At 71.8% G+C, this 57249-nt stretch carries 47 protein-coding genes and 2 pseudogenes (2 of these 49 cut by a window edge); 11 read left to right on the forward strand and 38 right to left on the reverse strand.

The window, feature by feature from the left end; translation table 11 throughout:
• The 5 genes from ABZ904_RS18435 to ABZ904_RS18455 form a co-directional block, all read right to left on the reverse strand.
• Positions 1-1173 carry the 5' portion of an AlkA N-terminal domain-containing protein gene (locus ABZ904_RS18435; protein WP_361824478.1) on the reverse strand. It extends 294 nt beyond the left edge of the window, so 1173 of the gene's 1467 nt are visible here — the first part of the coding sequence; the start codon lies at positions 1171-1173; its stop codon lies beyond the left edge, outside the window.
• A 145-nt stretch (positions 1174-1318) separates the two neighbouring features.
• Positions 1319-1828 carry an O-acetyl-ADP-ribose deacetylase gene (locus tag ABZ904_RS18440; RefSeq protein ID WP_359398195.1) on the reverse strand — a complete coding sequence of 170 codons (510 nt, stop codon included), beginning with the start codon at positions 1826-1828 and terminating at the stop codon, positions 1319-1321.
• Entirely contained in the window at positions 1825-3234 is a 1410-nt protein-coding gene (locus ABZ904_RS18445) for an NAD(P)/FAD-dependent oxidoreductase (RefSeq protein WP_359398197.1), read from the reverse strand. Before ABZ904_RS18445 ends, ABZ904_RS18440 begins: the two co-directional genes overlap by 4 nt.
• A 154-nt stretch (positions 3235-3388) precedes the next feature.
• The gene (locus ABZ904_RS18450) at positions 3389-4234 is read right to left on the reverse strand and encodes an inositol monophosphatase family protein (RefSeq protein WP_361824338.1); all 846 of its coding nucleotides are present in this window, start codon (positions 4232-4234) and stop codon (positions 3389-3391) included.
• Between the two features lie 188 nt (positions 4235-4422).
• Positions 4423-6249, reverse strand: a complete 1827-nt coding sequence (locus tag ABZ904_RS18455; RefSeq protein WP_361824341.1) for a gamma-glutamyltransferase — start codon at positions 6247-6249, stop codon at positions 4423-4425.
• Positions 6250-6377: 128 nt separating this feature from the next.
• Here ABZ904_RS18455 and ABZ904_RS18460 point away from each other — a divergent pair, with 128 nt between their 5' ends.
• Positions 6378-6650: a DUF6480 family protein gene (locus ABZ904_RS18460; RefSeq protein ID WP_359398203.1), complete on the forward strand. Its 273-nt coding sequence runs from the start codon at positions 6378-6380 to the stop codon at positions 6648-6650.
• A 491-nt stretch (positions 6651-7141) separates the two neighbouring features.
• On the forward strand, positions 7142-7834 hold the full coding sequence (locus tag ABZ904_RS18465; RefSeq protein WP_360994547.1) for a hypothetical protein: 693 nt from the start codon (positions 7142-7144) through the stop codon (positions 7832-7834).
• Between the two features lie 22 nt (positions 7835-7856).
• Here ABZ904_RS18465 and ABZ904_RS18470 read toward each other — a convergent pair whose 3' ends face one another.
• From ABZ904_RS18470 to ABZ904_RS18510, 9 genes are all read right to left on the reverse strand, one after another.
• Entirely contained in the window at positions 7857-9383 is a 1527-nt protein-coding gene (locus ABZ904_RS18470) for an NCS1 family nucleobase:cation symporter-1 (protein ID WP_359398207.1), read from the reverse strand.
• Between the two features lie 160 nt (positions 9384-9543).
• Positions 9544-10563, reverse strand: a complete 1020-nt coding sequence (locus ABZ904_RS18475; protein WP_360994553.1) for a TIGR03842 family LLM class F420-dependent oxidoreductase — start codon at positions 10561-10563, stop codon at positions 9544-9546.
• Positions 10564-10574: 11 nt separating this feature from the next.
• The gene (gene hydA / locus ABZ904_RS18480; protein WP_361824346.1) at positions 10575-11975 is read right to left on the reverse strand and encodes a dihydropyrimidinase; all 1401 of its coding nucleotides are present in this window, start codon (positions 11973-11975) and stop codon (positions 10575-10577) included.
• A gap of 132 nt (positions 11976-12107) precedes the next feature.
• Positions 12108-12950, reverse strand: coding sequence for a nitrilase-related carbon-nitrogen hydrolase (locus tag ABZ904_RS18485; protein WP_359398213.1), 843 nt, complete (start codon positions 12948-12950; stop codon positions 12108-12110).
• A 148-nt stretch (positions 12951-13098) separates the two neighbouring features.
• Positions 13099-14658: a PucR family transcriptional regulator gene (locus ABZ904_RS18490; RefSeq protein WP_359398215.1), complete on the reverse strand. Its 1560-nt coding sequence runs from the start codon at positions 14656-14658 to the stop codon at positions 13099-13101.
• Positions 14659-14725: 67 nt separating this feature from the next.
• Positions 14726-16009: an aspartate aminotransferase family protein gene (locus ABZ904_RS18495; protein WP_360994561.1), complete on the reverse strand. Its 1284-nt coding sequence runs from the start codon at positions 16007-16009 to the stop codon at positions 14726-14728.
• Complete coding sequence (locus ABZ904_RS18500; RefSeq protein ID WP_359398219.1) at positions 16006-16848, reverse strand: nitrilase-related carbon-nitrogen hydrolase; 843 nt, start codon at positions 16846-16848, stop codon at positions 16006-16008. The genes ABZ904_RS18495 and ABZ904_RS18500 overlap by 4 nt, the downstream gene beginning before the upstream one ends.
• Positions 16849-17032: 184 nt before the next feature.
• Entirely contained in the window at positions 17033-19393 is a 2361-nt protein-coding gene (locus ABZ904_RS18505) for a hypothetical protein (protein ID WP_361824351.1), read from the reverse strand.
• 157 nt (positions 19394-19550) lie between these two features.
• A complete protein-coding gene (locus tag ABZ904_RS18510) occupies positions 19551-19802 on the reverse strand; it encodes a helix-turn-helix transcriptional regulator (protein ID WP_359398223.1) in 252 nt (83 codons plus the stop codon).
• A 73-nt stretch (positions 19803-19875) separates the two neighbouring features.
• Between ABZ904_RS18510 and map the strand changes: the two genes are divergently transcribed.
• Together map and ABZ904_RS18520 are read left to right on the forward strand one after the other, a co-directional pair.
• A complete protein-coding gene (gene map, locus ABZ904_RS18515) occupies positions 19876-20652 on the forward strand; it encodes a type I methionyl aminopeptidase (protein WP_361824354.1) in 777 nt (258 codons plus the stop codon).
• Positions 20653-20917: 265 nt separating this feature from the next.
• Positions 20918-23572 carry an ATP-dependent Clp protease ATP-binding subunit gene (locus ABZ904_RS18520; RefSeq protein WP_359398227.1) on the forward strand — a complete coding sequence of 885 codons (2655 nt, stop codon included), beginning with the start codon at positions 20918-20920 and terminating at the stop codon, positions 23570-23572.
• A 12-nt stretch (positions 23573-23584) separates the two neighbouring features.
• On the opposite strand, the gene ggt is transcribed toward ABZ904_RS18520, so the two are convergent.
• The gene (gene ggt / locus ABZ904_RS18525) at positions 23585-25384 is read right to left on the reverse strand and encodes a gamma-glutamyltransferase (RefSeq protein WP_359398229.1); all 1800 of its coding nucleotides are present in this window, start codon (positions 25382-25384) and stop codon (positions 23585-23587) included.
• A gap of 264 nt (positions 25385-25648) precedes the next feature.
• On the opposite strand from ggt, the gene ABZ904_RS18530 reads away from it, so the two are divergent.
• Together ABZ904_RS18530 and ABZ904_RS18535 are read left to right on the forward strand one after the other, a co-directional pair.
• Complete coding sequence (locus ABZ904_RS18530; protein ID WP_361824359.1) at positions 25649-26404, forward strand: hypothetical protein; 756 nt, start codon at positions 25649-25651, stop codon at positions 26402-26404.
• Between the two features lie 115 nt (positions 26405-26519).
• A complete protein-coding gene (locus ABZ904_RS18535) occupies positions 26520-28085 on the forward strand; it encodes an alpha/beta fold hydrolase (protein ID WP_361824362.1) in 1566 nt (521 codons plus the stop codon).
• 52 nt (positions 28086-28137) lie between these two features.
• Here ABZ904_RS18535 and ABZ904_RS18540 read toward each other — a convergent pair.
• The 9 genes and pseudogenes from ABZ904_RS18540 to ABZ904_RS18580 form a co-directional block, all read right to left on the reverse strand.
• Positions 28138-29027, reverse strand: a pseudogene (locus tag ABZ904_RS18540) (amino acid ABC transporter permease).
• Entirely contained in the window at positions 29024-29668 is a 645-nt protein-coding gene (locus tag ABZ904_RS18545) for an amino acid ABC transporter permease (RefSeq protein WP_361824365.1), read from the reverse strand. Before ABZ904_RS18545 ends, ABZ904_RS18540 begins: the two are co-directional and overlap by 4 nt.
• Positions 29669-29679: 11 nt before the next feature.
• On the reverse strand, positions 29680-30591 hold the full coding sequence (locus tag ABZ904_RS18550) for a glutamate ABC transporter substrate-binding protein (protein WP_361824368.1): 912 nt from the start codon (positions 30589-30591) through the stop codon (positions 29680-29682).
• Between the two features lie 18 nt (positions 30592-30609).
• Positions 30610-31353: an amino acid ABC transporter ATP-binding protein gene (locus tag ABZ904_RS18555; RefSeq protein ID WP_360994587.1), complete on the reverse strand. Its 744-nt coding sequence runs from the start codon at positions 31351-31353 to the stop codon at positions 30610-30612.
• A 138-nt stretch (positions 31354-31491) separates the two neighbouring features.
• Entirely contained in the window at positions 31492-31932 is a 441-nt protein-coding gene (locus tag ABZ904_RS18560; protein WP_359403739.1) for a DUF6278 family protein, read from the reverse strand.
• Between the two features lie 57 nt (positions 31933-31989).
• Entirely contained in the window at positions 31990-32769 is a 780-nt protein-coding gene (locus ABZ904_RS18565; RefSeq protein WP_359403742.1) for an exodeoxyribonuclease III, read from the reverse strand.
• A gap of 87 nt (positions 32770-32856) precedes the next feature.
• Positions 32857-33492 (reverse strand): MBL fold metallo-hydrolase, encoded by a 636-nt coding sequence (locus tag ABZ904_RS18570; protein ID WP_359403745.1) that lies wholly within the window; start codon positions 33490-33492, stop codon positions 32857-32859.
• 70 nt (positions 33493-33562) lie between these two features.
• Positions 33563-34861, reverse strand: coding sequence for a 4-carboxymuconolactone decarboxylase (gene pcaC, locus ABZ904_RS18575; RefSeq protein ID WP_359403747.1), 1299 nt, complete (start codon positions 34859-34861; stop codon positions 33563-33565).
• Between the two features lie 459 nt (positions 34862-35320).
• A complete protein-coding gene (locus ABZ904_RS18580) occupies positions 35321-35947 on the reverse strand; it encodes a hypothetical protein (protein WP_360994595.1) in 627 nt (208 codons plus the stop codon).
• Between the two features lie 146 nt (positions 35948-36093).
• On the opposite strand from ABZ904_RS18580, the gene ABZ904_RS18585 reads away from it, so the two are divergent.
• The 3 genes from ABZ904_RS18585 (at position 36094) to ABZ904_RS18595 (ending at position 40298) form a co-directional block, all read left to right on the forward strand.
• Positions 36094-36780 (forward strand): response regulator transcription factor, encoded by a 687-nt coding sequence (locus ABZ904_RS18585; RefSeq protein WP_361824374.1) that lies wholly within the window; start codon positions 36094-36096, stop codon positions 36778-36780.
• Positions 36773-38509, forward strand: a complete 1737-nt coding sequence (locus ABZ904_RS18590; protein WP_361824377.1) for a HAMP domain-containing sensor histidine kinase — start codon at positions 36773-36775, stop codon at positions 38507-38509. Before ABZ904_RS18585 ends, ABZ904_RS18590 begins: the two co-directional genes overlap by 8 nt.
• A gap of 307 nt (positions 38510-38816) precedes the next feature.
• Entirely contained in the window at positions 38817-40298 is a 1482-nt protein-coding gene (locus ABZ904_RS18595) for a multicopper oxidase family protein (RefSeq protein WP_361824380.1), read from the forward strand.
• A 28-nt stretch (positions 40299-40326) separates the two neighbouring features.
• Here the strand turns inward: ABZ904_RS18595 and ABZ904_RS18600 are convergent, their stop codons facing one another.
• The 9 genes from ABZ904_RS18600 to ABZ904_RS18640 all read right to left on the reverse strand — a co-directional run bounded on the left by ABZ904_RS18600 (position 40327) and on the right by ABZ904_RS18640 (position 52127).
• Entirely contained in the window at positions 40327-42525 is a 2199-nt protein-coding gene (locus ABZ904_RS18600; RefSeq protein WP_360994604.1) for an SWIM zinc finger family protein, read from the reverse strand.
• 272 nt (positions 42526-42797) lie between these two features.
• Positions 42798-45602 (reverse strand): SNF2-related protein, encoded by a 2805-nt coding sequence (locus tag ABZ904_RS18605; protein ID WP_361824383.1) that lies wholly within the window; start codon positions 45600-45602, stop codon positions 42798-42800.
• Positions 45603-45734: 132 nt separating this feature from the next.
• Positions 45735-46244 (reverse strand): sugar kinase, encoded by a 510-nt coding sequence (locus ABZ904_RS18610; RefSeq protein WP_360994608.1) that lies wholly within the window; start codon positions 46242-46244, stop codon positions 45735-45737.
• A gap of 74 nt (positions 46245-46318) precedes the next feature.
• Positions 46319-47464 carry an ROK family glucokinase gene (locus ABZ904_RS18615; RefSeq protein WP_359403764.1) on the reverse strand — a complete coding sequence of 382 codons (1146 nt, stop codon included), beginning with the start codon at positions 47462-47464 and terminating at the stop codon, positions 46319-46321.
• A gap of 127 nt (positions 47465-47591) precedes the next feature.
• On the reverse strand, positions 47592-48404 hold the full coding sequence (locus ABZ904_RS18620) for an ATP-binding cassette domain-containing protein (protein WP_361824387.1): 813 nt from the start codon (positions 48402-48404) through the stop codon (positions 47592-47594).
• Positions 48401-49468: an ABC transporter permease gene (locus tag ABZ904_RS18625; RefSeq protein ID WP_361824390.1), complete on the reverse strand. Its 1068-nt coding sequence runs from the start codon at positions 49466-49468 to the stop codon at positions 48401-48403. The genes ABZ904_RS18620 and ABZ904_RS18625 overlap by 4 nt, the downstream gene beginning before the upstream one ends.
• Positions 49465-50469 (reverse strand): sugar ABC transporter substrate-binding protein, encoded by a 1005-nt coding sequence (locus ABZ904_RS18630; protein WP_361824393.1) that lies wholly within the window; start codon positions 50467-50469, stop codon positions 49465-49467. The genes ABZ904_RS18625 and ABZ904_RS18630 overlap by 4 nt, the downstream gene beginning before the upstream one ends.
• Positions 50470-50605: 136 nt before the next feature.
• Positions 50606-51355: a GntR family transcriptional regulator gene (locus ABZ904_RS18635; protein WP_359403846.1), complete on the reverse strand. Its 750-nt coding sequence runs from the start codon at positions 51353-51355 to the stop codon at positions 50606-50608.
• Between the two features lie 100 nt (positions 51356-51455).
• Positions 51456-52127: a response regulator transcription factor gene (locus ABZ904_RS18640; protein WP_359403775.1), complete on the reverse strand. Its 672-nt coding sequence runs from the start codon at positions 52125-52127 to the stop codon at positions 51456-51458.
• A gap of 171 nt (positions 52128-52298) precedes the next feature.
• On the opposite strand from ABZ904_RS18640, the gene ABZ904_RS18645 reads away from it, so the two are divergent.
• Positions 52299-52730, forward strand: coding sequence for a GNAT family N-acetyltransferase (locus tag ABZ904_RS18645; RefSeq protein ID WP_361824396.1), 432 nt, complete (start codon positions 52299-52301; stop codon positions 52728-52730).
• Positions 52731-52757: 27 nt separating this feature from the next.
• Here the strand turns inward: ABZ904_RS18645 and ABZ904_RS18650 are convergent, their stop codons facing one another.
• From ABZ904_RS18650 to ABZ904_RS18665, 4 genes are all read right to left on the reverse strand, one after another.
• Positions 52758-54122 (reverse strand): histidine kinase, encoded by a 1365-nt coding sequence (locus ABZ904_RS18650; RefSeq protein WP_361824399.1) that lies wholly within the window; start codon positions 54120-54122, stop codon positions 52758-52760.
• Positions 54123-54453: 331 nt separating this feature from the next.
• Positions 54454-54849, reverse strand: a complete 396-nt coding sequence (locus ABZ904_RS18655) for a ribonuclease domain-containing protein (protein ID WP_361824402.1) — start codon at positions 54847-54849, stop codon at positions 54454-54456.
• A gap of 84 nt (positions 54850-54933) precedes the next feature.
• A complete protein-coding gene (locus tag ABZ904_RS18660; RefSeq protein WP_361824404.1) occupies positions 54934-55083 on the reverse strand; it encodes a hypothetical protein in 150 nt (49 codons plus the stop codon).
• A gap of 15 nt (positions 55084-55098) precedes the next feature.
• Positions 55099-55911 carry an AIM24 family protein gene (locus ABZ904_RS18665; RefSeq protein WP_359403790.1) on the reverse strand — a complete coding sequence of 271 codons (813 nt, stop codon included), beginning with the start codon at positions 55909-55911 and terminating at the stop codon, positions 55099-55101.
• A gap of 158 nt (positions 55912-56069) precedes the next feature.
• Between ABZ904_RS18665 and ABZ904_RS18670 the strand changes: the two are divergent.
• Positions 56070-56605, forward strand: a pseudogene (locus ABZ904_RS18670) (SDR family oxidoreductase).
• Positions 56606-56701: 96 nt separating this feature from the next.
• Here ABZ904_RS18670 and alc read toward each other — a convergent pair.
• A protein-coding gene (alc, locus tag ABZ904_RS18675; RefSeq protein ID WP_361824407.1) for an allantoicase crosses the window boundary here: on the reverse strand, positions 56702-57249 show its final stretch. The gene runs 568 nt beyond the window's last position; 548 of the gene's 1116 nt are visible here — the last part of the coding sequence; its start codon lies beyond the right edge, outside the window; the stop codon is at positions 56702-56704.

Raw genomic sequence — 57249 nt, forward strand, 5'->3', positions numbered from 1 at the left:
GTCCGCGAGCCGGCGGACCAGGGTGGTGAACGTGGTGCGGCGGGTGCGGGGCATCGCGAGCGACTCGGGGTCGAGCGCGGCGAGCGCGTCGGGTGCCGGGAAGAGGTGGGTGAGGCCGCCCTCCGGGTCCTCGACCGCCTCGCCGTGCGCCGTGACCAGACGGGCCGCGTGGGTGCGGGCGGCGGCCGTGGACACCTGCTGGCCGAGGACGGCCCGTACGGCGAACTCGTCCTCGTCCACGGTGCGCGGGACCCTGCGGCCCGGGGCCTTGTCGACCAGCGGTGCCAGCAGCGGATCGGCGCGCAGCTGGTCGTCGACCGCGACGGGATCGGCGTCCAGGTCGAGCATCCGGCGGCAGCGGCTGATCGCCACGGGCAGGTCGCGCAGATCGCTCAGGGTCAGACGGCAGCCGATATGGTCGGGCCGCGGTGTCAGCGCCACGATCCCGTGGCCGTACGGCAGCCGGAGGGTGCGCCGGTAGGCGCCGTCGCGCCATTCCTCGACGCCGGGTACCGCGGTCGCGGCGAGGTGGCCGAAGAGGTTGTCCGGGTTGAGCGGGGCCCGGAAGGGCAGCCGCAGGGTCAGGACGCCCGGTGCGATCGCCGTCGTCTTCGGCAGGCGGGCGCGCAGTTCGCCCGGGGCCAGCGCGAAGACCTCGCGGACGGTGTCGTTGAAGGAGCGGATCGAGGAGAAGCCGGCCGCGAACGCGATCTCCGCCATCGGCAGCGCGGTCGTCTCGATGAGGAGCCGGGCCGTCTGGGCGCGCTGCGCCCGGGCGAGCGCGAGGGGTCCCGCACCCAGCTCGGCGAGGAGCTGGCGCTCGATCTGGCGGGTGCTGTAGCCGAGGCGCGCGGCCAGCCCGGGCACCCCCTCCCGGTCGACGACGCCGTCGGCGATCAGCCGCATGGCGCGGGCGACCAGGTCGGCCCGCTGGTTCCAGGCGGGCGAGCCGGGGCTGGTGTCCGGGCGGCACCGCTTGCAGGCCCGGAATCCGGCCTGCTGGCAGGCGGCCGCGCTCGGGTAGAACGTCATGTTCTCCGGCTTGGGCGGCACGACCGGGCAGCTGGGCCGGCAGTAGATCCGCGTGGTCAGGACGGCGGTGAAGAACCAGCCGTCGAAGCGCGCGTCCTTCGACTGCACCGCGCGCACGCAGCGCTCCCTGTCGGTGTGCATCCCGTTCCGCATGCGTCCAGCATGGGTCATGACCGGCGGCCGGGCTGGCGGAAATCCGACATGTACGTGAGCCTACCTGGCACTGTCCCGATCGCCAGCCGGCGCCGGAACGGGCCGCGGTGCGTCCCGGCCGAGGGTGTCCGCGTCAGTCGACGTGGGCGGCGAACGCCTCGTAGGCCCGCTCGTCGAAGAGGACGAACCGCACCTCCACGACGTCGGTCGCCACGCTCCGCACGGTCTCGACCGCGATACGGGCTCCGTCGTCCAGCGGCCAGCCGTAGACACCCGTGGAGACGGCCGGGAACGCGACCGTCCGGGCGCCCAGTGTGTCGGCGACCCTGAGGGACTCCCGGTAGCAGGAGGCCAGCAGCTCGGAGCGGTCCTCGGTGGCGGACCAGACCGGGCCGACGGTGTGGATCACCCACTGTGCGTCCAGTTCGCCCGCGGTCGTGGCGACCGCCTGGCCGGTGGGCAGTCCCTTGCCGTAGTGGGAGGCACGCAGTGCGCGGCACTCCTCGAGGATCGCGGGCCCGCCGCGCCGGTGGATCGCGCCGTCCACGCCTCCGCCGCCGAGCAGCGAGGAGTTGGCCGCGTTGACGATCGCGTCGGCGCTCTGCCGGGTGATGTCGCCCAGCACCAGGGTGAGACCGGTCATGTCGCTCTCAGCCTCCTCCAGACGGCCTTCGCCGCGTTGTGCCCCGACATGCCGTGAACTCCGGGGCCCGGCGGGGTGGCCGAGGAGCAGATGAAGACGGCCGGGTGGGGGGTGTTGTACGGGAACAGGGACGGTTTGGGGCGCAGCAGGAGCTGGAGACCGGACACCGCCCCGGAGGCGATGTCGCCGCCGACGTAGTTGGCGTTGCGGGCGGCCAGTTCGGGCGGGCCCGCGGTGGCGCGGGCGAGGACGCGGTCACGGAAGCCCGGCGCGAAGCGCTCCAGCTGGCGTTCTATGGCATCGGTGAGGTCTCCCGTCCAGCCGTTCGGCACATGGCCGTACGCCCAGAAGACGTGCTTGCCCTCCGGCGCCCGGGTGGGGTCGGCGACGCTGGGCTGAACGGTGATCAGGAAGGGTTTGTCGGGGGCGCGGCCCTCCCGGGACGCGGCGCGCAGGGCATGGCCGATCTCCGCCTTGTCGGCGCCGATCTGGACGGTGGTCGCGACACGCGGTTCCTTCGCGGTCCAGGGCACGGGGCCGTCCAGGGCGTAGTCGATCTTGAAGATGCCGGGGCCGTACCGGAAGCCGTCGTAGTACCGGCCGAGGCCTGCGATGCGGGCCAGGGCGGTGGGCGAGGTGTCGAAGATATAGGCGCGCGCCGGGGGCAGGTCGTCGAGGCGCTTGACCTCGTAGTCGGTGTGGACGGTGCCGCCGAGGTCCTTGAGGTAGGCGGCGAGGGCGTCCGAGACGGACTGGGAGCCGCCGCGAGCCACCGGCCAGCCGCGGGCGTGCGCGGCCAGCGCGAAGACCAGGCCGATCGCGCCGGTGGCGAAGCCGTCGAGCGGGGCGATCACATGGGCGACGAGACCGGCGAACAGGGCTTTCGCCCGCTCGTCGCGGAAGCGGCGCATCAGCCAGGTCGACGGGGGCAGCCCCACGAGGCCGAACCGGGCCAGGGTGACCGGGTCACGAGGGAGCGCGGTGAGCGGCAGGGACATGAAGTCACGGGCCAGGGTGTCCCAGCGGCCGAGGAAGGGCTCGACCAGCCTGCGGTAGGCCCCCGCGTCGTGCGGCCCGAACGAGGCGGCCGTCTCGGCGACGGAACGGGAGAGCACCGCGGCGCTGCCGTCGGGGAAGGGGTGCGCCATGGGCAGCTCGGCGTGCAGCCATTCGAGGCCGTAGCGCTCCAGGGGCAGTGCCCGGAAGGCCGGCGAGTTGATACCGAGGGGGTGGGCCGCCGAGCACGGGTCGTGCCGGAACCCGGGCAGCGTCAGCTCCTCCGTCCGGGCGCCTCCACCGACGGTGTCGCGGGCCTCGAAGACGGCCACGGAGAACCCCCGGCGGGCCAGCTCCACGGCGGCCGTCAGTCCGTTGGGCCCCGCTCCCACCACGACCGCATCGTGCATCGACGGCACCTCGGACTCCTTCGTCAACCGACGCCCACAGGCATTCAGGATATGCCGGGGCACTGACAGTGCGGGGGTGCGGGTGGCGGCCGCCGGATCCGGCGGTGACGGCGATGTCGGCCCGGACGCAAGGGCGTTGCGGGCGCTACCGGGTTCAGACGCCGCCCGACAGCAGTCCCACCACCCGCCGGGCCGTGGCCTCGTCCCTGGCGGCGGTGAACGGCAGGGCGTTGCCGCCGGTGATGCGGAACGGCTCACCCGTGAGGGTGAGGTGGGCGCCGCCCGCCTCCTCGACCAGGAGGATGCCCGCCGCGTGGTCCCATGCCGCTTCCCAGGAGAAGGCGGTGGCGTCCAGCAGACCCTGGGCGATCTTCAGGTACTCGAGGCCCGCGGACCCGCACGAGCGCGGGCGTATTCCCTCGGTCTGCAGGCCGAGGAGCGCGCGCTTCTGCTCGTCCGTCGTGTAGTACGGGTGCGAGGTGGCCACCTCCAGGTCGCGGCCCGGGGCGGGTGAGCCGGAGCGCAGGCGTACGCCGTCGAGGAAGGCGCCCTGTCCCCGTACGGCCGTGGCGAGCTTGTCCTGGGCCGGTGCGTAGGTCCACGAGGCCAGCAGGACGCCGTCCTGCGCGAGGGCGACCAGCGTGCAGAAGCCGAGGTCGCCGTGGACGAACTGACGGGTGCCGTCGACCGGGTCGACGGTCCAGACGGGCTCGCTGCCCCGCACCGCCTCGTACGTCGCCGGATTGGCGTGGACCGCCTCCTCGCCCACCACGACCGAGCCGGGCAGCAGCTTGACGAGCGCCTCGGTGAGGTAGGCCTCGGCCTTGCGGTCGGCGTCGGTGACCAGGTCGTGCGGGCCGCTCTTCTCGTCGATCTCGTCTGCGGCGAGCCGGCGGAAGCGCGGCATGATCTCGGTGGCGGCCGCCGTGCGGACGGCCTCCTCCACGTCTGACGTGCGATGAGCGAGAAACTCGTCGATGGTTTCAAAGCCTTCGATCATGCGTCCATGAGAGCACGCGATGCTGACAATCCCCCCCGGCCCGGTGTACCACCGGTGGAATCCGGATGAATTGGGGACTTCGTTGATCGGGACGCGGGCACGCTCGATCGCCCGTCGCCACCGAGGTAACCGGCCCGGCCGCGCCACCCCGGCCCGGCAGCGCGACCTCGGCGGCCCGCCGCTCCCGCCTAGCGGCCGACCGCGTACCCCTGCATCCCGCGCGGATTGGCCGCGGCGGACAGCACCCCCGTCCGCGGATCCCGGGCCACCGCGCACAGCCGCCCCTCGGACCAGGCGCCGCCGACGGTCACGTCATGGCCGCGCCGGCGCAGCTCCTCGACCACCGTGGAGTCCATGCGGGACTCCACGGTGACGCTGCCGGGGCGCATACCGCGCGGGTAGAAGGAGCCGGGGAAGCTGTCGTTGTGCCAGTTCGGGGCGTCGATGGCGCCCTGCAGGTCCAGCCCGCCGCGGACCGCCGGGAGCAGGGCGGCCGCCAGGAAGAAGTGCGTCTGCCACTGGTCCTGCTGGTCGCCGCCGGGCGTGCCGAACGCCAGCACCGGCACACCGTCGCGCAGCGCCATCGTGGGGGTGAGGGTGGTCCGGGGGCGTCGGCCCGGGGTGAGGGAGTTCGGCAGCCCCTCGTCCAGCCAGCTCATCTGCAGCCGGGTGCCGAGCGGGAAGCCCAGCTCGGGCACGACCGGGTTGGACTGCAGCCAGCCGCCGCTGGGCGTGGCCGCGACCATGTTGCCCCAGCGGTCGACGACGTCCAGGTGGCAGGTGTCGCCGCGGGTGGTCCCGTCGGCGGCGACGTCCGGTTCGCCGGGCACCGGGGAGGCCGGGCTCTTGGCGACCGTCGGTTCGCCGGCCCCCATGGGGTCGAAGCCGGGGTCGTCGGCGGCCACCACGCACGCGTACTCGCTCAGGCGGGGAGCGCGGCCCCCGGGCGCTCCGGGGCGCAGCTCGTAGGAGGCCTTGCCGCCGACGAGGTCACGCCGCCCGGCGTTGTAGGCGTCCGAGAGCAGGTCGTCCAGCGGCACCTCGGCCGCGTCGCCGTACCAGGCCTCGCGGTCGGCCATGGCGAGCTTGCAGCCCTCGATCAGCAGGTGGACATAGTCCGCGGAGCCGTAGCGGGGCAGCTCGGGCGGGAGCAGGGCGAGCTGCTGGAGCAGGGCCGGGCCCTGGCTCCAGGGGCCTGCCTTGCACACCGTCCAGCCGTTCCAGTCATAGGTGGCGGGCCGCTCGTAGGAGGCGGACCAGGAGGCCAGGTCGTCGGCGGTCAGGGTGCCGCTGTGGCGCTCTCCGCTGGTGTCCATGGTGCGCCGCCGCGCCTGCCGCACGAGCGCCTCCGCGATGAAGCCCGACTTCCACACCCGCCGGGCGGCCTCGATCTGCGCCTCCCGGTCCCCCGCCCCGGAGACCTCGGCGAGCAGCCGCTTCCAGGTGGCGGCCAGCGCGGTATTGCGCAGCAGCTCACCGGGGACGGGTGCCTTCCCGTTCGGGAGGTACACCTCGGCCGAGGAGGTCCACTCCGTCTCGAACAGCTCGCGGACGCTTTCGACGGTCTCACCGACGCGCTCCACCGGCGCGTGCCCGTGCTCGGCATAGCCGATGGCGTACTTCAGGACATCGGCGAGGGGCTTCGTACCGTGGTCGCGCAGCAGGAGCATCCAGGCGTCGAAGGCGCCGGGGACGGCCGCGGCGAGGGGTCCGGTGCCGGGCACGAGATCCAGACCGAGTCCCCGGTAATGGGCGATCGTGGCCCCCGCGGGTGCGACGCCCTGACCGCACAGCACCCGTACCTCGCCGCCGGCGGGGGCGAGCAGGATCGGGACCTCCCCGGCGGGTCCGTTCAGATGCGGCTCCACCACGTGCAGCACGAACGCCCCGGCCACTGCGGCGTCGAAGGCGTTGCCGCCGTCCTCCAGCACCGCCATGGCCGACTGCGAGGCCAGCCAGTGGGTGGAGGAGACCATGCCGAAGGTGCCCTGGAGCGTGGGGCGGGTGGTGAACATCGGAAACCCCTCACTGTTCGCCGTCCGGTGCGGCGATCGTACGCACCCCCGGTACGACCAAGACAGCACCTGCCCTTTTCATCCCGATATGCCTGCTTGACCGCAGGTGGCCGGGGTATTCGGAAGACATGAACCAGATGCACCGGAACAGCGGAATGAGCGGGGCCTGGGACGACCGCTACGGAGCCCCCGCGGCATCGTCATGGAGGCCGAGGGTGGAGCAGGGCGGGGTTCCGCCGGGCGAGACCCCACCGGGCGAGAGCAGCATCGAAGAGGCCGTTCCGCAACTGGAGTACCAGCGGCAACGAGGCTGGGCCATGGGGCCACTGATCGCGATCATGATCGTGACCGTGCTGGTGGCCGGGTTCTTCCTGGCGTACGCCATCTCGCTGATGGTGTGAGCGGCACCGCCCCTGCGCCGCTGACGAACCCGACTCGCAGAAGAGGACGAGCCGGGGGGATGACGTACGCCCGACGGCCGGGCGATGACCCGCCTACGACGGCCAGGGCAGTGACCCGCCTACGACGGCCAGGGCAGTGACCCGCCTACGACGGCCAGGGCAGTGACCCGCGTACGACGGCCGGGGCGATGACCCGCGTACGACGGCCGGGGCGATGACCCGCGTACGACGGACCGGAGCCACGCCCCTCGGACTCCGGACCGCCTCCGCGACTGCGCGGCACGCAGAGCCCGTTCAGGTCCTGACGGCGAGGACAAAAGCGGCACACCATGGCAAGGACGTACAGACCTCACGGCCCGTCAACAGCCGTCCGCTGTCACCGAGCAGGCACGGAGCGAGTTCGCACTTCCGCCTCACGGGCAGTCATGTGAGACTGGCGTCCCGTCCGCAGTGTGGACCCACACTCCGCACCGTCCCCCACGAGAGCGCCCGTGCAGTCTCTTCCTCTGCCGCTCGCCCTGACCGCACGCCTGCTGCCGGTCGCCGTCCTCGCCGCGGCGGGCTGGTCCCTGTCGTCCGGGCCGCTCGCCGCCGCCCCGGCCACCGACCAGAAGACGGCGCAGGGGACCCCGAGCACGCAAGGCACCCAGAGCACCGGGGGCGCCTCCACCACCGCCACCGCGCCGGCGGCCAAGACCTACTCCGCCGCGCCGGCGCCGTGCGGCGCCGTGGCCACCAAGACGATCGAGTCGCTCGTCCCCGGCGCCAAGACGGCCGGGAAGGAGATCCCGTCGACGGACAAGTCCGTCCGGCGCACCTGCTCCTGGAACGCGCTCAAGGGCTACGACTACCGGTGGCTCGACGTCTCCTTCGAGATCACCGGCTCCAACGCCCAGGCGCAGAAGTCGTACACCGAGCGGACCACGGAGAAGAGCGGCGGCGGCGCGGTCCCCGGCCTCGGCGATTCGGGCTACTCGGTGGTGAACCTCACCACCGAGGACAAGCAGCAGACCCGTGAGGGCGTGGTGCTGGTCCGCGTGTCCAACGCGCTGGTGTCCATCACCTACAACGGCAGTGACTTCGAGACGAAGAAGGCGCCGAGTACGGACGAGATCAACAAGGGCGCCATCAAGGCCGCCAAGGACGCGGTGGCCGCGCTGGAGAACGGCCAGACGAAGGGCTGACCGTCCTCCAGCGCGGGCCGGGTCAGGCCGCGGTCCTCTCCCGTCCCCGCAGCAGCATGAGCACCACGTACAGCACCAGCGACGTACCGAGGCCGACCGCCCAGCCGTAGTCCGCGAGCGGCCTGAGGGCCGGGATGGGACGTCCGTCGACCAGCGGATGGAAGTCGGCGCCGCCGATCGCCAGGACGCCGCCCACCACGAAGGCGACGACGGCCCGCCAGTTCCAGCCGCCCTCGTACCAGTAGCGCCCGCCCGAGCGGTACAGGTCCCCGAGGACGAGGGAGCCGCGGCGCAGGATCCAGTAGTCGGCGATGAGGATGCCCGCCACCGTGCCGAGCAGTCCGCCGACCAGGCCGAGCCAGGTGAAGATGTAGCCCTGCGGGTCGGAGTACAGCTTCCACGGGAAGATCAGCACGCCGAGCACGCAGGTGGCGAGGGCGCCGGTGCGGAAACTGATCCTGCGCGGCGCGATGTTGGAGAAGTCGAACGCGGGCGAGACCAGGTTGGCGGCGACGTTCACCGACAGGGTCGCCACCAGCACGGTCACCAGCGCGTAGAGCAGACCGGCCACGTTGTCCGTCTTGGCGGCCAGCTGCACCGGGTCCCAGATCGGCTGGCCGTACACCGCCTGCGAGCCGGACGTCACCAGGACCGACAGGAAGGCGAAGAGGGTCATCGTGGTCGGCAGGCCGAGCGCCTGGCCCCTGGTCTGCGCCTTCTGGCTCTTGCCGTACCGGGTGAAGTCCGGGATGTTCAGCGAGAGCGTGGACCAGAAGCCGATCATGCCCATGAGCGAGGGCCAGAACAGCTTCCAGAAGGAACCGCCCCAGCCGAGCTTGGAGGGCTGGTCGAAGAGCGGGCCGAAGCCGCCGGCCTTGCTGCTCATCCACCAGAGCATCACGAAGGCGCCCACGAGGACGAACGGAGCCGCCCAGTTCTCGAAGCGCCGGATGGTCTCCATGCCCCGGTAGATGATGGCGACCTGGATCGCCCAGAAGATCGCGAAGGACAGCCACATCGTCCAGGCGTAGCCGCCGACCGTGGACGCGTTCGCCCAGCTGTCGCCGATCAGCTTGCCGGCGAGGAAGTAGATCGCCTCACCGCCGATCCAGGTCTGGATGCCGAACCAGCCGCAGGCCACCAACGCCCTTACGACAGCGGGGAGGTTGGCGCCGCGCACACCGAAGGAGGCGCGGGCGAAGACCGGGAAGGGGATCCCGTACTTGGGTCCCGCGTGCCCGGTGAGCAGCATCGGGACCAGCACGATCACATTGGCCAGGGCGATGGTGAACACCGCCTGCTTCCAGTCCATGCCCACGGCGATCAGGCCCGAGGCCAGGGTCCAGGACGCCGTGTTGTGGGCCATGCCGACCCACAGTGCGGAGAAGTTGTACGTGGTCCAGGTGCGCCGTGCGACGGGGACCGGAAGCAGGTCCTCGTTGGCGTACTGACCGGTGGGCTGCGCGGAGCCCGGGGCGAACTCCACCCGCCCGTCAGGGCCGGTGACTTGGTCGGACAGCGGTATGGCCGTAGGAGCCGTGTCGGTCATGGGCAGGCCAATCATGAGGCGGGACGGGAAAGGCCGTGGGGGTGGCGTAGCCGATGGGGGGTGCGCCCCGGCAACGAAGGCACGGGAGCGCCCTGGCCCCTTCCCGGGGGAGCGAGAAGGGGACGAGCGAAGAGGGCCGGTGGAAGGACCCTTGTGGGAACTAGCCGTTGACGGCGGGGATGACCTGACTCCCGTACGCGTCGATGACGGCTTCCTGAGCGTCGTGCATGTCGTAGACGGCGAACTGGTCGACCCCGAGGTCGCGCAGCGCGTTGAGCTTGTCGATGTGCTGCTCGGGCGGGCCGATGAGGCAGAACCGGTCGACGATCTCGTCGGGCACGAACTGGGTGTCGGGATTGCCGCTGCGTCCGTGATGGGAGTAGTCGTAGCCTTCGCGGGCCTTGATGTAGTCGGTGAGTTCCTCGGGTACGGCGGCGGAGTGCTCGCCGTACTTGGCGACCAGGTCGGCCACGTGGTTGCCGACCATGCCGCCGAACCAGCGGCACTGCTCACGGGCGTGCGCGAGCGCCTCGGGCGAGTCGTCCTCGGTGACGTACGCCGGGGCCGCGACGCAGATCTTGACCTCGGACGGATCGCGTCCGGCGGCGACGGCCGCGTCCTTCACGGCCTTCACCATGTACTCGGTCAGATACAGATCGGCGAGCTGGAGGATGAAGCCGTCCGCCTCCTCCCCGGTCATCTTCAGGGCCTTGGGGCCGTACGCGGCCATCCAGACCGGCAGTTCGGCGCCCGGCTTGATCCACGGGAACCTGATCACCGTGCCGCCGAGGTCCGCCTCCTCGCCACGGGCGAGGGCCCGGATGACCTTCATGGCCTCGCTGATGCGGGCCAGGGTGTTGGGTTTGCGGCCCGCGACGCGCATGGCCGAGTCACCGCGGCCGATACCGCAGATCGTGCGGTTGCCGAACATGTCGTTGAGGGTGGCGAACGTGGAGGCCGTGACCTCCCAGGTGCGGGTGCCCGGGTTCGTCACCATCGGACCGACCGTGAGCTTCTGGGTGTTCGCCAGGATCTGGCTGTAGATCACGAACGGTTCCTGCCACAGCACGGCCGAGTCGAAGGTCCAGCCGTAGCGGAAGCCGTTGCGCTCGGCGCGCTTCATCAGGCTGACGACCCGCGATGCCGGCGGGTCGGTCTGCAGGACGAGTCCGAAGTCCATGGGCGCCACTCCTAGTTGAGGTACTGACAGGTGGAGCGCGGGGTGTAGACGCCGTGGCCCGCGTGTCCGGTGAACTCCCGGTCGGTGATGACGGGCTCCCCGCGCGAGAGGACGGTCTCGACCCGGCCGGTGGTGCGCTTGCCCTCGTACGCCGAGTAGTCGACGTTCATGTGGTGGGTCTCGGCGGACATGACCTGCTCGGCGTGCGGGTCGTAGATGACGACGTCGGCGTCCGCGCCCGGGGCGATGGTGCCCTTCTTCGGGTAGAGCCCGAACATGCGGGCCGGGGCGGCGCAGGCGATCTCGATCCAGCGGCGGCGGGAGATGTGCCCGTCGACGACGGCCTGGTGGAGCAGGTCCATACGGTTCTCGACGCCGGGCATTCCGTTGGGAATCTTCGAGAAGTCGCCCCGGCCCAGCTCCTTCTGGCCCACGAAGCAGAAGGGACAGTGGTCGGTGGAGACCACCTGGAGGTCGTTGGTGCGCAGCCCCTTCCACAGGGCCGCCTGGTGCTCCTTGGGGCGAAGCGGCGTGCTGCACACGTACTTCGCGCCCTCGAAGTCCGGCTCGGCGAGGTTGTCGGTGGACAGGAAGAGGTACTGGGGGCACGTCTCGCCGAAGACGTTGAGTCCCTCGTCCCGTGCCCTGGCCAGCTCGGCGACCGCCTCCTGCGCCGAGACGTGCACGACGTACAGCAGCGCGCCGGCGACCTGAGCGAGCTTGATGGCGCGGTGGGTGGCCTCGGCCTCCAGCAGGGCCTTGCGGACCTCACCGTGGTAGCGCGGGTCGGTCTCGCCGCGGGCCAGTGCCTGTTCGACCAGCACGTCGATCGCGATGCCGTTCTCGGCGTGCATCATGATCAGGCCGCCGTTCTCGGCGGAACGTTGCATGGCGCGCAGGATCTGGCCGTCGTCGCTGTAGAAGACGCCGGGGTAGGCCATGAACTGCTTGAAGGAGGTGACGCCCTCCTCGACCAGCAGATCCATCTCCTTGAGCGTCTCCTCGTTGACATCGGAGACGATCATGTGGAAGCCGTAGTCGACGGCGCAGTTGCCCTCGGCCTTGGCGTGCCAGGCGTCCAGGCCCTCGCGCAGGGTGTGGCCGACGCTCTGCACGGCGAAGTCCACGATGGTCGTGGTCCCGCCCCAGGCGGCGGCCCGGGTCCCGGTCTCGAAGGTGTCGGAGGCGAAGGTGCCGCCGAACGGCAGCTCCATATGGGTGTGGGCGTCGACGCCGCCCGGGATGACGTACTTGCCGGTGGCGTCTATGGTCCGCTCGGCCGTGAAGGCCTCGGCGGCCGGGGTGCCGGTCGCGGCGAGGGCGGCGATGCGGCCGTCCTCGATCAGGACGTCGGCGTGGATCTCGTCGGACGCGGTGATGACGAGGCCACCGCGGATGACGGTACGAGTCATGCTCACCCTCCGGGCGTTGACGGCGGTCGTGAGAAGTGCGGGTTGTCTGTGGCTTGTCGCGCCCACGCGGCGGAGCCGCATGCCGGGCCTGCCCCGCGCCCCTCTTCAGGGGCGCGGGGGTACCTTCGCCCGTTACGGCGCGGTCAGCGGGCCGTACGTGCCCGGGGCGCGGTCGCGGTAGAACTGCCAGCGGTCACGGACCTCGCGCAGCTTGGCCAGATCGAGGTCGCGCACGACGAGCTCGGTCTCCTTGTCGCTCGCCACCTCGCCGACGAACTGCGCCTCGGGGTCCACGAAGTACGAGGTCCCGTAGAAGTCGTTGTCGCCCAGCTCCTCGACGCCCACCCGGTTGATCGCACCCACGAAGTACTCGTTGGCCACGGCCGCGGCCGGCTGCTCCAGCTGCCAGAGATAGCCGGAGAGGCCGCGCGAGGTGGCCGACGGGTTGAACACGATCTCGGCGCCCGCGAGGCCGAGGGCCCGCCAACCCTCCGGGAAGTGGCGGTCGTAGCAGATGTAGACGCCGATCCGGCCCACCTTGGTGTCGAAGACGGGCCAGCCGGAGTTGCCGGGACGGAAGTAGAACTTCTCCCAGAAGCCCTTCACCTGCGGAATGTGGGTCTTGCGGTACTTGCCGAGGTACGAGCCGTCGGCGTCGATCACCGCCGCGGTGTTGTAGAGGACGCCGGGCTGCTCCTCCTCGTACATGGGCAGCACCAGTACGATGCCCAGCTCCTTCGCCAGCGCCTGGAAGCGCTTGACGATCGGGCCGTCCGGAATCCGCTCGGCGTACTCGTAGAACGCCGGGTCCTGGACCTGGCAGAAGTACGGCCCGTAGAACAGCTCCTGGAAGCACAGGACCTGAGCACCCTGCGCGGCCGCGTCGCGGGCCGCCTGCTCGTGGACCTGGATCATCGATTCCTTGTCGCCCGTCCAGGCGGTCTGGAAGACGGCGGCACGGATCACTCTGCTCATCGGGACCTCCGGTCGCTCGGTGTGCGGTGAGCTTAGGAAGCCGTGCGGGCCGCTTTGAGTTGCACCGTGTCACGTCTGCGGGCGCCCTGCGTTGCACGGTGTCAACCCCGCTCGTACACATTGGTTTCCCGCACTTTTCCACGGTGTTTCACCCCTGTTGGGCGTCGTGCGCGAGCAGCGCGATGTGCACGGAGGCGGCCTGTTCGAAGTCGTCGAGATCGACCCCGAGGCGGGCCTGGATGGCCTCCAGCCTGCGGTAGAGGGCGGGACGGCTGACGTGGTGGAGCTGGGCGGTGCGGGACTTGTTGCGGCCGGTGGCGAGATACGTCCGCAGCACCGGCAGAAGCTCCTGCTCGGCGTCGCGCCCGCACAGCAGTCCGTCGAGTTCCCGCTCGGCGAAGGACTGGACGTGCGGGTCGTCGCGCAGCAGCCGGATCAGGCCGCGCAGATGGACGTCCCTGAGCCGGACCACCGGCGGCAGGTCGAGCGCGGCCGAATGCCCGGCGACGGCGTCGGCCACATGCCGGGCCTCGCGCAGCCCGGCGGGTACGTCCTCCCAGGCGGCACGCGCGTCGGCCGCCGCGACGACCGTTCCGCCCGAGACCGACTCCGTCCTCAGCCGGGCGGCGAAGTGGGCGGTAAGCGCCTCGGCGTCCTGGTCGCGGGGGAGGCTGAGCAGCACGGCGGTGGCCCCGTCGGCGAGTTCGGCGACGAGCCCGGAGAGCCCGAGCAGACGCAGCATCCGGTCCAGATGGGCCGGGTCCCCGTCGCGGACCACGAGCGGGACGAAGGTACGGCGGTTGACGGGCAGTCCGGCGGCACGCGCCCGCGGCAGCAGCTGACGGGCCGGCACCACGCCGAAGACGAGGTCCGTCAGCAGGCTCTGGGCGGACTGCTCCTCCCAGCTGTGCACCGAGCCGCCGAGCATGCGGTGCAGGACGAGGGCCTCGGCCGCGCGCTCGGCGAGGAGGCTCCCGATAGGGCTGTCGCCGCGGTAGCCGCACAGCACGATCCGGCCCCAGCGCTCGCCGCGCCCGCCCAGTTCGGCGCGGACCCAGCCGTCGCCCTCGGTGCCGCCCGCCTGCCGGGCGATGCGCTCCCAGTCGCGCAGCACGTCGTCCACCGCGGACCGCTCCCCCGCCGTCGCGAGCACGCGGTGCGCGAGGTTGGCGAGGATCACGGGACAGCCGGCGTGCACGGCGATCTCGTCGAGCAGCCGCTGCAGCGGGGCGCAGGCCGTGATGAGTCCGGTCAGCGCCGTACGGACGGACTCCGACAGGCTCACGGCCGCGAAATTCCGCCGCACGAGCCGGGACTGGACCTCCTCGGTCAGTTCGGCGAACGGGAAGGGCCGGTGCAGGACCACCATGGGCAGTCCGCAGCGTTCGGCCGCCCGGCGCATCACGTCCGGCGGCGTGGGGAAGGCGCGGCCGAGTCCGAGGACGACGGCCGCGGCCTCCGCGCGGTGCAGGGAGCGGATGTAGTCGGTCTGCTTGTCCTCGTCGCCGGCGAGCAGCACCCCGGTGGTCAGGACCATCTCGCCGCCGGTGAGCATCACCCCGACGTCGGCGGCCTCGGCGACGTGCACCCAGCGCACCGGCCGGTCGAGGTTCGCCGCGCCGGCCACCACCTCGGGCTCTCCGGCGAGCACCCGGTCCAGCGTGAGAACCTGGCGTACCGACAGGGCGGGTTCCAAGGCGGTGGTCATGGCTGTCTTCCCTTGCTCTGGTCTTACCGAAGACACCTCGTGACGGCGCTGTCGAGGGGCTGGACCATCAGTGGACGCTCGCCAGGGCTCGCTCGAGGATCGCGGCGCCCTCTTCGGCCTCCGCGACGGTGAGCGTGAGCGGTGGGGCGACGCGCAGCACGCTGGTGTTGTGGCCGCCGCCCTTGCCGATCAGCAGACCGCCCTCGCGGGCCGCCTCGAGCACCGCGGACGCCGCGTCCGGGTCGGCCTGGTCGGTGCCCGGCCGCACCAGCTCGACGCCGATCATCAGGCCGCGTCCGCGCACCTCCCGTACGGCCGGCAGCTGCGCGGCGACGGCCCGCAGGCGCTCCAGCAGCAGCCCGCCCACGCGCCGGGCGTTGCCCTGCAGGTCGTGCTCCAGCAGATACGAGAGGTTGGCGAGACCTGCCGCCATCGTGATCTGGGTGCCGCCGAACGTCGAGATGGAGTTGGCGTCCAGGCAGTTCATGATGTCAGCGCGGGCGACGACACCGCCGATGGACATGCCGTTGCCGATGCCCTTGGCGAAGGTGAGCATGTCCGGCGGTCCGCAGCGGCCGTGGGCCTGCCAGCCCCAGAAGTGGTCGCCGGTGCGGCCCCAGCCGGTCTGCACCTCGTCGGCGATCCACAGGATGCCGTGCTCCTGGAGCACGTCGCGGAAGGCCGCGTACAGCCCGTCCGGCGGCGAGGTGAAGCCGCCGACGCCCTGGATGGGCTCGGCGATCAGCGCTGCGGGCGGCCGTGTGTGCCCGAGCAGGTCCTTGAGGTCCTCGACGCAGGCCGCGATGAACTCGGCGTCGCTCAGGTGGGCGAACGGGCCGCGGGTGCGGACGCCGCCGTGGACGTACAGGGTCTGCAGCGGGGACAGCGAGGTCGGGGACCAGCCGCGGTTGCCGGTGATGCCGACCGCGCTGAAGGAACGGCCGTGGTAGCTGTTGCGCATCGCCAGGATCTGGTTGCTGCGCCGGTACGTGGTCGCGAGCAGCAGGGCGGTGTCGTTGGCCTCGGTGCCGGACGTGGTGAAGAAGACACGGGCGTCCGGGATGCCGCTCAACTGGGCGATACGCTCGGCGAGTTCGACCATCGGTCGGTTGAGGTAGAGGGTCGAGGAGTGCAGGATCCGCCCGGCCTGCTCGGTCACCGCCTTGGTGACCTCCGGCAGCGCGTGCGCGGTCATCGTGGTGAGGATGCCGCCGAAGAAGTCGAGGTACCTCTTCCCGTCGCCGCCCCAGACATGGCGGCCCTCGCCATGGGTGATCTCCAGGGGCTCCTTGTAGTAGAGGGCCAGCCAGTCGGGCAGGACGGCCCTGTGGCGGGCGTGCAGGTCACTCACGGCTTCACCAGTCCTTCGTACGCGTCGGGGCGGCGGTCGCGGTAGAACGCCCACTGCTGCCGCACTTCTTCGATGAGATCGAAGTCGAGGTCCCGGACGACGAGCTCCTCCTCCTTGTCGTCGGCGACCTCCCCCACGAACTGCCCACGCGGGTCGACGAAGTAGCTCGTTCCGTAGAAGTCGTTGTCGCCGTACTCCTCCCGGCCGACGCGGTTGATGGCGGCGATGAAGTACTCGTTGGCGACGGCGGCGGCGGGCTGTTCGAGCTGCCAGAGATAGGCGGACAGGCCGCGCGAGGTGGCGGACGGGTTGTACACCAACTGGGCGCCGTTGAGTCCGAGTTGCCGCCAGCCCTCCGGGAAGTGGCGGTCGTAGCAGATGTACACGCCGACCCTGCCGACCGCGGTGTCGAAGACGGGCCAGCCGAGGTTGCCCGGTTTGAAGTAGTACTTCTCCCAGAAGCCCTTCACCTGCGGGATGTGGTGCTTGCGGTACTTGCCGAGGTAGCTGCCGTCCGCGTCGATCACGGCCGCGGTGTTGTAGTAGAAGCCGGACTGCTCGAGCTCGAAGACGGGGACGACGATCACCATCCCGGTCTCGCGGGCCAGTTCCTGCATTCGGGTGACCGTGGGGCCGTCCGGCACCGGCTCGGCCCAGCGGTAGTGCTCGGGCTCCTGGACCTGGCAGAAGTAGGGGGTGTTGAAGACTTCCTGGAAGCCGATGATCTTCGCGCCCTGCCGGGCCGCCTCGCGGGCGTGCTCCACATGTTTGGCGATCATGGATTCGGTGTCACCGGTCCAGGTCGCCTGGACCAGTGCGGCGCGTACGACGTGGGCCATGGTGCCGCTCCTTTGCCTGTTGTCCGCCGCAGGGACGTCAGAGCCTCTACGCCCGTAGACACAGGTGGTAGAGGCTCGAACGTAAGCCTCAGGGACGGCCTTGCCAAGACCATCGTCGTCAACCCGCTGAGTCGATCATGTTTCGCACCCCTGCGGGTGAGTGCCCCGAGGGCCCGCGGGCCGCTCAAGCGGTGAGTCCGGCGACTCTGAGGGCATGGACGAGATCCCAGTGCCTCTGGTCGGAGACCCCTCGGGCCGCCTCCAGAAGCAGCGGGACGAGCCGCTGCGGGTCCGGCGCGGCACTGCGGGCCGCCTCCTCCGGCGTACGGGCACGTACGTATACGTCGAGAAGGGCGCGGACCTCGCGGTGCCGGCGCTCCTCGCTCAGCCCGAGCACGGCCTCGCCGATCTCCCCGGCGGGGCGCACCACGCCCTGGCGGAGCATCTGCTCGCCGTCCGCGGTCCGGTCTGCCGAGGTGAGCGCGTCAGCGGCGGCGACCAGGCCTGCGACGGACAGCGAGGCTGCCTCCCACAGAAGAGTGGTCCAGTCCGCGTGGAGTCCCGCTCGGTGCAGTTCGTCGGCGAGCAGCGGGTAGCGGGCGGGCTGCCAGTGGGCGGCCTCGACGAGCAGGGCGTGCGCCTCGCCGCTGCGGCCCTCCGCGCGTAACCGGGTGAGGGCCGCGACGGTCTCGGCGGTGAGGCGCCGGTCCGTCTCGTCGGGGACGTCCCGGCGTGACGGGGAATCCGCCGGGGGCCCGGCAGCCGTGGCCCCGGCGAAGCGGGCGCCGCGCGGGCCGCGACGGCTCGTGGCGGGCGCGGGCACGGGCACGGGCACGGGCACGGTACCCGCGGACGCCTCGTGTACGTCCATCACGCCGGCGAATCGCGCGCTGCCGCGGGGGCGGCGCCGGGCGCGCTGCTTGACGGGGGCCTCGGACTGCCCGCGCGCCGGGTGGGGCTCTTCGGCGACGGGCGGGTCGGGTGCGGCCGAATCGGCCGGTGGCCGGCCGCCGGCGCGAGAGCCGGACCCGTGCCCCTCGTGGCCGGGCCGGCCGTCCGGCCACACGAAGCCACCACCGGCCCGAGGCCCCGCGGTCGCGAACCCACCGTCGGCCGCGGTGCCCTCCACCCTGGGCGGTTCCCGTCGCGCCTCCACGGAAGGGGCCTGCGCACCTGCGCCGGGACCGCTGGCGTCACTCCCGGCGGGCCGACCGGGTCCGCTGACCGGCACGCCGGACGCATCCCGGCCCTCCGGCCACCGTGCCGGAGCCACGCGGTGGGCCTCCGGCCACTCCGTTCGAACATCGCCCGGGTCACCACGGGCGGCATCGGGCCCACTCGCCGCACGGCCCTCCGGCCACTCCGCACCAGCACCCCTCGGCCCGCTCGCCCCACGGCCTTCCGGCCACCCGCCGCCACCGACCGGGTGGCCCTCGGCGCCCCGGCCGAACACTTCGCCATCCCGGTCCGTCCCGCGCACTGCCGTGCTCGCCGTCTCCCCCGGCCTCTCGCCGTCCACGGGGCCAGGCGCCCGGAAATCACCCGCACCCGGGGAGAGTGGGCCCGAGGCACCCCGGTCGCCGTAGCCCTGCCTCCCGCCCCCGGTCTCCCCCCGCCACCCGCCGTCCACAGCGCCCGCCGCCCGGAAATCACCCGCACCCCGGGAGAGTGGGCCCGAGGCACCCCGGTCGCCGTAGCCCTGCCTCCCGCCCCCGGTCTCCCCCCGCCACCCGCCGTCCACAGCGCCCGCCGCCCGGAAATCACCCGCACCCCGGGAGAGCGGACCCGAGGCACCCCGGTCCCCCTGGCCCTCCCTCCCGCGCACCGCGTCGCCTCCGGTCTCCCTCGGCCGCCCGCCGTCCACGGGGCCGGTCTCCCGGAAATCACCCGCACCCCGGGAGAGCGGACCCGAGGCGCCCCGGTCCCCCTGGCCCTCCCTCCCGCGCACCGCATCGCGCCCGGTCTCCCCCGGCCACCCGCCGTCCCCGGCGGCTGCCGCCCGGAAATCACCCGCGCCCTCGGCGAGCGGACGCGTGGCGCGGTGGTCGGGGGCTTCCATGCGGCGACGGAGTTCCGCGCAGCGGGCCGTGGCGCGTTCGTGGTCGTCGTGGGCCCAGGCCAGGTCGAGACGGAGTGAGTCGGCCTCCTCGCGCGTCGCGGCGGTCTCGAGCCGGCGGCCGAGGTCCGCCTGACGATCGGCCGCACAGCGCTGCTCGCGGAGCATCACATCGAGCCGGTGCTCGAGGGCGTCCCTGCCGCCGGGCCGGGCGTCGTACGCGGCGAGCGAGGCACCGTGCAGCGTCCACGCCCGCTCGGCCTCCCCGGTGGCGGCCTCGGGACCGTATGCCGCTCCGAGGTCGTGCAGCAGCGCCTCCACGACGTCCCAGGGCGGCACTTCCCGCCCGTCGAGGCAGGCCCGCATCCCCTCCGGGTCGCGCTGCCAGAACACTCCGCACCAGCCGCCGCCCTGGTCGAGCCGTGTCAGCAGCGCGTTCAGGTAGTCCGCGAATTCCCGCACCCCGCCCGGAAGTCGATCCACAGCCATCGCCAGCTCCCGCCCGAGTGGACTATCCCGGTCCGGTACAAAACACCAGCTGTGTTACGGATCGGCTACAGGGAGTTTTCAGGCCGCGCCCGGACAACCTCACGGGCGCGTCCCGGGCCCTGTGCGCCCCCGCCGGCCGACGGGGGGCGTCCGCGGTTCAGGCCGCCACCGGCGCGCACAGTCCGACGAGTTCGTCCAGGGACAGGCCGAGCACCCGGGCCAGCGCCGCGACCGTGAAGAACGCGGGGGTCGGTGCGCGCCCGGTCTCGATCTTGCGGAGGGTCTCGGCGGAGATCCCGGCGCCCGCGGCCACCTCCGCCATGCTGCGAGGCCCGCGGGCCTCGCGCAGCAACAGCCCGAGCCGCTCGCCGCGTTCGCGCTCTTCGGGGGTCAACGGGTTGCGTACCATGCGCCCATTCTAATACCGGTCCTCCATAGCGCGACCGGTATAGTAATTGGCATTCTGCGGTATAGTAATTGGCATGGTGGAACTCAAGACAGATCCGTCGATCGATGCCATGCACGCGGCAGGGCAGGTCGTCGGCCGAGCCCTCACGGCGGTGCGGAACGCCGCCGGCGTGGGCGTCTCCCTGCTGGAACTGGACGAGGTGGCCCACGGGGTGCTGCGCCACGCGGGTGCGCGCTCGCCGTTCCTCGGCTACCGCCCCTCCTTCGCGCCGACCCCCTTCCCGGCGGTCATCTGCGCGTCCGTCAACGACGCGATCGTGCACGGGATCCCGGATGGCTACCGGCTGCGCGACGGCGACCTGGTCTCCATCGACTGCGGCGCCGAACTGGACGGCTGGGTCGGGGACTCGGCGATCAGCTTCGTCGTGGGCAGGCCCCGGCCCGAGGACCTGCGGCTGGTCGAGACCGCGGAGCGGGCACTCGCGGCCGGCATCGAGGCGGCCGTCGTCGGCAACCGCATCGGGGACATCGCCCATGCGATCGGCTCGGTGTGCCGGGCCGCCGGGTACGGCATCATGGACGATTTCGGCGGGCACGGTGTGGGCCGCAGGATGCACGAGGATCCCGCGGTCCCGAACGAGGGCCGCCCGGGCCGCGGACTCCGGCTGCGCCACGGCATGGTCCTGGCCATCGAGCCCATGCTCATCGGCGGCGGCACGGACAGCTATCACGCGGCCCCCGACGGCTGGACCCTGTGCACGGACGACGGCTCCCGTGCCGCGCACACGGAACACACGGTGGCGATCACGGCCGCGGGCCCGCGGGTCCTCACCGCACGGCAGGCCTCTTGAGGGAGCGAGCCGCCGTGACGCGTACGGCGTCCGTGGGACCTGCGGCGGAGCTGCGCGGACCCGTTCGGCCACGAGCGCCGCGGAGATCGCAGGCGGCCTCCCGGCACGCGGCTCCGGAGGTGCCCGCCGCAGGGGATCGTGCCATCGTGGTACGAGCGGCAGGCGCGCCCCACAGGTGTAGCCGGGCCCCGCCCGGGCACCCGGCACCGGCACGTCGATCAACGAGCGTGTCCCGGGCCCCGCCGGGACGCCGGAACGGATGGCCATGACCAGCGGGTTCAACGGTCCGCAGGGCTACGGCTCGGACCCCTTCGCAGAGTTCTTCTCCCGGATCTTCGGCGGACAGCGTCCCGGTCCCCGGCAGATCGATCTCGGACGGCTGCTGAGCGAGCCCGCCCGGCAACTGGTCGTCGGGGCGGCGCAGTACGCGGCCCAGCACGGCAGCCGCGATCTCGACACCCAGCACCTTCTGCGCGCCGCGCTCGCCGCCGAACCCACCCGGAGCCTGCTCAGCCGTGCCGGAACGGATCCCGACTCACTGGCGACGGAGATCGACCAGCGGTCCGGGCCGCCCCAGGGCTCGCGCGAGGCGCCGCCGCCCACCTCGCTCTCCCTGACGCCCGCCGTCAAACGCGCCCTGCTGGACGCGCACGAACTGGCCCGGGCGAGCGGCGCCGGGTACATCGGCCCGGAACATGTGCTCAGCGCCCTGGCCGCGAACCCGGACTCGGCCGCCGGGCACATCCTGCACTCCGCGCACTTCGCGCCTCCCTCCCCGCCGCCCGAGGTCGGGGAGGCCGCGCAGGCGCATCCGGAGCGGCCGCGGCCCAGCCCGACCCCCACTCTCGACAAGTACGGCCACGATCTCACCGGCCTCGCGCGCCAGGGCCGTATCGACCCGGTGATCGGGCGGGACGAGGAGATCGAGCAGACCATCGAGGTGCTCTCCCGCCGGGGCAAGAACAACCCCGTGCTCATCGGTGACGCGGGCGTCGGCAAGACCGCCATCGTGGAGGGACTCGCCCAGCGCATCGCCGACGGCGACGTGCCCGACATCCTCCTCGGCCGCCGGGTCGTCGCCCTGGACCTGACCGGGGTGGTCGCCGGCACCCGCTACCGGGGCGACTTCGAGGAGCGGCTCAACAACATCGTGGGCGAGATCCGCGCGCACTCGGACGAATTGATCGTCTTCATCGACGAGCTGCACACCGTGGTGGGCGCCGGTGGCGGCGGTACGGAGGGCGGGTCCATGGACGCGGGCAACATACTCAAGCCCGCCCTGGCCCGCGGTGAACTGCATGTCGTGGGCGCCACCACGCTGGTGGAGTACCGCCGTATCGAGAAGGACGCGGCGCTGGCCCGCCGTTTCCAGCCGATCCTGGTTCCCGAGCCGTCCGTCACGGACGCCATCGAGATCCTGCGCGGACTGCGCGACCGCTACGAGGCGCACCACCAGGTCCGCTACACCGACGAGGCGCTGGTCGCGGCCGTCGAACTGTCCGACCGCTATCTCACCGACCGTCATCTGCCGGACAAGGCGATCGACCTCATCGACCAGGCCGGGGCCCGGGTGCGGCTGCGCGCCCGGACCAAGGGCACGGACGTACGGGCCATGGAGCGCGAGGTCGAACAGCTGACCAGGGACAAGGACCAGGCGGTGGCCGACGAGCAGTACGAGCAGGCCACGCAGTTGCGGGACCGGATCACCGGGCTGAAGGAGCGGATCGGGCAGGCCTCCGGAGACACCCAGGCCGACGAGGGCCAGCACCTGGAGGTGACCGCCGAGGCCATCGCCGAGGTCGTCTCCCGGCTCACCGGAATCCCGGTCAGCCGGCTCACCGAGGAGGAGAAAGAACGGCTGCTCCAGCTCGAACAGCATCTGCACCAGCGGGTCGTCGGGCAGGACGAGGCGGTCAGCGTGGTCGCCGACTCGGTGCTGCGCTCTCGCGCGGGTCTGTCCAGCCCCGAACGGCCGATCGGCAGCTTCCTCTTCCTCGGTCCGACCGGCGTCGGCAAGACCGAACTGGCCCGCGCGCTGGCCGAGGTGCTGTTCGGCAGCGAGGAGCGCATGGTGCGGCTCGACATGAGCGAGTACCAGGAGCGGCACACCGTCAGCCGCCTGGTCGGCGCCCCGCCCGGGTACGTCGGCCACGAGGAGGCGGGCCAGCTCACCGAGGTGGTACGGCGGCACCCGTACTCGCTGCTGCTGCTCGACGAGGTCGAGAAGGCGCACCCGGACGTCTTCAACATCCTGCTCCAGGTCCTCGACGACGGCCGGCTCACCGACGCCCAGGGCCGCACGGTGGACTTCACCAACACGGTCATCGTCATGACCAGCAACCTCGGCTCCGAGGCCATCACCCGGCGCGGCGCGGGCATCGGGTTCGGTCCGGGCGGCCCGGACGCGGACGAGGAGGCGCGCCGGGAGCAGATCCTGCGTCCGCTGCGCGAGCACTTCCGGCCCGAGTTCCTCAACCGCATCGACGAGATCGTGATCTTCCGGCAGCTGACGGCCGAGCAGCTGCGGCGCATCACGGACCTGATGCTCGACAAGACACGCCGCCGGCTGCACGCCCAGGACATCCACGTCACGTTCACCGAGGCGGCCGTCGACTGGCTGGCACAGCGCGGCTTCCAGCCGGAGTACGGTGCCCGGCCGCTGCGCCGCACCATCCAGCGGGAGGTCGACAACCAGCTCTCCCGGCTGCTGCTGGACGGCCGAATCGAGCGGGACGGCCGGGTCGTGGTGGACGTCGCGGAAGGCGAACTCGTCTTCCGCACCGAGCCGCCCGCCGCACGGTCGGACGGGACGGGCTCCGCGCCCCAGGGCACCGCCACGGAGCCGGCCACGGCACCCCCGGCCGTGCAGGGCGGCGAGACGGCCCGCCCCGAAGGGAACGGGGCCGCCCGCCCCGAGTGAGCCGCGTGGCGGCTACGGCGCCGGGTTCACCACCATGGCGGACCCGCCGCCGCGCCGCACCGTCTCGGCCGCCGCGAGCCACTTGCCGCCGGGCAGCCGCTGCACACCGGTGGCGGCGCCGATCTCCGGATTCAGCTTGAAGGAGTGGCCGATCGCCTCGAGCTGCGCGCGCAGGGGACTGTCGTAGAGGGCGGGTTCGAGTTCGGTCTGGGCGGCGTTGCGCTGGCTGGCCCGCGGTGCGGCGATCGCGTCCACGAGCGGCAGATGCCGGTCGAGGAAGCCGGTCAGGGTCTGCAGCACGGTCGTGATGATGGTGGCGCCGCCGGGCGAGCCGAGCGCCACGACCGGCCGGCCCTGCTTGTCGAGCACGATCGTCGGCGAGATCGAGGAGCGCGGGCGCTTGCCGGGGCCGGGCAGGTTCGGGTCGTGGACGGCCGGGTCGGCGGGCGTGAAGGAGAAGTCCGTGAGCTCGTTGTTGAGGAGGAAGCCGCGGCCCGGGACGGTGATCGCGCTGCCGCCGGTCTGCTCGATGGTGAGCGTGTAGGAGACGACGTTGCCCCACTTGTCGGCGACCGTGAGGTGAGTGGTGTTGTCACCCTCGTACGTGGTGGGGGCCGCTTTGCCGCCGCTGCCGCAGGCCGCCGGGTGGCGGGGGTCGCCGGGCGCGAGCGGGCTCGTGAGCACCGCGTCGTCCTTGATCAGGCACGCGCGCGAGTCGGCGTACTTCTGCGACAGCAGCTCCTTCGTCGGCACGTCCTCGTAGACGGGGTCGCCGACCCAGCGCCCCCGGTCCGCGAACGCGATGCGGCTCGCCTCGATGAAGTGGTGCAGGTACTGGACCTCGCTCGCCTTGGACAGGTCTGTCCGCTCCAGGATGTTGAGGGCCTCGCCGACCGTCGTGCCGCCGGAGGAGGAGGGCGCGATCGAGTAGACGTCCAGGCCGCGGTACGAGGTCCTCGTGGGCGCCTGGAGCTTCGCGCGGTACGCCGCGAGGTCCTGCTCGGAGAGCCTGCCCGGGCGGGCGTTCCAGCCCGCGGCCGGGTCGACGGGCGGCTTGTTCACGGTGGCGACGATGTCCTCGCCGAGGTCGCCGTGGTAGATCGCGCCGATGCCCTTGCGGCCCAGCTCCTCGTAGGTCCGGGCGAGGTCGGGGTTCTTGAAGCTGGAGCCGACCGCGGGGAGCTGCCCTCCCGGCAGGAACAGCTCGGCCGTGTCCGGGAAGTACCGGAAGCGCGTCTCGTTGGACGCGGTCTGCGAGCGGAAGGTGTCGTCGACGGTGAACCCGTCGCGGGCTATCCGCTCGGCCGGCTTCAGGACGGTGCGAAGCCGCTCGGTGCCCCATTCGTCCAGCGCCTTCTGCCAGGTCGCGGCCGTGCCCGGGGTGCCCACACTCAGCCCGCTGCTGACCGCGTCGGCGAAGGCGAGCGCCTTGCCGTTCTCCACGAAGAGGCGGGAGTCCGCGGTGAGGGGGGCCGTCTCCCGGCCGTCGATCGTGTGGACGGTGCGCGACTTGGCGTCGTAGTAGACGAAGTAGCCGCCTCCGCCGATGCCCGCGGAGTAAGGCTCGGTGACGCCGAGCGCGGCGGCCGTGGCGACCGCCGCGTCCACCGCGTTGCCGCCCTTTCTGAGGACCTCGATACCGGCGGCGGTGGCGTCCGCGTCGACGCTGGACACGGCACCGCCGTAGCCCACGGCCACGGGGACCTTCCCGGGAGCCGGGCGGGCGGCCTGCGGCGGGGCCGCCGCTCCCACCGACACCACGGCGGCTGAGACCGCCAGGACCGCTAGATTCCGTGCGACAGGGCGACGCATTCGTACCTCCAGGCTCCTCCATGGCTGGGCTCGCCTCCGGGTGCCACAGCCGGTGTCCAGGGCCCGGTTGTGCTCAGCCCTTCAGGTCTCCGCGCTCCCCCGCGCCCGGTTTCGCTCGCAGGGGAGGCGGTCCCATGGCCCCTCGACACCGGCGCGCCCCATTGGCTCACTCGCCGCGACCGTCCGCCGAGCGTAACCGGATTGCCATGGTCCCGTCAGTCCCATCGAACACCGGTCCATCTTGGCCCGCTACCATGCGCGCCCATGAACGACGACGTGCGCAATATCGTCCTGGGAGTGGTCGCGGCCGGCATCAGCGCGGCCCTCGGCTGGCTGGCCCGTACGTATCTCTGGAGGCGGAAACTCCGTCGCAAGCAGGCATTCTTCGGGCTGCCCGACAACTCCGAGTCGCTGCTGGTGGTCAACCGCGACGCGGGCGGCCCCGAGCTGACGGTGACGCGCCACGACGTGTTCGCGCTGCTGGAGTTGTCCGCGCTCATCAAGGACTGCGGCGCCAACGCCCAGGTCATAGCGCACGACGCGGCCCAGCAGGGCTTCGGTGAGCGTACCGAGTTCTGTGTCGGCGGCCCGGCGTCGAACCGCCGGATGGCGGCGCATCTGCACTCCCTGCTGCCGGGCATCGAGGTGAACACCGACCCCGAACCGGGCCCGGAGCGCGGGGCGTTCAGAATAGGCGGCGAGCGCTACGGGCTGGAGGCCGGCAAGGCCGAGTTCGTGATCCTCGCGCGGCTCACCGCGGACCAGGGAAACGGCGCGCGGCCGGTCTTCCTGTTCTGCGGCCAGCGCGCGATCACCAACCAGGCGGCGACGCGCTATCTCGCGCGCCATCACGAGCGACTGGCGCGCAAGCACGGCGGCAACTCCTTCGTCCTGCTGCTGAAGGTCGTCAACTCGCAGGCGTACGGGCCGGATGTGGTCGAACTGGTGAAGGACGTCACCCGGGCCGCCCAGGCTCCCGCTCCGGTGCCGGCGCCCCGTAACTCCCACCGTGCCGCCTAGGTCCGTCCGCACGTCAACAATCGTTACTCCCACGTAACTTACCGACGGGTTACCTCCGGTAATGGCCTGAGGTTACCGTCTGGTCACTTTGCACTGAACGAGTGAGGAGTGACCCGTGGGAACTTCACGCAAGGCCCTGCGTACGACCGCCGTGGGTGCCGTCTCGGCGACGCTGATCGCCGGCAGTGCCCTTGGGCTCGCCCCTGCCGCACAGGCCTCCGGCGCCGTGCGGTTCGTCGACATCGCCGGCGACGGCGGCACGGTCCTCAAGGCGAACGTCGCCACGCCCCAGGGCGCCGACGGCACGCGGCGCTATCCGCTCGTCGTGCTTCCGACGAGCTGGGGTCTGCCGCAGGTCGAATACCTCACCCAGGCCCAGAGGCTCGCCGACTCCGGGTACGTCGTGGTCGCTTACAACGTCCGCGGGTTCTGGCAGTCCGGCGGCGAGATAGAAGTGGCGGGGCCGCCCGACATCGCCGACGCCTCCAAGGTCATCGACTGGGCGCTCGCCAACACACCTTCCGACTCCCGGCACATCGGCATGGCGGGCGTCTCCTACGGCGCCGGCATCAGCCTGCTGGCCGCCGCGCACGACAAGCGCATCAAGGCGGTCGCCTCGCTCAGCGGCTGGTCGGACCTGATCGGCTCGATCTACTCCGGCCGCACCCAGCATCTGCAGGCGGCGGCCCTGCTGGACGGCGCGGCGACGCTCACCGGCCGGGAGAGCCCCGAAGTCAGGCAGGTGTTCAACGACTTCTACGCCTCCAACCTGGCCAAGGAACAGGAACTCATCGCCTGGGGCAAGAAGCGCTCCCCCGCCACCTACCTCGATCAGCTCAACAGGAACGGCGCGGCGATCATGCTCGCCAACGCCTGGGGCGACACGATCTTCCCGGTCAACGGATACGCGGACTTCTACGAGAAGCTGAAGGTCCCGAAGAGACTCGAACTGCGGCCGGGCGACCACGCCACCGCCGAGCTGCCCGGACTGTTCGGGCTGCCCAACGACGTGTGGGGCGACACGCAGCGGTGGCTGGACCACTACCTCAAGGGTGTGGACAACGGCATCGACAGGGAGCAGCCCGTACAGCTCAAGTCCCGTTCCACGGACGGCTACGAGGGCTACCCGGACTGGAAGTCGGTGGCCGCGACCAGCAGGAAGATCGACCTCGCCGGCACCACCACGATCGACGCGAACGTCGATTCCGGCGCCGACGGCGGGGTCATCTTCCTCTCCAGCATCCTCGACCAGGTGGCACGGGTGCCCCCGATCGCCTCCATCCCGCTCCTCCCGCGCCGCTGGGCCGCCGTCTGGCAGTCGCAGAAGTCCGCCACCGCCCAGCGGATCCGCGGCACGGTGAGGCTGCACACCACGGTCACCGGCACCAAGGAGAGCGGCACCCTCGTCGCGTACCTGTACGACGTGGGCCCGCTCGGCCTCGGCAAGCTGGTCAGCAACGCGCCGTACACCTGGTACGGGCAGACGCCCGGCCAGCCGTTCGGCGTCGACCTGGAGCTGTTCTCCACGGCCTACGACGTACCGGCCGGGCACCGGCTCGCCCTGGTCGTCGACACGGTCGACCCGCTGTACATCGAGCACAACCCGTCCGGCGCGCAGCTGACCTTCTCCTCGCCGACGGACGATCCGTCCTATGTGTCCGTTCCGCTGCGCGAGCAGTGATCTCCGGCCGGCGCCGGCCGGGCCTGGCCCTGTGGCTGCCGCCCTCCTCCCCCTACGGTCCCGGGGCCGTGGGGGGAATCCCACCCGGCAGCAACGTCCCCGCCCCGGCCGTGGCGACGTCCACGGCCTCGGTCTTGGGACTGCGCCGCTCCCACCGGGACGCCCATTGCGCGACCCGCGAGAGCAACATGCACATCCCGATGTAGATCGGTGAGATCACCATCACCACAGGGATGAACGGCAAATCTAATCGAGGTTCGAGGCGATGAGCTTCCCGGCGTGAAGAAACTCCTCATAGGTGATCAGAAACCCGAGAGAGGTGTCCTTCAGCGCCACCACCAACTGGCTGATGATGGCGGGCAGCATGGCCCGTACGGCCTGCGGCACAAGGACGTACGACATGACCTGCGTCTTGCGCATACCGAGCGCGAAGGCCGCCTCCCGCTGGCCTCGGTCCACCGAGGCGATCCCGGAGCGGAACACCTCGGCGAGCACCGAGCCGTTGTAGAGGACGAGTCCCGCGACCAGTGCGGGCAGAGGCTGCACCTTCAGCGCCACGAAGATGAAGAAGATCATCACCAGCAGCGGCATGGCGCGGAAGAACTCGACGACGAGCGTCGACAGCCAGCGTACGGGGGCGTGTTCGGAGAGCCGTCCGGTGGCGAGGACCCCGCCGAGGGCCAGCGAGAGCACGGCCGCCATCGAGAAGGCCTTGAGCGTGTTGCCGAGGCCCCGCAGCAGAAGCTCCTGAATTCCCTTGTACTCGAAGGGCATCCACTTCGTGTACGAGAACTGGCCGGTGTCGACGAGGAGATACACGATCCAGGCGACGATTCCGAGAAGGACGACGGCGGCAACGGCCGCGAAGACGCGGTGCCGTTGCCGGGCCCTGGGGCCCGGGATGTCGTAGAGGGCCGTGGCGGCCGCGGCCTTGCCGGTCATCGCGCGATTCCCCAGCGGCGCTCCAGGAGGTTGAAGAGCGCGCTGATGGCGCCGGTGACGACCAGATAGCCGACGGCGATCCAGAAGAACGTCCAGACGACGTTGTAGCCGAGCTCGCTCAGCGTCCGGTAGGTGCCGAGCAGTTCGGTCACGCTGAAGGCGCCCGCGATCGCCGAGTTCTTGGCGAGCGCGATCAGGATCGAGCCGACCGGCGGGATCACCGAGCGGAAGGCCTGCGGCAGCACGATGTGCGACAGGGTCTGCCGGAAGGTCATGCCGAGACTGCGCGCCGCCTCACCCTGGCCGGTCGGCACCGTGTTGATGCCGGAGCGCAGTGCCTCGCAGACGAACGCCGAGGTGTAGCAGCCGAGTGCCAGCACGGCGAACACCATGAAGGGCAGCACGAGCCCGAAGCGCGGCAGCCCGAGCAGCACCGCGAAGAACAGCAGTGTGAGCGGGGTGTTGCGCAGGACCGTCACCCACGCGGTGCCGAAAGCCCTCAGGGAGCGCACGGGCGCGACCCGGAAGGAGGCCATCACGAAGCCGAGCACGAGGGCCAGCAGCGAGGAGTAGACGGTGAGTTCGACGGTGCCGAGGAAGCCCTCGGCGAAGACGGAGAAGTTGTCGGTCAGTACCTTCACACGTGCCTCGTTCAGGTCGCCGGATAGCGGTCGATCGCGGGCGGGGTCGGCGCGGGCACCCCGGACAGGCCGAGCGTCGCCTCGAACGCCTTCTTCCAGTCGCCGTCCTTGATACGGGCCTCCAGCGCGTCGTCGAGGGCGAACCGGAGGGCGTTGTCGCCGCGCGGAACGCCGATGCCGTAGGGCTCCTTCGAGAAGGGTCTGCCGACGACCCTGAGTTCCTTCGGAGCCTTCGCCGCGAAGCCGATGAGGATGGCGTCATCGGTGGTGACCGCGTCGACCTGGTACGTGAGCAGGTTGTCGACGCAGACGGAGTAGGTGTCGTAGGCGACCAGGACCGCCTTCGGATACTCCTTCTTGATCCGCTGGTACGGGGTCGAACCGGCCACCGAGCACACGCGTTTGCCGTCCAGGTCCCGCGAGCCGTCGATGCCGTGCTCGTCCTGGCGGACCAGCAGGTCCTGACCGGCCATGAAGTACGGGCCCGCGAATCCGACGAGCTTCTTGCGCAGGGCGTTGATGGTGTAGGTGCCGACGTAGTAGTCGATCTGCCCGTTCTGCAGGGCTGTTTCGCGGTTGGCGGAGGCGATGGTCAGGAAGCGGATCGTCTTCGGGGAGAGGCCGAGCGAGGCCGACATCATCCTCGCGATCTCGATGTCGAACCCGGAGTAGACACCCGTGGCCGGGTCCTTCTCGCCGAGGTAGGGCTGGTCCTCCTTGGCGCCGACGACGAAGTAGCCGCGCCTCCTCGCCCGCTCCCAGGTGGGCGAGCCGGGGAGCCGGAACCCCTGGGCCACTTGGTAGTGCGGGAGCCTGTCCGTCGCCGGCCCCTTGGTGGGCGGACTGCCCACCTTGCCGCAGGCGGCGGCCGCCGAAGCGACGAGCAGCGCGAGGGCGAGGCACACGGATCTGGTTCGGATCACGGATCGCACACCCCCGGGTCAGTGCTTGAGGATCTTGGACAGGAAGTCCTTGGCGCGGTCGCTGCGCGGATCGGTGAAGAACTCCTCGGGGGTGCGGTCCTCCACCAGCCGGCCCTCCGCCATGAAGACGACGCGGTGGGCGGAGGCGCGGGCGAAACCCATCTCGTGGGTGACCACGACCATCGTCATCCCGTCGCGGGCGAGCCGCCGTATGACCTCCAGGACCTCGTTGATCATCTCGGGGTCCAGGGCGGAGGTCGGCTCGTCGAACAGAAGCGCCTTGGGCTCCATGGCGAGGGCGCGGGCGATGGCGACGCGCTGCTGCTGGCCGCCGGAGAGCTGGGCCGGGTACTTCGACGCCTGGGAAGCCAGGCCGACGCGGTCGAGGAGTTCGAGGGAGCGCCGGTCGGCCTCGTCCCTGCTGCGCCGGCGGACCTTGACCGGGGCGAGCGAGACGTTCTGGAGGACGGTCTTGTGGGCGAAGAGGTTGAAGGACTGGAAGACCATGCCCACGTCGGCACGGAGGCGGGCGAGTGCCCTGCCCTCCTCGGGCAGCGGCCGGCCGTCGAGTCTGATCGTGCCGGACTGGATGGTCTCCAGCCGGTTGATCGTCCGGCAGAGCGTGGACTTGCCCGATCCCGACGGGCCGACGACCACGACCACCTCGCCCTTGCCGACCGTGAGCTCGATGTTCTGCAGGACGTGCAGGTCGCCGTACCACTTGTTCACGCCGTGAAGCTCGATCAGCGGATCGCCCGCCATGCCCAGCCCGTCCTACTCGCCGAGTGCCGCAGGCCCCGCAACCTATCCGGACGGGAACGGGCCCGACACCCGACACGCACCTTTCGGTGATTAGCCGTATTTACCGGGCGCTGAGGCTAGGCACTGGCCGCGGCACTGCTAGGCCTCGGTCACCTCGGCGTATACGTAGGAGAGTTCAGGGGCGCCCGTGGCGGCCCAGGTGTGCCCGTCGGCCACCACGTCGATCTCGCGCCCGGAGGCCAGCCGCACCACGGGATGGCCGTTCGGCCAGATCGACCAGGCGGCGCCGGCGACCGTACGGACGATCACCGTGCCCAGATACAGGCCCGCGTCGTTCCCGAGCCAGGGGAGGATCTCCTCGTCGTCGCGCCAGCGCGGCACCAGCTGGTCGAGCGCCTCCAGGGACGCGGCGGAGTCGTCGAGTTCGACACCGTCCTGCCCGGCCTGTGCGCGCAACAGCTCGCACTCGGAGAGGAGTTCGCCGACACCGGCCGCGTCGGTGTCGTCGTCGGAGAACACCGCCACACCGAATGCGGGGCCACGCTTCTTGCGCCAGTTGCCCAGGAAGGGGATGTTCATAGGCTCAGCGTGTCACCGGCGACACCGGTCGCACCATAGTGACACTGCCCAAACCGCCTACACCTCCAGGTCCACCACCACCGGCGCATGGTCGGAGGCGCCCTTGCCCTTGCGCTCCTCCCGGTCCACGTACGCGTCCTTGACCGCCGCCGCGAACGGCTTGTTGCCGTACACGAGGTCGATGCGCATACCGCGGTTCTTGGGGAAGCAGAGCTGACGGTAGTCCCAGTACGTGAACGGGTGGTCGTACTTCAGCGGACGCGGGACGACGTCGGCGAGGCCGGTCTCACGCAGGGAGGCCAGGGCCGCGCGCTCGGCAGGGGTGACATGCGTGGCGCCCTCGAAGGCGGCGACGTCGTACACGTCGTCGTCCGTCGGCGCCACGTTGTAGTCGCCGAGCACCGCGAACGGGCGGCTGCCGCCGGCGTCGCCCGCCACGGCCGCCTTCAGCGCCTCGAACCACTGGAGCTTGTACGCGTAGTGCGGGTGCTCCACCTCGCGGCCGTTCGGCACGTACACCGACCAGACGCGGACCGGGCCGCAGGTCGCGGAGAGGGCGCGGGGCTCCTCGACGCCCTCGTAGCCGGGGTCGCCGGGCAGGCCCTTGACGACGTCCTCGATGCCGACGCGGGAGAGCACCGCGACGCCGTTCCACCGGCCGGTGGCGTGGACCGCCGCCTCGTAGCCCAGCTCGCGCACCTGGTCGTAGGGGAACTGCTGCTCGGCGACCTTGGCCTCCTGCAGGCACAGCACGTCCGTGCCGCTGCTCTCCAGCCAGGCCAGGAGCCTCGGGAGGCGGGCGGTGATCGAGTTCACGTTCCAGGTCGCGATGCGCATGCCTCACAACCTACCCGGCGGGTGTGACAACGCGGTCCCGCGTCCCACGGAACCCCCCGCGGCCCGGCCTCCCCGGCTTCCCGGTGCTCAGACCTCCGCCGTCGCCCCCGGCGTCAGCCGCAGGTGCTCGGCGCCGCCCAGCGCCCCGATCTGGTGGTCGTAGATGGGACGGGCCAGATCCGTCAGAAGGGCGTCGTGGATGTCGTACGCGCGCCGCGGCCCGACCTCGCGGACGTAGTCGATGACTTCGGCGATCTTGTTCCAGGGGGCCATCACCGGAAGCATCAGCGTCTCGACCGGCTGATCGGGGACGGTGAGCGCGTCGCCGGGGTGGAAGACCTTGCCGTCGTCGACGAGATACCCGACGTTGGTGATACGCGGGATGTCCGGGTGGATCACGGCGTGCAGTTCGCCGTGCACCTGGACGTCGAAGCCGGCGGCGCTGAACGTGTCGCCGTGGCCGACGGTGTGCACGCGGCCCGGGAACGCCGCGGAGATCTGCTCCGCCACGGACGCGAGCGTCCAGATCTCGGCGGCAGGGTCCGCCTCCATCCCGGCCCGCAGCCGCTCCTCGCTGAAGTGGTCCATGTGCTCGTGCGTCACGAGGATGGCCTCTGCACCGACCGCGGCGTCCTCCTCGCTGAAGGCGCCCGGGTCGATGACGAGCCTGCGCCCGTCCTTCTCGAGCTGGATGCAGGCGTGCGACTTCTTCGTGAGCTTCATACGTCCATCCTGCCCCGGCCCGGGCAGCCGGGGCCCGCCGAACCTGGTGCTCCTGGTGCCCGGCTGACGATCATGCCTGTGGAGTCGTCTCCTCCCGGATGACCTGCTGGGCCACCTTGAACGCGCTGTTCGCGGCCGGTACGCCGCAGTAGACCGCGGCCTGGAGCAGCACTTCCTTGATCTCGCCGGGAGTGAGCCCGTTGCGCAGGGCCGCCCGGGTGTGGAAGGCGAGTTCCTCCAGGTGGCCGCCCGCCACCAGCGCGGTGAGCGTGACACAGCTGCGCGCGCGCCGGTCGAGGCCCGGCCGGTCCCAGATCTCGCCCCACGCGTACCGGGTGATGAACTCCTGGAAGTCCCCGGAGAAGTCGTCCGCCGCGGCGAGCGCCCGGTCGACGTGCGCGTCACCGAGCACCTCGCGGCGGACCTTGATCCCCGCGTCGTACGGGTCGGGCCTGCCCCCGGGCTCGAGCGGTACGGCCACCGGGGCGATCTCGGCCCGGGGGGCCACCAGCGGCGCCGCGGACAGGACCGGTTTCACCGGAGACGCGGTGATCGCCGCCATCTGGCCGGTCACCGCGTCGAATCCGGGCTGCCACGCGGTCGAGAAGTGGTGGACCAGCAGATCCGTGACCGCCGCGGGCTGCTCGACGGGCACCAGATGGGAGGCGCCGGGGACGACCGCGAGCCGCGCGTCGGGTATCCCGGCGACCAGGGTCCGCGCCTGGGCGGGACCGGTGATCCGGTCGTCGGAGCCGACCAGGACGAGGGTGGGAACGCCGATACGGCCGAGTGCGGCCCGTGCGTCGAACGCGGCGAGCGCCTCGCAGGCCGCGATGTAGCAGCCGGGGTCCGTGGTGCGCACCATCTGCACCGCCCACTCGGTGATCGCGGGCTGGGCGGCCGCGAACCCGGAGGTGAACCAGTGCTCCGGGGACATCCGGGCGATCGGGTCGAGCCCGTTGGACCGGACGATCACTCCGCGCTGGCGGAACTCGTCGGCCGTGCCGAAGCGTGGGGAGGCGGCGATCAGGGCGAGGGAGGCGAGGCGTTCGGGGTGGCGCAACGCCAGTTCGACCCCGATGGCACCGCCGAGCGCGCAGCCCGCGTAGCCGAAGCGCTGCACACCGACGCTGTCCAGGGTGGCGAGGAGCCGGGTGGTCAGGTCGGTGACGGAGCCCGCCGGGTGCGCGGGGGCGCCGCCGTGCCCGGGTAGATCGAAGCGGAAGATGCGCCACTGCCTGGCGAGTTCCGGGACCTGGCGGTCCCACATGTGCCATGTTGTCCCGAGCGACGGCCCCAAGATCAGGACCGGGGCGTCTTCTGGCCCGTCAAAGCGGTATTGCAGGGGTGCGGCAGTCGTCTCACTCACTCGACTCACGCTCTCACATCCGACCATTTCTCATGAGCAGGGGTCGCAACCCCATGCGAGCCGTCCCACTTCGTGGCCGCTTTGCGAAGATCTTTCGCGGCCGGCTTCACAGGTGCTCCCCGCGGTCCTCACCTGGCGGAGTCCGGCCCGCCGCCGGCACTCCGGGCGGCGGGCCCGGGCAGGGTCTGCGGATGGGTGGCCCCTCCCGGGGAGTCCCACGGCCGCGGCCCGTGGCTGCCACGGTGGTGACCCGCAGGCCCTCGGCCCGCCCCGGTCGGTCTCGCGTCTGCCGGTGTGCCCGTTCGCCGATCTGCCGGTCAGCACCTCCTGCGGGTCGGCTGACCCGCAGGAGGTGCCCGGCTGCCGATCTCACCGATCTGCCGACCGTCAGACGGCCGAGCTTTGTCGATCTGTCGGTCTGTCGGCCTGTCGGCCTGTCGGCTTCGTGGTCCGGAGCCGTCAGTGGTCGTCGCGGCCGCCGTGCGAGCCGCCGCCGTGGCGGTCGTCCCCGCCGTCGTGCGAGCCGCGCTCATGGTGGTCGTCCCCGCCGTCGTGCGAGCCGCGCCCATGGTGGTCGTCACCAGCGGGGTCGTCCGCGCCGCGACCCCGCGCACCGCCGCGGTCGTCGCCGGCCGGGTCGTCCGCGCCGCGACCCCGCACATCGCCGCGGTCATCGCCGGCCGGGTCGTCGGCGTGGTGCCGGGCCTCGGGGCTCCCGTCGCCGGAGCGGCCGTGATGCGCGGTCGGGTGGTCGTCGGCGTGCGGCCGGTCCTCCACGGCGACGCCCGGGATGCCCTGGGTCGCCGGTGCGGTGCGGGAGTCGTCCCGGCCGGTGCGGGCACCGTGGTCCGTGCCCGAGTGTCGGCCGTGGTCGTCCGTGCCCGAGTGGCGGCCGTGGTCGTCCGCGCCCCGGTCGTCCGTGCCGTGCCGCTGGTGGTGCGTCGACGGGGTGACCGGGCCGGGGGCCTGGTGGCCGGCCGGTGAGGCGACGGCCGTGGCGGTGACGGCGCCTCCGCCGATCACGGCCGCCGCGACGCACACGGCTGCGACGGTTCGACGGCGGCCGGTGAGCCGGAAGATGCTCATGATGTGTCCCCTCCTTCGCTCCGCGGCCGGTCCGCGGAGTCCGTCCGGCGCCTTCACCGGACGGGAACCACCGTGCGCCACGCATCCTGAAGCCAGGCTGAAGCAACCTGAAGCCGTCTTCAGGAAGGCTCTGACACCCTGTCGCCATGCGCCTGCTGATAGTCGAGGACGAGCGACGCCTCGCCACCGCCCTCGCGCGCGGACTGACCGCCGAGGGCTTCGCCGTGGACGTGGCCCATGACGGTGTCGACGGGCTGCACTTGGCCCGTGAGCAGGAGTACGACCTGATCGTGCTCGACATCATGCTCCCCGGCATGAACGGCTACCGGGTCTGCGCCTCGCTCCGGGACGAGGGCGACGACACGCCCATCCTGATGCTGACCGCCAAGGACGGCGAATACGACGAGGCGGAGGGCCTGGACACCGGCGCTGACGACTACCTGACGAAACCGTTCTCCTACGTCGTCCTCCAGGCCCGCATCCGCGCCCTGCTGCGCCGCCGTGGCCGCACCGGCTCCCCGGTCCTGCGCGTCGGCAGCCTGAGCCTTGATCCCGGAGCCCGGCGCGTGACCCGGGACGGGGAGGAAGTCGCCCTGACCACCAAGGAGTTCGCGGTACTGGAACACCTCGCGCGGCACGCCGGTGAGGTGGTCTCGAAGGCGGACATCCTCACGCACGTCTGGGACTTCGCCTACGACGGCGACCCGAACATCGTCGAGGTCTATGTGAGCGCGCTCCGCCGCAAGATCGACGTCCCGTTCGGACGCCGCTCCATCAAGACCGTGCGCGGCGCCGGATACCGCCTGGAGGCCGAAGGGGGACGCGATGCCTAGGCTGCCGGCGTCGGTCCGGGCACGCGCGTCGCTCGCGGCCACCGTGGTGGTCTGCTTCGCGCTGGTCGCGGCGGGCTTCGGTGTGGTCGCGGTGCTCCGGCACAACCTCACCGGACGGGCCGGCCTGGAGGCCGAGGTCACCGCCCGTACGGTGGCCGGTTCCCAGGACGCGCTGAACGGCCGGTTCGACCGGCTCCACCTGCCGGAGGACGGGCGCGTGGTCCAGGTCGTCGACTCGGCCGGGCAGGTGCTGGCCGCCGGTGCCGCCCTCGCGGGCCGTGCCCCCGTCGCCGACTACGCCCGGGCGGCGGACAGCACCGCAGCCCCCGCGTCCACCGCCTCCACTACTCCCACGGCACCGGCGTCCGCAGCGCCCTCCCCGTCGGGGTCGGGAGCGGCATTCGTACCGGCTTCCCCGTCGGCGTCCGGGACGGCAGGCGTGACCGGCACGGCCGCGCACGCGAATACCGGTGCGGGCGTTCCGGGTGGCGTGCTCGCCGCCGTGTACGTCCCCGTCCGCGGCGTGATCGCCCGGACCGTGGTCCCCGTGGACGACCACGGGCGCCGAGGCCGGGGCGCTGACGACCACGGCGGCAGCGACGACGGCTCCGCCACGCCGGACGGGAAGAGCGAGGAGCCGACCGGCGACGACCACGGCGGAGCCACCAGCAGCCCCCCGCGCGGCAGGGTCGGCACCGACGTGCAGCGGCGCACGATCCGGGCCACCGTGGCCGGCGCGACCCACGACTACAGCTTCGCCGCCGTACAGGGCACCACCTACGACGGCCGCACCTACACCGTCTATGCGGGGGTCTCCCTGGAGGAGGAGCAAGCCACCCTTGACCAGGTCACGAAGTCGCTGCTGACCGGTCTGCCGTTCCTGCTCGCCGTGGTGGCGGCCGTGACCTGGCTGGTCACCCGGCACGCGCTGAGGCCGGTGGAGGGTATCCGCGCCGAGATGGCGGAGATCACGGGGAGCGGCGACCTGTCCCGCAGGGTGCCCGAGCCGCGGTCGGGGGACGAGATCGCCCGGCTGGCCCGCACCACCAACCAGACACTGGCCGCCCTGGAGAGTTCGGTGGAGCGGCAGCACCGCTTCATCGCCGACGCCTCCCACGAACTGCGCAGCCCCATCGCCAACTTGCGCACCCAACTGGAGGTCGCCGACGCGCACCCGGAGCTGCTGGACACCCACGACCTCGTCCAGGACGTCGTACGCCTGCAGCACCTGGCCACCGACCTGCTGCTCCTCGCCCGGCTGGACGCCGGGGAGAGTCCGGCCCACGCGCGTGTCGACCTCGCGGACCTGATCCGGGAAGAGGTGGCCGCACGGGCGGCGACGGACCGGTTCGCCCCCGCCGTGACGTTGGAGGGCGAGTCGCTCGCGGTGACCGGGAGCAGGACGCAGCTCGTCCGCGTCCTCGCCAATCTCCTGGACAATGCCCAACGGCACGCGAAGGGCGCGGTGTTGGTGACCGCGGTCGTCGAGGGCGACGACATCGTCCTCACCGTGGCGGACGACGGTCCCGGGGTCGCTCCGGAGGACCGGGAGCTGGTCTTCGAGCGGTTCGTCCGCCTGGACGAGGCCCGAAGCCGCGATGCAGGCGGTGCCGGTCTCGGACTGGCCATCGCCCGGGACGTGGTGCTGCGACACGGCGGCTCGCTCACCGTCGGGGGTGACCCCGGCGAGGGAGCGGTCTTCCGCGCCCGGCTTCCGCGCGCGAAGTGACGGCCAGTACGGAGCACGTCCCCGCGGGGTCGTCCGTGCCGTACCGCACGAGCGGTCGTCAGCACGGCCCACGCCGACGCGACGAGTGCCGCCGATCGGCCGCCCGCTCGCGCACGGGGCCGCCGATCGGACACACCCATTCAGGTGCTCGGCGTACTGCCGTTTGAGCGGATGCCGCCGCCCCGGGTCGCGCACCAGCCGGCTGTGGTCCTCCGTCGCCCTAGGCTCCGGAGGACGGACCGCCGGCGGTCGTCGTGACTCCGCAACCGGGCCTCGCCCGCCCGGCGCAGCTTCCCTGGGGAGAGATGTGACCAGGCCTACTACTCGTCGTTCTCCGCTGACCTGGCTGGTTGCCGGCCTGGTCCTCGCCACCGCCGTGCTGGCCGGCTGCGCGGGCCCCGACCCGGCCGAGCACGGCCATCACCAGACCGGGCCCAAGAAAAACGGCGCGGACACCGGCCAGGGTCCGGCTCTGCAGGACCCTCCGGAAGTGGTCAGCCGCGACGGCCTGCTCAAGACCACCATCAAGGTGGAACGGCACAAGGTCCAGGTCGGCGACCGTCAGTTGTACGCGACCACGTACAACGGGGCGTACATGCCGCCCACGTTGCGGGTGCGGCCCGGTGACCACATCGACATCACCATGACCAACAACGTCGACGAGAGCACGAGGCTGCATCTGCACGGCCTGCACGTGTCACCGACCGCCCCCGCCGACGACATGTTCACCGCCATCAAGTACAAGCAGTCGTACCACTACAAGTACTGGATTCCGCGCAGTCAGCCCATGGGGACCTACTGGTACCACTCGCAGGCCGACCTGCGGTCCACCGCCCAGGTCGCGGGCGGAGAGTCGGGCATCATCATCGTCGACGGGCTCCAGCGGTACCTGCCGCCGTCACTGCGCGACATCACCGAGCACACGATCGCGCTGAAGGACAACCAGATCCAGGGCGACTCGATCAAGACCCGTCCCCTGAGCATCGGCGCGCCCACCAACCGCACCGTCAACGGCCAGCAGAACCCCGTGATCAGCATCCGGCCCGGCGAGACCCAGCTGTGGCGTCTGGCCAACATCGGCGCCAACATCTACTACAAGGTCCATCTCAACGGCAGCAGCTTCCATGTGCTCGCCCAGGACGGCATCCCCGTCACCAAGGTCTACTCCCAGGACACCCTGCTCATGCCCGCCGGCGCCCGGTTCGACGTCCTCGTCCAGGGCGGCAACCCCGGTACGACCCAGCTGGAGACCCTCCCGTACGACACCGGGTCCGCCGGGTACAAGTTCCCCCAGGCGAACCTGGCCACCGTCGTCACCAGCGGCCCGAGCACGTCCCCGGCCGCCATTCCGACCGACTTCGCCCCGCATGAGGACCTGTCCGACGCGACGATCGCGGACCGCAAGACCATGGTCTTCACGGAGAACTACTGGGGCTCGCAGTACTTCATCAACGGCCGGACGTACGACCCGCAGAGGACCGACTTCACCGCCGTCCTCGGCACCGTCGAGGAGTGGAACATCCGCAATGCCACGGAGGAGGACCAGTCCTTCCACCTCCACACCAACGGCCTGCAGCTGATGAGCGTCAACGGGAAGCCCTACGACCCGACCCACGGCTGGTACGACACGGTGAACGTCCCGGCGCAGGGCAACATCGTCGTCCGGGTCCGCTTCGCCGACTTCCCCGGAAAGACAGTCCTGCACTGCGGCATCCTCAGCCACAAGGACAGCGGCATGATGGCCGTCCTCGACATCGTCGACCAGAGACACGAGCCGGAGAGTCAGTGACCGCCGCCGGCGGGAGGACCGACGGCGCTCACGCCCCCAGACCCGTCAGGGCGCCGACCGGGTCCAGGTCCGGGGTGCCCCGGGGCCACCAGTCCTCGTGGCCCGGTTCCGACTCGTAGGCGTACCAGAGGCCGTCCTGACCGAGGCGCAGCTGGACATGGCCGTCCGGGTGGGTCAGGCGGTTGCGCCACGGACGGAAGGCCGGCAGGTCCGCCGCCAGCAGCAGGGGGCGGGCCCGGTCGAAGCGGCCCGCCGGCGGATCCCAGGGCTCCTCCAGTACGGCCAGTGCCGTCCGGCCGCCCTGCCGCCACGCGGCGACCGCCCGCGCCAGGTCGGCCGGGGTCCGTCCGGTGACGGCGGCCAGCGAGGCGTACAGCGTCCGCGTCCCCGCGGTGAGACCCGAACCCGGGCGGGCCGCGGCGAGCCGTACCGCGTCCTGCCACAGTGTCAGCTCCGCGACCGGGTCGTACCCCCTGGTCAGCAGCGCGTGTGCACGGGCCGCGGCGTCCGTGGCCAGCTGGTCCAGCGCGAAGGGGTCCGGGCCGCCGGGCGCTCCCGGATAGACCGGCGGCTGCTCGGGGTGGGCGGGCGGCTGCAGCGGAGCGGGGAGCGGCGGCAGTGCCTCGCGGGCGACGGCGTCACGGGCGCGTACGCCGGGAACGGGTGGGGCCTCCCTGTCCTGCGCGGCCCGGGCCGCGCGCGCCGCGTTGCGCCGGGACAGCGCGTCGAGCAACTCGCGCTCGCCGCGGCCGCGCAGCAGCAGCAGCACGAAGGGGTCCTGGTCGAGCAGGCGCGCGGTCTGGTAGCAGACGGCGGCCGCGTGCTTGCAGGGATGCCCGAAGTCGGGGCAGCTGCAGCGCGGTTCGAGATCGCCGGCCTCCGGGAGCAGCCGGACACCGCACTCGGCCAGGGACTGCGGCACCTGCTTGTCCAGCAGCGCGGCGATGTGCCCGGGGCGCTCGGCGGCCGCGTCCAGGAAGCGCTCCCACTCGTCGTCGGAGAACGTCCGCAACCTCACCTGTACGCGATACGGGCGCGGGCGGCTCCCCTGCACATAGGCGAGCACAAGACCGGGTGTGACGGTGATCGCGTCCACGTTCCCCCGGCCCGCGTACGCCCTGCCCCGCGCCAGCCGGGCCGCGTCGAGGGCCCTCTCCTCCAGGGCGGCGACCCAGGCGTTGCCCCACCATGTCCCGGCGAATCGGTCGCGCTGCGCCACCGGCCGTGCGGGGAGCGCCGCGAAGGTCCGCCGCAGTTCGCCGTCGCGCCCTGGAGCCGCCATGGAACGCGGATAGCGTGCGGTTGCCGGGGGCGGCTCGGACTCCGCGGAGCCGGGACCCTGGTCCGGGAGGTCCTGCGAGGAGCAGCTCCGCGTGTCGGGCGCGGGCCGTGCGAATGGCTGCCGCGCCCACGCGCGCCCGGACTCTCGCCGGTCGTCGCGCTCCGCTTCGCCGGAGACCCCCCTGTCCCGGGATGCCGACGACGCCGGCGCCTCGAAGGCCCCGGCGAGCAGCTCCCGTAGGTCCCGGAGCCGGGGGGCGTCCGGTGTACCGGCGCGGGGGATGCGGCGCTCCCGGTCACGGCTCCTCCCATGAGCGGCGGACGGATGCGAGGTCCCTGCACCGGGCCGGAGCTCAACGCCCCTCTCTCTGACGTCCGTTCGCTCACCCTCCGCTTCTTCCCGCACCGCCCTCAGCGCCTCGCGCGCTGCATCACCGGGACGCGCGGACGGTCCGCTCGCACGGACGGGACGGGTGAGCGGACCAGCCTCGCCCGCAGCAGCCGCGTCCTGCGCGCCGGACTCGGAGTGAGGCTCAACACCCCTATCCCCGACGTCCGTTCGCTCACCCTCCACGTCTGCTCGCAACGCCCGCAACGCCTCGCGAGCGGCATCACCGGGACGCGCGGACGGTCCACTCGCACGGACGGGACCGGTAAGCGGACCGGCGCCCAGAGCAGCCCCGTCCTGCGCGCCGGACTCCGAGGTGCCTGCCTCGGAGTGAGGCTCAACATCCCTCTCCCTGGTGTCCGTTCGCTCACCCTCCACGTCTGCTCGCAACGCCCGCAACGCCTCGCGAGCGGCATCACCGGGACGCGCCGCCGGTCCGCTCGCACGGACGGGACCGGTAAGCGCACCCGCCTCACTCACTGCGGCCGCATCCTCCGCGCCGGACTCCGGGGTCCGGATGACGGCCGCCTCGGCCGCCTGGCCGCTCCGGCGCTCCACGTTCGCCCGCCGCAACGCCGCGCGCGCGGCGTCCCCCGGCCGCCCATCCCGCTCGCGACCGGCGACATCCGCACCGCCTGCGAGAGGCTCACAAGACCGCTCCCGCCCATCCCGCTCACAACCGGCGATCTCGACGTCGCCTGTGGGGAGCTCACCGGCCCGCTCCCGCGCGTCCCGTAGCGCGCGGCGTGCCGCGTCCGCTGGACGTGGCGTCTCTCCCGGAGGTCCCGTGGTGCCGGCGTGGGACTCCTCGCCGGATCCGGGCCGGGCGCTCACTCGGTCCTCCTCAGCGACACCAGGTCGGCCAGCTCGCGGTCGGTCAGTTCCGTCAGGGAGGACTCGCCGGAACCCAGGATCGCGTCGGCCAGCGCCCGCTTGGACTCCAGCATCTCGGCGATGCGGTCCTCCACCGTGCCCTCGGTGATCAGGCGGTGCACCTGGACCGGCTGGGTCTGGCCGATGCGGTAGGCCCGGTCCGTGGCCTGCTCCTCCACCGCCGGGTTCCACCAGCGGTCGAAGTGGATGACATGGCCCGCCCGGGTGAGGTTCAGGCCCGTGCCCGCCGCTTTGAGGGACAGGACGAGGACCGGGGTCGCTCCGCTCTGGAAGCGGTCCACCATCCGCTCACGCTCGGGCACCGGTGTGCCGCCGTGCAGCAGGTCGGCGGGTACCGCGCGCGAGGCCAGATGTGTGCTGATCAGCCGGGCCATGCCGACGTACTGCGTGAAGACCAGCGCCGAGCCGTCCTCCGTCAGCAGTGTGTCCAACAGCTCGTCCAGCAGCGCGAGTTTGCCGGACCGGGCGATGAGGCCGGTGGCCGTGCCCGTGTCCTCCTTCAGATACAGCGCCGGGTGGTCGCAGATCTGCTTGAGCGCACCGAGAAGCTTCAGCACCAGCCCCCGGCGGGCGATGCCCTGCGCCGTCTCGATCGCCAGCATGGACTCGCGTACCACCGCCTCGTACAGCGCGGCCTGTTCGCGCGTGAGCGGCACCGGGTGGTCCGTCTCCGTCTTCGGCGGCAGCTCGGGGACGATGCCCGGGTCGGACTTCTTGCGGCGCAGCAGGAAGGGGCGGACCAGGCGGGCCAGCCGCTCCGCCGCCTGCGCGTCCTCGCCGTTCTCCACGGCGCGTGCGTGCCGGGCGCGGAAGGACTTCAGCGGGCCGAGCAGCCCCGGGGTCGTCCAGTCGAGCAGTGCCCACAGCTCGGAGAGGTTGTTCTCCACAGGGGTGCCGGTGAGGGCCACGCGGGCGGGCGACGGGATCGTACGAAGAGCCTTGGCGGTCGCCGAGTACGGGTTCTTCACGTGCTGCGCCTCGTCGGCGACGACCAGGCCCCAGCTCTGTTCGGCGAGCCGGGGCGCCGCCGTCCGCATCGTCCCGTACGTGGTGAGCACGAAGCCGCCGTCCAGGTCGTCCAGGGTCCGCTCGGCGCCGTGGAAGCGGCGGACCGGGACTCCGGGGGCGAACCGGGTGATCTCCCGCTGCCAGTTGCCGAGCAGGGAGGCCGGGCAGACCACCAGGGTCGGCTCGCGACGCGCCCGGCGCAGATGCAGGGCGATGACCGTGACCGTCTTGCCGAGCCCCATGTCGTCGGCGAGGCAGCCGCCGAGGCCGAGGGAGGTCATCAGGTCCAGCCAGGCCAGGCCGCGCAGTTGGTAGTCCCGCAGGCGTGCGGTGAGGCCGGCGGGCGGCTCCGCGGGGCCGATGCCCGCCGTCAGCCGGTCCCGGAGTGCGGCCAGCGCGCCGACCGGCACCGCCTGCACCGTCTCGCCGTCGACCTCCGCGGTGCCGGTGAGCGCGACGGAGAGCGCGTCCACCGGATCGAGCAGGCCCAGTTCGCGCTTGCGGGCCTTGCGGACGAGCGCGGGGTCGACCAGAACCCACCGGTCGCGCAGCCGGACGACCGGACGGTGGGCCTCCGCGAGAGCGTCCATCTCGGCCTCGGTGAGCGGTTCGCCGCCGAGCGCCAGCTGCCACCGGAACTGGAGCAGGTCCTCGGTCTCGAAGAAGCCCGTGCCGTCGGTCGCCGAGCCGGGAGCGGGCCGTACGACCGCGGCCGCGGTCAGGTCCTGCGCCAGGTCGCGGGGCCAGTGCACCGCGACCCCGGCCGCGCCCAGCCGGCCGGCCGCGGCACCCAGCAGATCACCGAGCTCTTCTTCGGAGAGCGCCAGGACGTCCGGCACCTCCTGCTCGCACAGCCGGTCCAGTGGCGGCCATACCCGGGCCGCGCGCCGTACGGCAAGGGCGGCGTCCACCCGGGTACGGGGGCCGAAGACCGCGTCCGCCTCACCGGCCCAGAGCGCCGCCGCGTCGACGACGAGGGTCGGGTCGGCGAGGCTGTGCACCTGCACGACGGCCGCCCCGGCGCGGTGGGTGCCCTCGCCGTCGTCGAACAGGTCGTACGCCGACAGGTCCAGGCGCAGCGAGATCCGTACGCCCGCGTCCATGCCCGCCGCGACCTCGGCCGCCCAGTCGTGCGCGTGCGGCAGACGCTGCGGCTCGCGCGCGGCGAACGGGCCGCCCGCGGTGTGGGCGGCGGCCGGGGTGCGCGGCAGGGTGTCGGCCACCGCGTCGAGGAAGGCGCGCACCAGCGCCTCGGGCTCGGGCAGCAGCAGGGGTCCTCGGCCCGGCAGCGGGACGGCATGGCCCTCGTACGGAAGCGCGGCGGCGATCGCCCTGAGGTGGGTGATGTCGTCCGGCTCCAGCGGCCCGGCCCGCCAGGCGTCGTAGCCGTCCGGGGTGAGCCCGGGCAGCAGGCGGCCCCGCGCGACGAGCCGCAGCGCGTGCAGCGTGGCCGCGCCCCAGCAGGCGGTGGCGGGGTGGGCGGCGGGATCGCGCCGGGACCGGGCGAGCAGCGGCAGCGCGTCGGCGATGGGCAGCAGCAGCGCGGGCACGCCGCCCCGGCGCACTCCGGACCCGTGAGGGCGGACGACCGTCAGTTCCTCGGTGGCGCCCGGCGGCGGCGGTCCGCCCTCCGGGTCCCAGAAGGCGACCCGGCTCTCGCGGGGCAGTGGCGCGGGCAGGAAGACGGCGGCCAGTCTCACGGGCACGGCGGCCTCGGCCACCTGCTCTCCCATACGTCCGGTCACCTCCCGCCGTCGCGTCGCGTCAGACGTCTTCGACTGTACGGGCGGGGTCCGACAATCGGCTCCGACTCCGGCCGGAGCACGGACGTGCGGGCCTGAACCGGGGTCGCCTGGAGCGGTGCGTCAGGGGATGGTGCGGGACACCACGTACACGGTGGGCTGCAAGGGGTGGGACTTGTTCACCACGATGTCCAGGGTGGGCGCCGGGTTCTTCTGCTTGTGGACGAGGCCGTACCAGGAGCCGGGCCGGGTGAAGTCCCAGCTGACGATGTCCTGGTCGCGCCCGCTGATGGCGATGTCGTCCTGCTTCAGCGCGGCCTGGGTGGTCTTCAGGTGGCCCAGGAACCGGGTCAGGCCGGCGTCGTCGGTGTCGAACTGGACGTAGAGCCTGCTGGTCTTCCAGTTGTTCGTCTCGTAGTACGCGACGTTCGTGGCGCCCATCGGGATCGTCACCTGGTAGATACGGCGCTGGACGCGCGAGGGCCAGCCGACGGTGAGACCGGTGGCCGAGTACTTGGCCTCCTTGTCCTTGCCGCTGTTGCGGCTCTGGTTCGCGGAGATCACCAGGTAGCCGGCCGGGACGCCGATGAGCAGCACGATGGTCAGCAGGGTCAGCACCCGGCGGCGGATCATGTGCCACCGGCTCTCCGGAGGCCTCGAGGGCTCGTCCGGCGGCGACGACTGACGCGGTATCGAGGCGGCGGCCGTCACAGCGACCCCTTGGCGGTGCGGCGGGCCTGCGCGTACTGCTCGTAGCGTTCGTACCGCTCCACGCGGCGCCGGTTGGCGCGCCGGAAGCGGCGGGCGACGAGCCGGGCGAGGTCCGCGGCGCCGACCATGCCGGCCTCGGGGCCGAGCTGGGCGCGCGCGATACGGGCCTCGGGGCGGTATCCGCGCCCGGTCAGATGGCGCCGGAAGGCGTCCCGGGCGGGACCGATCAGCAGGTCGTCGGCCGCGCTGACGCCGCCCCCGATCACGAAGCAGGAGGGGTCGAGGGCCGCCGCCAGGTTCGCGATGCCGACGCCCAGCCACTGGCCGATGTCCTCGAGCAGCTCGACGCACATCGCGTCGCCCTCGCGGGCCAGCTCGGTGATCATCGGGCCGGTGATGTCGGCGATGTTGCCCTTGACGTGCTCGATGATCCCGTACGCCACCGGCGAGTCTGCGGCGGCGAGCTCCTTGGCCTCCCGGACCAGGGCGTTGCCGGAGCTGTACTGCTCCCAGCAGCCGCGGTTGCCGCACGGGCAGCGATGGCCGCCGGGCACCACCTGCATATGGCCGAACTCGCCGGCGACGCCGAATTTCCCGCGCTTGACCTGGCCGCCCTCCAGGATGGCGCCGCCGATCCCGGTGCCCAAGGTGATCATGACCAGGTGGTCCTCGCCGCGGCCCGCGCCGAAGCGCCACTCGGCCCAGGCGGCGGAGTTGGCGTCGTTGTCGACCAGGACGGGCACGGCGAGCCGCCCGGCCAGCCGGTCGCGCAGGGGCTCGTTGCGCCAGGACAGATGCGGGGCGAACAGGATGCGGTTGCGGTCCGCGTCCACCCAGCCGGCCGCCCCGATGCCGACGGCGTGCACGTCGTGGCGGTCGGAGAGGTCCAGGACGAGCTCGACGATGGTGTCCTCGACGACCTTGGGGCTCTTGGACTTGTCGGGCGTCTCGGCGCGGAGCTTCTCCAGGATGTTGCCGTCGGCGTCGACGACGCCCGCCATCACCTTCGTACCGCCGATGTCGATGCCGACCGTGGGAACGCGTGGCGCCGTCAGATGGGAGCGGCGCTCGCGCGTGCCGACGGTCCGCAGGACGGTGGCCCGGGCGGACCCACGGTGGGTGAAGTCGCGGTAGGTGCTCATCGGCCCCGATTCTGCCTCACGCCGCCGCCCGCTGCTCCGCAGGGGGAGCAGCGGGCGGTGCGGCACGGCCTCCGGGTACGGGTGCATCGTGGCTCGTCGCGCGCACGCGGCGGAGCCCCGTGCCCCTTCAGCCCGCCTCTTGCGAGGCGCGGTTCTCCAGCTCGTGGCGGAGATCGTCGAGCTCCTCTCCGCCCGCCATCTGGCGCGTCAGCTCCTCCAGGGTGATCTCCTGGCGGATGTGGCTGCCCACCATCTCGCCGCGCTTGAGCAGCACGAAACGGTCGCCCACCAGGTAGGCGTGATGTGGGTTGTGGGTGATGAAAACAACACCCAGGCCCTCGTCCCGTGCGGCCGCCACATATTTGAGGACCATGCCGGACTGCTTGACGCCCAGTGCCGCCGTCGGCTCGTCCAGGACCAGCACCTTGGCACCGAAGTACACGGCCCGCGCGATCGCCACACACTGACGTTCGCCACCGGACAGGGTGCCGATGGGCTGGTCGACGTCGCGCAGGTCGATACCCATGCGCAGCAGTTGCTCGCGTGTCGTACGCCGCATGAAGTCGACGTCGAGGCGCTTGAAGGGGCCGATGCCCCTGCGCGGCTCGGAGCCGAGGAAGAAGTTGCGCCACACGGGCATCAGGGGGACCACGGCGAGGTCCTGGTAGACCGTGGCGATCCCCCGGTCCAGCGCCTCGCGCGGGGAGGACAGACGGGTCTCCTCGCCCTCGATGCGGAAGCTCCCCGAGTCGTGCCGGTGCAGCCCGGCGACGATCTTGATGAGGGTGGACTTGCCCGCGCCGTTGTCGCCGAGGACGCAGGTGATCTCGCCCCCGTGCACCTCCAGCCCGACGCCGTCGAGCGCGCGGACGTTGCCGTACTGCTTGCCGACGCCTTCGAGGTGGACGAGCGCGGTGCGCTCCGTGACGTCCGTCGTCATGTCGTGGCCTCCGCACGCTTGCGGACCCAGGCGTTGAGCAGGGTCGCGAGGAGCAGCATCGCTCCCAGGAAGAACTTGAACCAGTCGGGGTTCCACTGGGCGAAGACGATGCCCTTGCCGGTCATGCCGAAGATGAACGCGCCGACCGCGGAACCGACCGCGGATCCGTAGCCGCCGGTGATCAGGCAGCCGCCGATGACCGCCGCGATGATGTAGATCAGCTCGTTGCCGACGCCCTCGCCGGACTGCACCACGTCGTACGAGAACAGCAGGTGCTGTCCGGAGACCCAGGCGCCGAGCGCGACGCCCATGTACAGGCCGGTCTTGGTCCTGCCGACCGGGACGCCGACCGCGCGGGCCGCGTCCTTGTTGCCGCCGACCGCGAAGATCCAGTTGCCGGCCCGGGTGCGCAGCAGGATCCAGGAGGCGAGGCCGACCAGGGCGAACCACCACAGGATGGTGATCTTGAAGGGGACTCCGCCGATCGTGAGCGTGGAGGCGAAGACCGCCCTGGCCGAGGAGTAGCCGTCCATGTCGGAGATCGACTTGGTGGAGACCGTGCCGCTGATCAGCTTGGTCAGGCCCAGGTTCACCCCCGTCAGCATCAGGAACGTACCGAGCGTGACGATGAAGCTCGGCAGTCTGGTGCGGGTCAGCACGACTCCGTTGAAGGCCCCGATCGCCAGCGTGACCAGCAGGGACACACCCACGCCCACCCAGACGTCGGCCGTCATCTGGTAACTGAACATCGAGGAGACCAGCGCCGACGTCGTCACCAGGACACCGGCGGACAGGTCGAACTCGCCACCGATCATCAGCAGGGCGACCGGCACGGCCATGATGCCGATCGTCGAGGCCGCGTACAGGACGGTGCTGAGGCTGGACGCCCGCAGGAAACTGTCGGCGGCGAGTGAGAAGAAGAGGAAGACGGCGAGCGCGCCGACCACCGAGCCCAGCTCGGGCCTGCCGAGGACTCTCTTCAGCGGCGAGGTCCTCAGGAGCCGCTCGTCCGCCGTCCGCTCCTGCTGCGTCTTGGGCGCGGAGGCCGGTGCCGTGACGGTCATCGTGTCCCCCGCTTCGTGTACTGCTCGAGGGCCGCGGCCTGGTCCTTGGTGACGATCTGCGGTCCGGTGAGGACCGGGTTGCCGCCGCCGAGGACGTCGGCGTTGTACTTGTGGAGCCAGAGCTGGTCGACCGCCTCGTAACCCTGGAGGTACGGCTGCTGATCGACGGCGAAGCCGAGGGTCCCGTCCTTCAGCCCGGCCGCGACCTTGGCGTTCAGGTCGAAGGTGTCGATCTCCGCCCCGCTGCCGGCGTCGGCCTCGGCCTTCACGGCGGTGTCGGCGTAGGGGGCGCCGAGGGTGACGACCGCGTCGACGGACTTGTCCGACTGGAGCCTGGCCTCGAGGGCGGACTGCACGTCCGGCATGTCGGTGCCGTTGACGTAGAGGTTCTCCACGGTGCCGTGGAAGGTCTTCTTCACGCCCGCGCAGCGCTGTTCGTGGCCCACGTTGCCCTGCTCGTGCAGCACGCACAGGACCTTCTTCCTGCCGCGCTTGTCGAGCTCCTGGCCCACCGCCTCGCCGGCGATCGTCTCGTCCTGGCCTATGTGGGTGAGCGCGCCGAACGCCTTGGACTGAGCGGAGCCCGAGTTGACCGTGACCACCGGGATGCCGGCCTTCTCGGCCCGCTCCACGGCGGCCTTCATCGCCTCGGGCTTGGCCAGCGTGACGATGATGCCGTCGACCTTCTGGTCGACCGCGGCGTCCACGAGCTGCGCCTGCTGCTGCGCGTTGGCGTCGTGCGAGTACAGGAAGTCGATGTTGTCCTTGACGGCGGCCTGCTTCGCGCCACTCTGCACGATGTCCCAGAACGTGTCACCATCACCCGAATGGGTGATCATCGCAAAGGTCCACCGGGGCGTGTCCACCGCTGCGCGGCCCTGGGCGGCGGCGGCATTGCGGGCGTCCTCGGCACGCTTGCCGCCGTGGCTGCTGCACCCCGCGAGGGATAGGCCGAGCGCTCCTGCGAGCGCGATGGTTGCCCAGGTCCTGGTCCGTGCCACGAGGCCGTGCCCTTCTTGCGTAGTTGCTTTGAACTACCAAGTATCGCTGACCGCGGATCGACGCCGCAGGTCAGGGGCCTGGTGGGGGTGAGAGGACGGTCTCAGGAGCGGGCTCGGGGGCGGATTCGGGCCGGATTCAGGGGCGGACGAGCAGCTGGAACTCGAAGGAGTAGCGCGAGGCGCGGTAGGTATGGGTGCCGAACTCGACGGCACGGCCGGTGTCGTCGAACGTGGTCCGCTGCATGGTGAGCAGCGGGGCGCCCTCGGGCTCGCCGAGCCGTTCGCCCTCGACCGCGGTGGCGGCCCGGGCCCCGACGGACTGCCGGGCGCTGTGCAGCGTGATGCCGGTGGCCCGCATCAGCCGGTACAGACCGGTCGACTCAAGCTGCTCGGTGTCGAGGTCGAGCAGGCCGGCCGGCAGGTAGTTGCACAGGTACGCCATCGGCTCGCCGTGCGCGAGACGCAGCCGCTCGAGCCGGTGCACCTCGCTGCCCTCGGGCACGCCGAGCGCGGCGGCGACCTCGGCGGAGGCCGCCATGAAGGTGTTGACGACCACACGGGTCGCGGGCCGCTGCCCGGCCGCCTCCAGGTCGTCGTACAGGCTGCTGAGCTCCAGTGGACGTTTGACCTGGCTGTGCACGACCTGTGTGCCGACACCCCGGCGGCGCACGAGCAGTCCCTTGTCGACCAGGGACTGGATGGCCTGGCGGACGGTGGGCCGGGACAGCCCGAGCCGTGCGGCCAGCTCGATCTCGTTGCCCAGCAGACTGCCCGGCGTCAGCGACCCGTGCTCGATCGCGGCCTCCAGCTGCTGGGACAACTGGAAGTACAGCGGTACTGGGCTGTTCCGGTCGACGCTGAGCTGGAGCGAGACGGTCGGATCCACAAGTGGTTTCGGCACGGCCCGAGCGTAGCTCCGGCATTCCTTGACGGGAAGTTGTGTAGTCCGATTGTCCAGACAAACTGAATTGACACCTGCGCCGCGCTCAGTGCCCGGGCTCGTCCAGCAGTCCCGCGTCGTAGGTCAGCAGGGCGATCTGCACACGGTTGTTGAGGCCGAGCTTGGCGAGGAGCCGGGAGACATGCGTCTTGACCGTGGCGACGCTCATGTACAGCTCGGCGGCGATCTCCGCGTTCGAGGCACCCCGGCCGACCGCGACGGCGACCTCCCGTTCGCGCTCACCCAGTGCCGCGATCCGCTCGCGTGCGGCATGGCGCCGGGTGCCGGGCCCGGCCCCGGCGGCGTGCGCCATCAGCTGCCGGGTGACCGCGGGCGACAGCACCGGGTCGCCGGCCGAGACACGGCGTACCGCGTCGAGTATCTCGGCGGGCGGGGTGTCCTTGAGGACGAACCCGGCGGCGCCCGCACGCAGTGCCCGCAGCACCTGTTCGTCGGCGTGGAAGGTGGTGAGGACCACGACCTGGGGCGCGTCCGCGCGGCGGCGCAGCAACTCGGTGGCGGCCAGTCCGTCGACGGTCGGCATCCGGATGTCCATGAGGACGACGTCGGGCCTGGTGCGCTCGACGAGCCGCTCGACCTCGCTGCCGTCGGCGGCCTCGCCGACGATCTCGATGTCGTCGGCACCGCCCATCATGAAGGACAGGCCGGCCCGTACGAGGGGGTCGTCGTCGACGAGGAGCAGTCGGATCGCGGTCATGGCCCTACGGTATTGACCGCACGGCCCCGTCGATGAGGGGATTGCCGCGCCGGGCGCGGCGGCGGGGCGGGCTGCCGGTGGTGCCGCGCACCTCCGACGCCCGGCCAGAGGTGCCGTGCGGGGCCGGGAATTCGGTTGACGCCGACGAAGGGCCGCCGGTTTTCTGCTGCGATGCCGAGCCTTCGCTTCGAACCGCCGCGCGATGACGCCACGCTCGAGGACTGGCGTCACGTCCACAACGAGATCATCCCGGCGGACCCGCTCTCCCCGGACGACGTCCGAGAGCGGGTGACGCGCCATCACCTGGAGGTCGCGTACCTGGGCGACGTCCTCGTGGGCTGCTCGACGGTACGCCCGCCGAAGGACGGCACGGCCATGGTCATCGCCCGGATCCTGCCCGCCCACCGCCGGCAGGGCTTCGGCGGGCAGCTCTACGAGCGGGGCGTCGAGCGGGCGCGGCGGCTGGGCGCCGAGGTGATCGAGACGATCGTGCTCGGCGTCAACGCGGACGGGCTGCGGTTCGCGCACCAACACGGCTTCGTCGAGGTCGACCGCCATGTGGCGGACGCCGACGAGGTGTGGCACACGCTGCGGCTCGGCTGAACCGGCCGCACACCACGCGGCCCGCGCTCACCCGGGCCAGGGCAGCCACGCCCACACCCGGAAGCCGCCGTCGTCCCCGGTGCCGTGGTCGAGGGTGCCGCCGGCCAGGGTCGCGCGTTCGGTGAGACCGATCAGGCCCTGCCCGGATCCGGGCACGTGCGGGACCTCTCCGGGCGGCGCCGGATTGAGCACCGTCACGGTCAGGCCGTCGACGGGCCCGCCCACGACCGTGACCGTGACCTCGGTCCCGGGGGCGTGCTTGCGCGCGTTCGTCAGGCCCTCCTGCACGATGCGGTAGGCGGTGCGGCCCACGGAGGCCGGCGCGGCGGCGGGATCGGCGAGGCGGTCGACGAGGACGACCTTCATGCCGGCCAGACGGCACTCGGCGACCAGGGCGTCGAGCGCGGCCAGCGTCGGCTGGGGGCGGCCGGCGTCGTCGGAGTCGCCCGCCCTGAGCACCCCGATGATCTCCCGAAGGTCCTGCAGAGCATCGTGCGCGCTCTCCCGGATCACCCCCGCCGCCCGCGCGATCTCCTCGCGGGGCGCGTCCGGCCGGAACTCCAGGGCGCCCGCGTGCACGCTCAGCAGCGTCAGACGGTGCGCGAGGACGTCGTGCATCTCCCGCGCGATCTCCTCCCGGGCCAGTCGCTGGGCCTGCTCGGCCCGCAGCGCCGCCTCCGTCTCGGCCCGCCGTGCCCGGTCCCGCAGGCTCAGCATGAGCTGCCGCTTGGACCGTACGAACATGCCCCAGCCGACGACCGCCGCCGTGAACAGGGCGGTGACGGCGACACTGGCCAGATACGGCATGCCCGGGTCCGGGCGCAGCCAGTAGAAGACCGGGATGAGCGCGAACTGCGCGCCGCCGAGCCAGACGGCGTACTTGAACGGCCGGTGCACGGCGACGGTGAAGAGGGCGATCATGCACGCGCCGCCCGAGGTGTCGGAGACCAGGCCCACCGGGAGCATCGCCACGGCGAGACCGAGCGGCCAGCGGCGCCGCAGCCAGACGGCGAGGCAGGCGAGCCCGCCGAGTCCCCTGTCGGCCGCCGCGAGGCCCTGCGAGATGTGGTGGTCGTGTCCCACCGTGGCTCCGGCGGCACAGGCGATGAGCACCGCCAGGACGAAGCACCCGAAGTCGACGACCCAGTCCCGCACGGTACGCCGGGGCCGCCCGCGCCCGGCGCCGGGATCCAGCTCCGCTATCACGGCGGAGGGCAGGAACCATCGGTGCCGGGGCAGCCCGTATCCCGCCTGCCCCGTCGCCGGTCGCGAGACCGGAGCGGGAGCGGGCACCGGCTGGGGCGCGGGCCGGGCGGCGGGGACAAGAGGAGCCCCCGGCCGCCGCAGCCGGCCGGTCCGCAACAGGCCAAGGGCGCTTCGGACGCCTTCCATGGCCGTCTCCGGGCGGGGCGGCGACGTCCCCGCGGGACGTGCCGACTCGTCTCCGCTCACGGTCGGCCAATCTATGCGGGATCGGCCCTGGGCACCTCCCCCGCCGGCCCGATCCGAGACCAAAGTCGCGGGGCCGCAGACTTTGGGCGCGGGCCTCGGGGCGGAGCGGGACTTCCGTAGGACGCGGCCCGCCCCGCGGCCGGTTTTCCGGGGGGAGCCGCGGGGCGGGTTCTGTGCTGCGGTGGAGCGGACTGCGAGCGGAGGTCCGTCCGGACACCGGTCGGGGCCCGGACGGTCATGCTGTCCGCTCAGCAGTGGTGGCGCTGTTCGCTCAGCAGTCGAAGTCGATCAGATCGAACGTCGCGTAGTGATCCGAGGTGTAGTAGTCCTCTTCGTACTGCCTGCCGGTGACGATCCGGCGGGCCCCACGGGTGGAGGAGCCGGGCGTCTTGACCGTGTACTCGTGGTAGTAGCCGGTCGACTGCCGGGGCAGCACGCCTTCGCGGTTCTGGAAGACGATCCCGTCCTGCGGGTACGGGAACGGACCGCCCGAGTCGATCAGACGGAGCGTGGTGTACGCCTGGGAGGGCAGGTCGCCGTAGCAGATGCTGCCGACGGACGTGGCAGCGGCCTCCGCGGTGGTGGTGGTGACGGTGGCGCCCATGAGCAGGGCCGACGCGAGCGCGGCCGCGGCACCGATTCGTGTTGCGCGTGGGGGGAATCTCATGCCGTCATGATGACGCGCGTAGACGATGGCATGTCAATGACAAGTGACAGAGTTTCCTGTCAAGTCCCTCGAATTTTCGCGTAGTTAACCTGCGGCCGCGGCGCGGACGATCTCGGGCAGGGCGTGTCGCACAAGCGCGCGGGAGCCGTGTCGCGGGCGGCCCTCCAGGTCGTACGGGTGGAAGGCGGCGCACGCGCCGGTCGTACGGGTGCCGGCGGAAGGCCCCGTCGGCACCCGGAACTCCTCGGCTCAGCCCACGTTCGTCGAGAACAGTCCGCCCGTCGGCCCCTGCTTGTCGCCGCCCTGTGCCTTCTTGAGGGCGTTGGCGAGGCTCTCGATGGTGAGGGACTGCAGGATGACGCGGCCGTTGCCCTCCAGGGTGGCCAGGGACAGGCCCTCGCCACCGAAGACCATGTTCATGATCCCCTGGCGGTTCAGGCCGCCGACGCGCTGGACGCCGTACTGGATGCCTTCCTCGAAGGCGACGACGCATCCGGTGTCGACCTCGATGCGGCCGCCGAAGTCGGCGGGGTTGAGGTCGATGAAATTGCCCGCACCGGCGATGATCACCGTCCCGTGACCGGTGAACTTCTCCAGGATGAAGCCCTCGCCGCCGCTCATCCCGGTACGGCCGCCCTGGAAGGCGATGCCGAAGTCCACCGTCGACTCGGCAGCCACGAAAGCGTCCTTCTCCGCGAACCACGCGCGCGCGCCGTCGAGTTCCAGCGCGCGCATCTCGCCGGGCAGGACACCCGCGAAACCGACGGTGCCCTCGCCGCCCTGTGAGGTGAAGTACTGGAACGCCAGCGACTCACCCGCGAGCGCCCGCTGGCCGACCTGCATGGCGGTGCCCATGGCCTGGCGCAGGAATCCACCCATGCCGCTGCCCCCGCCCTGGGGCTGGCCGCCGTTGTTCGACGGGCCGGACAGACGGGTCTCCATGGTGACGTTCGTGGTCTTGAAGAGGAACTTGCCCGCCTCGCAGTACACGGTCTGTCCCGGATGCAGGTTGACGACCGCCATCTGCATGGCGTTGCCGACGATTTCTTGCTGAAGAGTCACGGGGGGAGAACGCGGCGGACGGGTGAAAGAGTTCCGGGCACGCCAAGCCGATGTCCGTTCGCCGCCTGTGTTCCGCGCGCCGCGGCGCTGGGACGGGCTCATGACTCCACGAGGAACCCTGACGGCGGACGGCCCTGATCACCGGCGGAAGCCGCGGCATGGGCGCGGCGACGGCACGGCGGCCGGCCCGCGAGGGGGCGGACAGGGCCGTCACCTGTGCGAGCGGCCAGGGGGCAGCCGAGGTCGTCCGGGGCGTCGAGGCGCTGGGGCCGCCGCCGGGCAGTGGCCCAGCACGCGGACTCGGCGGACTCCGGCGACGCGGGCGAGGCCGCGGGCGCGGTGGGCCGTGCCGGGGAGGCACTGGGAGGGCTGGACGTCCTGGTCGACAACGCGGCGTCGGAGTGCTCGGCCCGGGACCCGGCACGCGCTGGGTCATACCGGTGCCGACGCTGATCATCCGGCCGCCGCGCTCCCCGCGCGAGGCGGCGGCCTGACGAAGGCCCTCGCACGGGAGCTCGGAGAGCGCGGGATCAGCGCCGACATCGTCCATCCCGGTCCGATCGACGCCGGCATGAATCTCGCGGACGGCCCCCACGCCTCCGCCCAGGCGGCGATGACGGCGCTGCGCCTCTTCGGCACGGCGCACGAGGTGGCGTCGGCGGTGACGTACCTGGCGGGAGCGGACGCCGCCTAGGTCACCGGCGCCGAGTTCACCGTGGACGGCGGGCACGCCGCCTGAACACCCCATGGGGCGCACTCGTTGCCGGTGCGCCCCATGGGTGCCGGGGCCTCAGCCGCCCAGTTCCTGGAAGCGTGCCGCCAGGCGGGCCGCGCCCTCCCGGGTCAGGGAGCCGTACAGGCGCAGCCGGGAGATGCCGCCGTCCGGGAAGATGTCCACGCGCGCGTGCGTACCAACGGCCGGATCCGGCAGGACGAACCGGTGGTTGGTGTCCGGCTGGAGGCGGGTGCGCGCGAGGATCTCCCGCCACTCACCGTCCTCGCCGTCCTTGACCGAGACGGAGGCCCAGCCAGCCGAGTTGCCCTTGAGATACGCCGTGTCGATCTCGATCGCCCGGATCTGCGCCTCGGCCACGAGCCGGTAGCGGATCCAGTCGTTGCCGTGGTCCCGGCGGCGCCGTGTCTCCCAGCCGTCGTCCATCTTGCGGGAGCGGCCCGGCTGGATGGTGTTGGTGGCGGGCGAGTAGAAGAGGTTCGAGGCGTCCTCGACCCGGCCCCCGTTCTCCAGGGCGACGACGTCGAAGGTGCCGAGGGCCTCGAGCCACGCCGGGTCCGGCACCGCTTCGCCGTGGACGCGCAGACGCGCGATGCCGCCGTCGG

Source organism: Streptomyces sp. NPDC046900 (genome assembly GCF_040644975.1).
GTDB lineage: Bacteria > Actinomycetota > Actinomycetes > Streptomycetales > Streptomycetaceae > Streptomyces.

Bases quoted from the DNA above. Each gene is read 5' to 3' on its own strand.
- ABZ904_RS18450 (WP_361824338.1), bottom strand. From the start codon at position 4,234: ATGATCGAAGGCTTTGAAACCATCGACGAGTTTCTCGCTCATCGCACG.
- ABZ904_RS18585 (WP_361824374.1), top strand. From the start codon at position 36,094: ATGCGCCTGCTGATAGTCGAGGACGAGCGACGCCTCGCCACCGCCCTC.
- ABZ904_RS18530 (WP_361824359.1), top strand. From the start codon at position 25,649: ATGAACGACGACGTGCGCAATATCGTCCTGGGAGTGGTCGCGGCCGGC.
- ABZ904_RS18460 (WP_359398203.1), top strand. From the start codon at position 6,378: ATGAACCAGATGCACCGGAACAGCGGAATGAGCGGGGCCTGGGACGAC.
- ABZ904_RS18620 (WP_361824387.1), bottom strand. From the start codon at position 48,404: ATGACGACGGACGTCACGGAGCGCACCGCGCTCGTCCACCTCGAAGGC.
- ABZ904_RS18445 (WP_359398197.1), bottom strand. From the start codon at position 3,234: ATGCACGATGCGGTCGTGGTGGGAGCGGGGCCCAACGGACTGACGGCC.
- ABZ904_RS18565 (WP_359403742.1), bottom strand. From the start codon at position 32,769: ATGCGCATCGCGACCTGGAACGTGAACTCGATCACCGCCCGCCTCCCG.
- ggt (WP_359398229.1), bottom strand. From the start codon at position 25,384: ATGCGTCGCCCTGTCGCACGGAATCTAGCGGTCCTGGCGGTCTCAGCC.
- ABZ904_RS18580 (WP_360994595.1), bottom strand. From the start codon at position 35,947: ATGAGCATCTTCCGGCTCACCGGCCGCCGTCGAACCGTCGCAGCCGTG.
- ABZ904_RS18645 (WP_361824396.1), top strand. From the start codon at position 52,299: ATGCCGAGCCTTCGCTTCGAACCGCCGCGCGATGACGCCACGCTCGAG.
- ABZ904_RS18500 (WP_359398219.1), bottom strand. From the start codon at position 16,848: ATGGCCCACGTCGTACGCGCCGCACTGGTCCAGGCGACCTGGACCGGT.
- ABZ904_RS18490 (WP_359398215.1), bottom strand. From the start codon at position 14,658: ATGACCACCGCCTTGGAACCCGCCCTGTCGGTACGCCAGGTTCTCACG.
- ABZ904_RS18655 (WP_361824402.1), bottom strand. From the start codon at position 54,849: ATGAGATTCCCCCCACGCGCAACACGAATCGGTGCCGCGGCCGCGCTC.
- map (WP_361824354.1), top strand. From the start codon at position 19,876: ATGGTGGAACTCAAGACAGATCCGTCGATCGATGCCATGCACGCGGCA.
- ABZ904_RS18615 (WP_359403764.1), bottom strand. From the start codon at position 47,464: ATGAGCACCTACCGCGACTTCACCCACCGTGGGTCCGCCCGGGCCACC.
- ABZ904_RS18510 (WP_359398223.1), bottom strand. From the start codon at position 19,802: ATGGTACGCAACCCGTTGACCCCCGAAGAGCGCGAACGCGGCGAGCGG.
- ABZ904_RS18475 (WP_360994553.1), bottom strand. From the start codon at position 10,563: ATGGACTTCGGACTCGTCCTGCAGACCGACCCGCCGGCATCGCGGGTC.
- ABZ904_RS18555 (WP_360994587.1), bottom strand. From the start codon at position 31,353: ATGGCGGGCGATCCGCTGATCGAGCTTCACGGCGTGAACAAGTGGTAC.
- hydA (WP_361824346.1), bottom strand. From the start codon at position 11,975: ATGACTCGTACCGTCATCCGCGGTGGCCTCGTCATCACCGCGTCCGAC.
- ABZ904_RS18520 (WP_359398227.1), top strand. From the start codon at position 20,918: ATGACCAGCGGGTTCAACGGTCCGCAGGGCTACGGCTCGGACCCCTTC.
- ABZ904_RS18470 (WP_359398207.1), bottom strand. From the start codon at position 9,383: ATGACCGACACGGCTCCTACGGCCATACCGCTGTCCGACCAAGTCACC.
- ABZ904_RS18605 (WP_361824383.1), bottom strand. From the start codon at position 45,602: ATGGGAGAGCAGGTGGCCGAGGCCGCCGTGCCCGTGAGACTGGCCGCC.
- ABZ904_RS18640 (WP_359403775.1), bottom strand. From the start codon at position 52,127: ATGACCGCGATCCGACTGCTCCTCGTCGACGACGACCCCCTCGTACGG.
- ABZ904_RS18440 (WP_359398195.1), bottom strand. From the start codon at position 1,828: ATGACCGGTCTCACCCTGGTGCTGGGCGACATCACCCGGCAGAGCGCC.
- ABZ904_RS18455 (WP_361824341.1), bottom strand. From the start codon at position 6,249: ATGTTCACCACCCGCCCCACGCTCCAGGGCACCTTCGGCATGGTCTCC.
- ABZ904_RS18570 (WP_359403745.1), bottom strand. From the start codon at position 33,492: ATGAAGCTCACGAAGAAGTCGCACGCCTGCATCCAGCTCGAGAAGGAC.
- ABZ904_RS18485 (WP_359398213.1), bottom strand. From the start codon at position 12,950: ATGAGCAGAGTGATCCGTGCCGCCGTCTTCCAGACCGCCTGGACGGGC.
- ABZ904_RS18610 (WP_360994608.1), bottom strand. From the start codon at position 46,244: ATGATCCGCCGCCGGGTGCTGACCCTGCTGACCATCGTGCTGCTCATC.
- ABZ904_RS18590 (WP_361824377.1), top strand. From the start codon at position 36,773: ATGCCTAGGCTGCCGGCGTCGGTCCGGGCACGCGCGTCGCTCGCGGCC.
- ABZ904_RS18650 (WP_361824399.1), bottom strand. From the start codon at position 54,122: ATGGAAGGCGTCCGAAGCGCCCTTGGCCTGTTGCGGACCGGCCGGCTG.
- ABZ904_RS18560 (WP_359403739.1), bottom strand. From the start codon at position 31,932: ATGAACATCCCCTTCCTGGGCAACTGGCGCAAGAAGCGTGGCCCCGCA.
- ABZ904_RS18505 (WP_361824351.1), bottom strand. From the start codon at position 19,393: ATGGCTGTGGATCGACTTCCGGGCGGGGTGCGGGAATTCGCGGACTAC.
- ABZ904_RS18625 (WP_361824390.1), bottom strand. From the start codon at position 49,468: ATGACCGTCACGGCACCGGCCTCCGCGCCCAAGACGCAGCAGGAGCGG.